General features: G+C 63.9%; 41 protein-coding genes, 1 tRNA gene and 1 pseudogene. 24 read left to right on the forward strand and 19 right to left on the reverse strand.

The window, feature by feature from the left end:
• Nucleotides 1–161: 161 nt before the first annotated feature.
• The 4 genes from repB to selD all read right to left on the reverse strand — a co-directional run bounded on the left by repB (nt 162) and on the right by selD (nt 4,379).
• Nucleotides 162–1,145 (reverse strand): plasmid partitioning protein RepB, encoded by a 984-nt coding sequence (gene repB, locus ABID44_RS17660; RefSeq protein WP_354153005.1) that lies wholly within the window; start codon nt 1,143–1,145, stop codon nt 162–164.
• 68 nt (nt 1,146–1,213) lie between these two features.
• Nucleotides 1,214–2,422, reverse strand: a complete 1,209-nt coding sequence (gene repA, locus ABID44_RS17665) for a plasmid partitioning protein RepA (protein WP_354153006.1) — start codon at nt 2,420–2,422, stop codon at nt 1,214–1,216.
• A 385-nt stretch (nt 2,423–2,807) separates the two neighbouring features.
• A complete protein-coding gene (locus ABID44_RS17670; RefSeq protein WP_354153007.1) occupies nt 2,808–3,269 on the reverse strand; it encodes a hypothetical protein in 462 nt (153 codons plus the stop codon).
• A 54-nt stretch (nt 3,270–3,323) separates the two neighbouring features.
• Entirely contained in the window at nt 3,324–4,379 is a 1,056-nt protein-coding gene (gene selD, locus ABID44_RS17675) for a selenide, water dikinase SelD (RefSeq protein WP_354153008.1), read from the reverse strand.
• Between the two features lie 186 nt (nt 4,380–4,565).
• Between selD and fdnG the strand changes: the two genes are divergently transcribed.
• From fdnG to ABID44_RS17710, 7 genes and pseudogenes are all read left to right on the forward strand, one after another.
• The gene (gene fdnG / locus ABID44_RS17680; protein WP_354153009.1) at nt 4,566–7,646 is read left to right on the forward strand and encodes a formate dehydrogenase-N subunit alpha; all 3,081 of its coding nucleotides are present in this window, start codon (nt 4,566–4,568) and stop codon (nt 7,644–7,646) included.
• A 13-nt stretch (nt 7,647–7,659) separates the two neighbouring features.
• On the forward strand, nt 7,660–8,637 hold the full coding sequence (gene fdxH, locus ABID44_RS17685) for a formate dehydrogenase subunit beta (RefSeq protein ID WP_354153010.1): 978 nt from the start codon (nt 7,660–7,662) through the stop codon (nt 8,635–8,637).
• The gene (locus tag ABID44_RS17690) at nt 8,634–9,377 is read left to right on the forward strand and encodes a formate dehydrogenase subunit gamma (protein WP_354153011.1); all 744 of its coding nucleotides are present in this window, start codon (nt 8,634–8,636) and stop codon (nt 9,375–9,377) included. The genes fdxH and ABID44_RS17690 overlap by 4 nt, the downstream gene beginning before the upstream one ends.
• Nucleotides 9,378–9,586: 209 nt before the next feature.
• Nucleotides 9,587–10,504, forward strand: a complete 918-nt coding sequence (gene fdhE / locus ABID44_RS17695; RefSeq protein WP_354153012.1) for a formate dehydrogenase accessory protein FdhE — start codon at nt 9,587–9,589, stop codon at nt 10,502–10,504.
• A 9-nt stretch (nt 10,505–10,513) separates the two neighbouring features.
• Nucleotides 10,514–11,917, forward strand: a complete 1,404-nt coding sequence (gene selA, locus ABID44_RS17700; RefSeq protein ID WP_354153013.1) for an L-seryl-tRNA(Sec) selenium transferase — start codon at nt 10,514–10,516, stop codon at nt 11,915–11,917.
• 30 nt (nt 11,918–11,947) lie between these two features.
• Nucleotides 11,948–13,762: pseudogene (selB, locus tag ABID44_RS17705) on the forward strand (selenocysteine-specific translation elongation factor); the annotation flags it as partial.
• Between the two features lie 123 nt (nt 13,763–13,885).
• Nucleotides 13,886–13,981: transfer RNA gene (locus ABID44_RS17710), tRNA-Sec, on the forward strand.
• A 48-nt stretch (nt 13,982–14,029) separates the two neighbouring features.
• Here the strand turns inward: ABID44_RS17710 and prpB are convergent.
• The 4 genes from prpB to ABID44_RS17730 are packed head-to-tail and all read right to left on the reverse strand — an operon-like array spanning nt 14,030 to nt 18,052.
• On the reverse strand, nt 14,030–14,944 hold the full coding sequence (gene prpB, locus ABID44_RS17715) for a methylisocitrate lyase (RefSeq protein ID WP_354153014.1): 915 nt from the start codon (nt 14,942–14,944) through the stop codon (nt 14,030–14,032).
• A gap of 8 nt (nt 14,945–14,952) precedes the next feature.
• Entirely contained in the window at nt 14,953–16,119 is a 1,167-nt protein-coding gene (prpC, locus tag ABID44_RS17720; protein ID WP_354153015.1) for a bifunctional 2-methylcitrate synthase/citrate synthase, read from the reverse strand.
• A gap of 11 nt (nt 16,120–16,130) precedes the next feature.
• Complete coding sequence (locus ABID44_RS17725; protein WP_354153016.1) at nt 16,131–17,645, reverse strand: MmgE/PrpD family protein; 1,515 nt, start codon at nt 17,643–17,645, stop codon at nt 16,131–16,133.
• A complete protein-coding gene (locus tag ABID44_RS17730) occupies nt 17,642–18,052 on the reverse strand; it encodes an acyl-CoA thioesterase (protein ID WP_354153017.1) in 411 nt (136 codons plus the stop codon). Before ABID44_RS17730 ends, ABID44_RS17725 begins: the two co-directional genes overlap by 4 nt.
• 153 nt (nt 18,053–18,205) lie before the next feature.
• On the opposite strand from ABID44_RS17730, the gene ABID44_RS17735 reads away from it, so the two are divergent.
• The 3 genes from ABID44_RS17735 (at nt 18,206) to pcaD (ending at nt 21,666) form a co-directional block, all read left to right on the forward strand.
• Nucleotides 18,206–19,651, forward strand: coding sequence for a short-chain fatty acyl-CoA regulator family protein (locus tag ABID44_RS17735; protein WP_354153018.1), 1,446 nt, complete (start codon nt 18,206–18,208; stop codon nt 19,649–19,651).
• Nucleotides 19,652–19,764: 113 nt separating this feature from the next.
• On the forward strand, nt 19,765–20,781 hold the full coding sequence (locus tag ABID44_RS17740) for a fumarylacetoacetate hydrolase family protein (RefSeq protein WP_354153019.1): 1,017 nt from the start codon (nt 19,765–19,767) through the stop codon (nt 20,779–20,781).
• Between the two features lie 87 nt (nt 20,782–20,868).
• Entirely contained in the window at nt 20,869–21,666 is a 798-nt protein-coding gene (gene pcaD, locus ABID44_RS17745; protein ID WP_378226621.1) for a 3-oxoadipate enol-lactonase, read from the forward strand.
• Nucleotides 21,667–21,734: 68 nt separating this feature from the next.
• On the opposite strand, the gene ABID44_RS17750 is transcribed toward pcaD, so the two are convergent.
• The gene (locus tag ABID44_RS17750) at nt 21,735–23,843 is read right to left on the reverse strand and encodes a TonB-dependent receptor (protein WP_354153020.1); all 2,109 of its coding nucleotides are present in this window, start codon (nt 23,841–23,843) and stop codon (nt 21,735–21,737) included.
• Between the two features lie 318 nt (nt 23,844–24,161).
• Between ABID44_RS17750 and ABID44_RS17755 the strand changes: the two genes are divergently transcribed.
• A complete protein-coding gene (locus ABID44_RS17755; protein WP_354153021.1) occupies nt 24,162–24,938 on the forward strand; it encodes an IclR family transcriptional regulator in 777 nt (258 codons plus the stop codon).
• A 10-nt stretch (nt 24,939–24,948) separates the two neighbouring features.
• Here the strand turns inward: ABID44_RS17755 and ABID44_RS17760 are convergent, their stop codons facing one another.
• Together ABID44_RS17760 and ABID44_RS17765 are read right to left on the reverse strand one after the other, a co-directional pair.
• Nucleotides 24,949–26,223, reverse strand: coding sequence for an NtaA/DmoA family FMN-dependent monooxygenase (locus ABID44_RS17760; RefSeq protein ID WP_354153022.1), 1,275 nt, complete (start codon nt 26,221–26,223; stop codon nt 24,949–24,951).
• Nucleotides 26,220–27,038: an ABC transporter ATP-binding protein gene (locus ABID44_RS17765; protein WP_354153023.1), complete on the reverse strand. Its 819-nt coding sequence runs from the start codon at nt 27,036–27,038 to the stop codon at nt 26,220–26,222. Before ABID44_RS17765 ends, ABID44_RS17760 begins: the two co-directional genes overlap by 4 nt.
• 255 nt (nt 27,039–27,293) lie before the next feature.
• Here ABID44_RS17765 and ABID44_RS17770 point away from each other — a divergent pair, with 255 nt between their 5' ends.
• From ABID44_RS17770 to ABID44_RS17785, 4 genes are read left to right on the forward strand one after another with little or no spacing between them, the layout of a single operon-like run.
• The gene (locus ABID44_RS17770) at nt 27,294–28,160 is read left to right on the forward strand and encodes a siderophore-interacting protein (RefSeq protein WP_354153024.1); all 867 of its coding nucleotides are present in this window, start codon (nt 27,294–27,296) and stop codon (nt 28,158–28,160) included.
• Between the two features lie 54 nt (nt 28,161–28,214).
• Entirely contained in the window at nt 28,215–29,177 is a 963-nt protein-coding gene (gene fepB, locus ABID44_RS17775; protein WP_354153025.1) for a Fe2+-enterobactin ABC transporter substrate-binding protein, read from the forward strand.
• A gap of 13 nt (nt 29,178–29,190) precedes the next feature.
• Nucleotides 29,191–30,225, forward strand: a complete 1,035-nt coding sequence (locus ABID44_RS17780) for a FecCD family ABC transporter permease (RefSeq protein WP_354153026.1) — start codon at nt 29,191–29,193, stop codon at nt 30,223–30,225.
• The gene (locus tag ABID44_RS17785; protein WP_354153027.1) at nt 30,222–31,259 is read left to right on the forward strand and encodes a FecCD family ABC transporter permease; all 1,038 of its coding nucleotides are present in this window, start codon (nt 30,222–30,224) and stop codon (nt 31,257–31,259) included. The genes ABID44_RS17780 and ABID44_RS17785 overlap by 4 nt, the downstream gene beginning before the upstream one ends.
• Before the next feature lie 12 nt (nt 31,260–31,271).
• On the opposite strand, the gene ABID44_RS17790 is transcribed toward ABID44_RS17785, so the two are convergent.
• The 7 genes from ABID44_RS17790 to ABID44_RS17820 all read right to left on the reverse strand — a co-directional run bounded on the left by ABID44_RS17790 (nt 31,272) and on the right by ABID44_RS17820 (nt 37,474).
• Nucleotides 31,272–32,234 carry a pyridoxal-phosphate dependent enzyme gene (locus ABID44_RS17790; RefSeq protein WP_354153028.1) on the reverse strand — a complete coding sequence of 321 codons (963 nt, stop codon included), beginning with the start codon at nt 32,232–32,234 and terminating at the stop codon, nt 31,272–31,274.
• Between the two features lie 13 nt (nt 32,235–32,247).
• Nucleotides 32,248–32,982 (reverse strand): amino acid ABC transporter ATP-binding protein, encoded by a 735-nt coding sequence (locus ABID44_RS17795; protein WP_354153029.1) that lies wholly within the window; start codon nt 32,980–32,982, stop codon nt 32,248–32,250.
• Nucleotides 32,979–33,686: an ABC transporter permease gene (locus ABID44_RS17800; protein WP_354153030.1), complete on the reverse strand. Its 708-nt coding sequence runs from the start codon at nt 33,684–33,686 to the stop codon at nt 32,979–32,981. Before ABID44_RS17800 ends, ABID44_RS17795 begins: the two co-directional genes overlap by 4 nt.
• Before the next feature lie 2 nt (nt 33,687–33,688).
• On the reverse strand, nt 33,689–34,354 hold the full coding sequence (locus ABID44_RS17805; RefSeq protein ID WP_354153031.1) for an ABC transporter permease: 666 nt from the start codon (nt 34,352–34,354) through the stop codon (nt 33,689–33,691).
• Nucleotides 34,355–34,416: 62 nt separating this feature from the next.
• Nucleotides 34,417–35,202, reverse strand: a complete 786-nt coding sequence (locus ABID44_RS17810; protein WP_354153032.1) for a transporter substrate-binding domain-containing protein — start codon at nt 35,200–35,202, stop codon at nt 34,417–34,419.
• 25 nt (nt 35,203–35,227) lie between these two features.
• Nucleotides 35,228–36,199, reverse strand: a complete 972-nt coding sequence (locus ABID44_RS17815; RefSeq protein WP_354153033.1) for an ornithine cyclodeaminase family protein — start codon at nt 36,197–36,199, stop codon at nt 35,228–35,230.
• 87 nt (nt 36,200–36,286) lie between these two features.
• Nucleotides 36,287–37,474 (reverse strand): amidohydrolase, encoded by a 1,188-nt coding sequence (locus ABID44_RS17820; RefSeq protein ID WP_354153034.1) that lies wholly within the window; start codon nt 37,472–37,474, stop codon nt 36,287–36,289.
• A 129-nt stretch (nt 37,475–37,603) separates the two neighbouring features.
• Between ABID44_RS17820 and ABID44_RS17825 the strand changes: the two genes are divergently transcribed.
• The 6 genes from ABID44_RS17825 to ABID44_RS17850 all read left to right on the forward strand — a co-directional run bounded on the left by ABID44_RS17825 (nt 37,604) and on the right by ABID44_RS17850 (nt 43,362).
• Nucleotides 37,604–38,242, forward strand: coding sequence for a helix-turn-helix transcriptional regulator (locus tag ABID44_RS17825; RefSeq protein ID WP_354153035.1), 639 nt, complete (start codon nt 37,604–37,606; stop codon nt 38,240–38,242).
• A 183-nt stretch (nt 38,243–38,425) separates the two neighbouring features.
• Nucleotides 38,426–39,397: a GAF domain-containing protein gene (locus ABID44_RS17830; RefSeq protein ID WP_354153036.1), complete on the forward strand. Its 972-nt coding sequence runs from the start codon at nt 38,426–38,428 to the stop codon at nt 39,395–39,397.
• Between the two features lie 146 nt (nt 39,398–39,543).
• The gene (adh, locus tag ABID44_RS17835) at nt 39,544–41,061 is read left to right on the forward strand and encodes an aldehyde dehydrogenase (RefSeq protein WP_354153037.1); all 1,518 of its coding nucleotides are present in this window, start codon (nt 39,544–39,546) and stop codon (nt 41,059–41,061) included.
• A gap of 84 nt (nt 41,062–41,145) precedes the next feature.
• On the forward strand, nt 41,146–41,502 hold the full coding sequence (locus ABID44_RS17840; RefSeq protein ID WP_354153038.1) for a DUF779 domain-containing protein: 357 nt from the start codon (nt 41,146–41,148) through the stop codon (nt 41,500–41,502).
• Between the two features lie 69 nt (nt 41,503–41,571).
• Nucleotides 41,572–42,264, forward strand: coding sequence for a GntR family transcriptional regulator (locus ABID44_RS17845; protein ID WP_354153039.1), 693 nt, complete (start codon nt 41,572–41,574; stop codon nt 42,262–42,264).
• Nucleotides 42,265–42,399: 135 nt separating this feature from the next.
• A complete protein-coding gene (locus ABID44_RS17850; protein ID WP_354153040.1) occupies nt 42,400–43,362 on the forward strand; it encodes a dihydrodipicolinate synthase family protein in 963 nt (320 codons plus the stop codon).
• A gap of 109 nt (nt 43,363–43,471) precedes the next feature.
• On the opposite strand, the gene ABID44_RS17855 is transcribed toward ABID44_RS17850, so the two are convergent.
• Nucleotides 43,472–44,509, reverse strand: coding sequence for an Ldh family oxidoreductase (locus ABID44_RS17855; protein WP_354153041.1), 1,038 nt, complete (start codon nt 44,507–44,509; stop codon nt 43,472–43,474).
• A 114-nt stretch (nt 44,510–44,623) separates the two neighbouring features.
• Between ABID44_RS17855 and ABID44_RS17860 the strand changes: the two genes are divergently transcribed.
• The 3 genes from ABID44_RS17860 to ABID44_RS17870 all read left to right on the forward strand — a co-directional run bounded on the left by ABID44_RS17860 (nt 44,624) and on the right by ABID44_RS17870 (nt 47,382).
• Nucleotides 44,624–45,862, forward strand: a complete 1,239-nt coding sequence (locus ABID44_RS17860; RefSeq protein WP_378226616.1) for an NAD(P)/FAD-dependent oxidoreductase — start codon at nt 44,624–44,626, stop codon at nt 45,860–45,862.
• A gap of 3 nt (nt 45,863–45,865) precedes the next feature.
• Nucleotides 45,866–46,867, forward strand: a complete 1,002-nt coding sequence (locus ABID44_RS17865; protein WP_354153042.1) for a 4-hydroxyproline epimerase — start codon at nt 45,866–45,868, stop codon at nt 46,865–46,867.
• Between the two features lie 227 nt (nt 46,868–47,094).
• Entirely contained in the window at nt 47,095–47,382 is a 288-nt protein-coding gene (locus tag ABID44_RS17870) for a DeoR family transcriptional regulator (RefSeq protein ID WP_354153043.1), read from the forward strand.
• Nucleotides 47,383–47,441 lie beyond the last annotated feature (59 nt).

The raw sequence follows: 47,441 nt of genomic DNA on the forward strand, positions 1-47,441 counted from the left end.
CTGCATTTCCTTCCACCTTCAATCAGGCAAAAGAAACCCGCCCGCCAAAACGACGCCTCTGACTCTTGACAGTGATTCGTGGAAATGCGATTCTCGAATTGTCCAGATACGAGAAGGGCTTCCGCGACGGCGACGTTCGGGGGCCTTTTTCTTTTGCTGCTTCAGTTCTCCTGTTCAGTCTTCTCCGACTTCCGGAACGCCTCATAGAGGCTGTCCAGATTGCCTGAAATCCATTTCGCAAAGCGCGGTCCATCCGCGGAGCCCAGCGCAAGCGTCGCCGTCTTGCCGGACTGCCTGAGGCTGACAGAGACGGTCTTGTCGCGGGGCTGCCAGGCCGACGGCTGGGCCTTTGCGGCGGTCTTGCGCACCGGTTTGCCTTTTGCGGTCAGCGCTTCAAACAGCTTCTCGAAGCGTGCGTTGCTATCCAGCTCGACAAACCCGTCGCTCCCGACCAGATTCGCCGCGATGTCCGGCTGTCGCGGCACGACGAGCGACAATTCCACCCAGCGCTCGCGACCGACGGACGGAGCCGGCCCAATGGCCTGCACGATCGTCTCGGGGATACGCGTGACGGCGGAGATCATCTTCGAGACAGCGGCCTCGTTCGATGCGAGCGCCGAACAGATGATGTCGCGGCCATAACCGAGATCCTCAAGCCGCTTTGCGAACGCCGCCTTCTCAATGAAGCTCAGATTTGCGCGGGACGAGTTCTCCTGACCCTGCGCGATGACATGGGCCCTGTCGTCAATCGCCTTGACGACCGCCCTCACCTTTCGGCCGAGCTCTTTTGCGACGCGAACACGGCGGTGGCCGAAAACGATCATGTAGCGACCGTCGCGACCGGGATGAGGACGCACCAGGATCGGTGAATTCTGGCCGTTCTCGCGGATCGCTTCCAGCAATTCGCGATGATGCCCATCATCATCCGCCAGACGGTCGCTGACGAAGGAGCCATCGATCAGTTCCGGCTCGAGATCGACGACCTGCTCGCCTTCCAGATAGGCATCCGCCTGCCGCGCCAGTTCGCTGACCGAGCGAATCATCGACTTGGACGCGCCGCGCATGGGATAGGCCGGCGCGCTGGCTGCGCCCTGTTCGGCCTCGCCTGCATCCACAAGGCCGGCCAGCAGATTCTTGCGCGCCATCTAACCGCTCCTCTTGCCTAATTCATTGAAAAGGCGAGGCGAAACCACGATTTTGTCAGTCGACAAGATCATCGTCCCCATGCCTCATGTATGAGTCCGGCAATCTCTCCGTTCACCGCATCCAGCGATTCCATGGCGCGCTCGTAGGTCGAGCGCGTCATCGTGTTCTTTTCCACCTCATAAAGGGTCTGCTTGGTGATCCCGGCATCCGACACCGCCGTCGATTTCAGCATATGGTTCTTGAGGATGAACTCACCGAACAGGGTCTGCAGGAACGCGACCATCTGCGCCTGCGGCTGGTCCATGGGCTCATATCGGGTGATCAGATAGCGATACCATTCCAGATTGACCTCGGCGCCGGCGCTTCGGATCGGCTCCAATATGTTGCCGAGCATGAGCAGGAACTGGCCCATCGACATCACGTCGAGCATCTGGGGATGGATGGTGATAAGCACGGAGGTCGCCGCGGTCAGCGCCGCGATCGTCAGATATCCAAGCTGCGGCGGGCAGTCCACGATGACCACATCGTAGCGGCTTTCCACCTCCTCGATCGCGGCGGTGATGCGCGTGAAGAAGGCCTTGCCGGCATTGGAGCTGCGATCCGCCATCGCCAGCGGCGTGTCATACTCGAATTCCTGCAATTCGAGATTTGCCGGCACGATGTCCAGGCCAGGAAAATTCGTGGGATGGATGATGTCCGAAAGCGGGACTTTTTCATCGTCATAACGGATTGCGTCGTAAAGCGACTTGATCCGGTCCAGTTCAGGCTGGAATCCATGCAGCGACGAGAGCGACGCCTGCGGATCGAGATCGATCGCAAGCACACGATGACCGGTCAGCGCCAGATATTGCGCCAGATGCGCGGCGGTGGTGGTCTTGCCGGAACCACCCTTGAAATTGACGACTGCGACCACCTGCAGTTTTTCACCGGGCCGGCGTTGCGGCACGTACATGCGCGTTTCCGAGCGCCCGTACTGGTCGAGATACTGGCGCAGTTCCAGCATCTGCTGCGCCGTGTAGGAGCGTCGCCCGGAAGACGAGGTTTCCGGCACTGGCCCCTTGCCTTCCAGATGCAGCTTCTTGAGATGGCTCTGCGATACGCCGAGATAGGTTGCAACCTCAGCCAGGCTGAAAGAACGCAGGTCCTTTCTGGCAAGCGGCGGAAACCGTTGCAGGCTGAGCAAATGCAGCTTCTGTGAAATCTGGTCGCCCTGCTCGAGAATGTGCTTCTCGAAATGCAACGGATCTCTGATAGGTTTGGGCGAACTCACGTTCATTCGGGCTGCATTTCCTAATAACGATTTTTGGAGGCGTTTCTCCAAACAACCGTGATTATGCCCGATTCGGACCTTGCGGCAAGAAATATTAAGTCAACAAGGGATGGGCTGGGAAAAGCGACGAGCGGAACTCCCGATTCGCAATATACGAATCAACCCATTGATACTCATCAACTAATTGCGAATTTTGTCAGCAGACAACGGCTTGATTCTGGCGTCGCGACATTCGCAAAACGGTCGACTCTGCATTGGACTTTGCACAGAATCTCCCGACTGAAGTGCAGAAGTGGCGGTTGATCCCACCTCCCCTCTTCACCTGCAAGAGAATCGGCAAGCAATCGGACACGCGGATTCAGAAGCAGTCGCTGAACGAAGATGCGTAACATCAACAATCGGACGCGGCACTCTCTTCAACAACTGCCGCAGGCGCCTGGGGGCCTGTCACGGCGGTTTCACCGCTGATCGGGTCAAGTCCCGCCGCGACGGCTGGATGGTCCTGCTGCGGCGAACTTTCCACCACATCGCTCTGGCTGGTGCCTATATCGGAACCGCCGGTTCCTCCGGTCCAGCCGCTGGAGCCTGCATCCTCCGGCGCGGTGCCGGAAGCAGCGTCTTCAGCCAGCTCGCCTTGCCGCTCCGAACCGGCAGCATCATCTGGCGCAAGTGCCTCATCCAGATCTTGCGTCGAACCCTGCCGGGGACCGGATGACAGGTCGACGCAGTCGCCGCGCGAGGTTGCCGCGGGCGCGTCGGCTTCCGGGTCTTCCGCGGACTGTTGCGCGAAAGCCAGCGAAGCGGTCAGAGCGATAATGCCGGCCAGCGACATTCCATGAAGTATGCGTTTCATGCCAACCTCCATCTTTCTGCTTCGAGAACAAACACCGTGACGACGATTTCGTTGCTATGGCTCGACGATAATCCGCGCCGGCCCGCGCTCCACCTTGCCGATTATGGCGGTACGGGAATAACCCGCCGTCCGTATACGCTCTGCAAGATCCGAAGCCGCCGATGATTCGACCGCGATAAGTAGCCCGCCGGAAGTTTGCGGATCGGTCAGCAGATGCCGTCGCCAATCGGGCAGGGTCGACGGCAATTCGACCTGGTGGCCGTAGCTTTTCCAATTGCGATGCGATGCGCCGGTCACGAAACCCTGTTCGGCCAGCGCCTCGGCATGGCCAAGGAAGGGCAGGGCGGGCCCATCCAGCCGGATGGAGATGCCGGCCCCCCTCGCCATTTCGAGCCCATGGCCGAGAATGCCGAAACCGGTCACATCAGTCATGGCGTGCACGCTCTCCTCCTTGCCGAGGTCGGCGCCGATCCGGTTGAGCAGGGTGGCCGATGCAACCATCTCCTGGTAAGCCTCCAGCGGCAAAGCCTGCTTTTTTATGGCGGCGGAATAAATGCCGATGCCGATGCCCTTGGTCAGGATCAGGCTGTCGCCGGGCAGGGCGGCGGAGTTGCGGCGCAGCTGAGCGGTCGGACAGGTGCCGATCACGGCGAGGCCATAGACCGGCTCCGGGCAATCGATGGAATGGCCACCGGCGACCGGAATGCCCGCCTCGGCGCAGATGGACGCGCCGCCGGCAAGTATCTGGCGAATGTCCGCGGGATCCATCTTGTCGATCGGCATGCCGACGATGGCCAGCGCGAAGATCGGCGTGCCGCCCATGGCGTAGACGTCCGAAATGGCGTTGGCGGCGGCGATCCGCCCGAACGTGGCAGGGTCATCCACCATGGGCATGAAGAAATCCGTGGTGGCGATCACGGAGGTTTTACCATCGAGATCCCATACCGCCGCGTCGTCCGCCGTGTCCGTGCCGACGAGCAGGGGCGCATAGGGGCCGGCCTGGGGCATCTCACTCAGCAGGTCCTGCAGGACGGCGGGAGCGAGCTTGCAGCCGCAGCCGCCGCCATGGGCAAGACTTGTCAGCCTCGGTTTTTCGACAGGAATATTCATGTAAGACTCCCTTGTCCGGTCATGGAACGGCAATAGTTGTAGAGGCCGGATGATAGATCAGAAGAGTTTTCGATGAAATATGACTTGTATTGTCAAGTTTCTGTACTTTGACAGACTATCGAAGCGGGGTTAGCATCCTCGCATGGTCGGTCGGGATATGATCGGTTCGCCATACAGGAGGTCCCCATGAATATGGAAATCTCGCGGCGTAATTTCCTGAAAGGGGCCGGGGCCGGCGTCGCTTTGACGACGCTGGGCGCGTTCGGCTTCGGGGAAGCTGAGGCCGCATTCGTCGAGGGGCTGAGGCCCTACAAACTCGCCGGCACCACCGAAACGCGCAACACCTGCCCGTACTGTTCAGTCGCCTGCGGCGTCATCATCTACTCCAGAGGCGACCTGGCGCAGGGCACGGCGGAGGCCATGCACCTGGAAGGCGACGTCGACCATCCCACCAATCGCGGCACGCTGTGCCCCAAAGGCGCCGCGCTGCTCGATTTCATCAAGGCTGATACGCGCCTGACCACGCCGAAGGTGCGCCGGCCCGGCTCCGACCGTTTCGAGGAAATCTCGTGGGACGAAGCCCTCGACGCCATTGCGCGCGACATGAAGAAGGACCGCGACGCCAACTTCATAGAGCGCAACAAGGACGGCGTTCCAGTCAACCGCTGGACGACCACCGGCTTCCTCGCCGCCTCGGCGACGACCAACGAGACCGCATTCCTGACCTACAAGGCGGTGCGCTCGACGGGCATCGTCGCCTTCGACAATCAGGCGAGGGTCTGACACGGCCCCACGGTGTCCAGTCTGGGCCCAACTTTTGGTCGTGGCGCAATGACGAATTCGTGGACGGATATCCGTAACACGGATCTGGTTATCATCATGGGCGGCAACGCCGCCGAAGCACATCCTTGCGGCTTCAAATGGGTGACGGAGGCGAAAGCCAATCGTGGCGCGAAGCTGATCGTCGTCGATCCGCGCTACACGCGCTCGGCCTCGGTGTCGGACTATTACGCGCCGATCCGGCAGGGCTCCGACATCGCCTTCCTGCTCGGCGTCATCAACTACTGCATCGGCAACGACAAGGTGCAGTGGGACTATGTGCGCGCCTTCACCAACGCCGCCTATATCGTCAAGGACGGCTTCGCCTATCAGGACGGGCTGTTCACCGGCTACGACCCCGAAAAGCGCGACTACGACCGGCAGACCTGGGACTATGTGATCGGCGATGACGGCTATGCGGTCGTCGACGAGACGCTGCAGAACCCGCGCTGCGTATGGAACCTTCTGAAGGAACACGTCTCGATCTACACGCCAGAGATGGTCGAGCGCATCTGCGGCACACCGAAGGAAAAATTCCTCAAAGTGTGCGAGATGATCGCGGAGTGCTCGACGCCCACGAAGACGATGACGTCGATGTATGCGCTGGGCTGGACGCAGCATTCCAAGGGTTCGCAGAACATCCGCGGCATGGCGATGCTCCAGCTCATACTGGGCAATATCGGCGTGCGTGGCGGCGGCATGAATGCGTTGCGCGGCCACTCCAATATCCAGGGGCTCACCGACATCGGCCTGATGTCGAATCTGATCCCCGGCTATCTCAACATCCCCACCGAGAAGGAGGTTGATTACGCCACCTATATCAGCTCGCGCGGCTTCAAGCCGTTGCGGCCCAACCAGATAAGTTACTGGCAGAATTACTCGAAGTTCTTCGTTTCCTTCCAGAAGGCGATGTGGGGCGACGCCGCCACGCCGCAGAACGACTTCGCCTATCACTATCTGCCAAAGCTCGATCTGCCGGCCTATGACGTGCTGCGGGCCTTCGAGATGATGGATCAGGGGCAGATGCATGGCTACTTCTGCCAGGGCTTCAACCCGCTGCTGGCCTTCCCCGATCGGGGCAAGATCACCCGCTCCCTGTCGAAGCTCGACTATCTGGTCGTCATCGATCCGCTGGAAACCGAAACCGCCCGCTTCTGGGAAAACCATGGCGTGCACAACGATGTCGACACGGCTTCGATCCAGACGACGGTCTACCAGCTTCCCTCCACCTGCTTTGCCGAGGATGAGGGCGCGCTGGTCAATTCCGGCCGCTGGCTGCAATGGCACTGGCCGGCGCAGAACCCGCCGGGGCAGGCGAAGCACGACACCTGGATCATGGCGCAGCTATGGCTGAAGCTGAAGAAGCTCTACGAGGAGGAGGGCGGCCCGTTCCCGGACGCCATGTTCAATCTCCACTGGCCTTATGAGGACCCGGGCAATCCGCACCCGGCCGAACTGGCGAAGGAGATGAACGGTTACGCCATCACCGATCTGGTGGATCCCAACGATCCGACCAAGGTGACGCTGGAAGCCGGAAAGCAGGTTCCGGGCTTCGCCGCACTGCGCGACGACGGTTCCACGGCCAGCGGTTGCTGGATTTATTCCGGCTGCTTCACCGAGGCGGGCAACATGATGGCGCGGCGGGACAATAACGATCCCGACGACACCGGGGCCTATTCCAACTGGGCCTTCTCGTGGCCGGCCAACAGGCGCATCCTCTACAATCGCGCCTCAGCCGATCTCGACGGCAAAGCCTGGGATCCGACACGCAAGCTCATCGAATGGGATGGGGAGAAGTGGAGCGGGTATGACGTGCCCGACATTCCACCCACCTCCAACCCGCGCGATGTGGGACCGTTCATAATGAACCCGGAAGGGCAGTCACGACTGTTTTGCCGCGGCATGATGCGCGACGGGCCTTTCCCGGCGCATTACGAGCCTTTCGAGTCGCCGGTGGTCAATGTCGTCGCGCCTGCGGTGCGCGGCAATCCGGTCGCCCGGGTCTTCGCCAGCGACACCGAAACCTTTGGCGACGCCGAGGAGTTCCCCTATGCGGCGACCTCCTACCGGCTGACCGAGCACTTCCATTACTGGACCAAGCATGTCTGGGTGAATTCCGTGCTCCAGCCGGAATTCTTCGTGGAAATCTCGGAGGAGCTTGCGGCCGAGAGGGGCATCGCCAAGGGCGGCTGGTGCCGTGTGTGGAACAAGCGCGGCTCGGTCTTCGCCAAGGCGGTGGTGACCAAGCGCATCCAGCCGCTGATCTGCGACGGGAAGCCGGTGCATATCGTCGGCATTCCGCTGCACTGGGGTTTCACCGGCAAGGCGCAGAAGGGCTTCGGGCCGAATTCGCTGACACCTTTTGTGGGCGACGCGAACATCGAAACGCCGGAGTTCAAGGCGTTCCTGGTCAATATCGAGCCGTCCGACGGACCGGCGACGACATAGGGAGGATGATGCCATGACAATTAACGTCAATCCGCCCGTCTCTCCGGAAGTCGAAATGCGGATGGGGCCGCAGGATTACATAAGGCGCTCCGCCTCCACCGTTCCGGAACCGGCGCGCCAGCTCGAACCGGTCGCCAAGCTCATCGATGTTTCGAAATGCATCGGCTGCAAGGCCTGCCAGTCGGCCTGCCTCGAATGGAACGACCTGCATGAGGAGGTGGGGTTCAACACCGGCGTCTACGACAATCCGCATGACCTGACGCCGGACACCTTCACGCTTATGCGTTTCACCGAATGGGTGAATCCGGAGACCGAGAATCTCGAATGGCTGATCCGCAAGGACGGCTGCATGCATTGCGCCGATCCGGGCTGCCTCAAGGCCTGTCCGGCGCCTGGCGCGATCGTGCAGTATTCCAACGGCATCGTGGATTTCATCCATGAGAACTGCATCGGCTGCGGCTATTGCGTGAAGGGCTGTCCCTTCGACATTCCGCGCATCTCCAAGGTCGACAACCGCGCCTACAAATGCACGCTGTGCTCCGACCGCGTCGCGGTGGGGCAGGGGCCGGCCTGCGCCAAGGCCTGTCCGACCAAGGCCATCGTCTTCGGCACCAAGGAGGAAATGAAGGCGCATGCGGCCGATCGCATCGAGGACCTGAAGTCGCGCGGCTACGACAATGCCGGTCTCTACGATCCGGAGGGCGTCGGCGGCACCCATGTCATGTATGTGCTGCACCATGCCGACAAGCCGTCGATCTATGCCGGCCTGCCGGACAATCCGCACATCTCGCCACTGGTGGAGGCGTGGAAGGGCGTCACCAGATATGCCGGCTTCGCCGTCATGGGCTTCGCCGCCGTCGCCGGCGCGCTGCATATGGCCGTTTCCGGGCGCAACCGGGTTACGGTCGAGGATGACGAGCAGGCTCGCCGGCTGGCCCAGAACGCCCCCGGCGCGGAACCGCTTGATCCGGGTAAGGAGCCGCTCTCATGACCGACAGCACTCTCCGTGGCCATCGCGCTTCCCCGGCCAGCAAGGCAGATCTGGATCACGGCGACCGCCTCTATATCGGACGCGAGGTCGTTGTCGACCGCTATACCAGATGGGCGCGCGTCAACCACTGGATCACGGCCATCAGCCTGATCCTGCTGGCCCTGTCGGGCATGGCGCTTTTCCACCCCTCGCTTTACTGGTTGACCGCCCTGTTTGGCGGCGGGCAATGGACGCGCGCAATCCACCCATGGATCGGCGTCGTCCTGTTCGTCTCCTTCACCGGCCTGTTCATCCGTTTCTTCCGCCTGAACCTGCCACGCCGCGAGGACGCGCAATGGGCCGCGCAGATCGGCGACGTGCTGAAAGGCGACGAGGAAAAACTGCCCGAGGTCGGCAAATACAATGCCGGTCAGAAATTCGTGTTCTGGGCGATGTCGATACTGATCGTCATCCTGATCGCCACGGGTCTGATGATCTGGGAGCGCTATTTCGCGGCCTATCTCACCATTCCGCAGGCGCGCGTCGCCGTGCTGGTCCACTCTATGGCGGCCATCGCCATCATCTGCGTGTGGATCATTCACGTTTATGCCGCGTTCTGGGTCGCGGACACCCTGCGGGCCATGACGCGCGGCAATGTCAGCGGCGGCTGGGCCTGGCGTCACCATCGCAAATGGCTGCGGGCGCTCGCCGCTTATGGCAAACGTGATGGCGAAAAACCCTCGGCGAAAAAGGAGGGATGACTTCGGACGCCGCCGCCCTCACAACGGCGGCGTGACAAACGGGCGGATCGTTGGCCCAAAAACAGGCTGGAGCGTCGTGCGTCTTTCCGGACGCACAAGAGACGCTCTAACACTTTGATCGAGCGTCGGAATAATCCGAAAAACCGCGTACACTTTTCGGCCCTATGCTCTAGAATGCCGCGTAGCCGGTGCGGCTCGTGGAGGATTGCATGCCCCGCAAGGTTCCCGTTTCGGGAGACATGACGGCGATTGGCGAGGTCAGGACGCCCCCTTTTGCCCGCGTACCGGACCCCGAGCGCCTTTTCGAACGCCGCGCGCGACGGTTTCACCAGCTCTCCGGTTCCGACGGCATCGGCCCCTATTTCGGCTTTCTGGCCGGCATCGCCGAGGCCCAGCAGGCATTGACGGGGCAATTGCCCGAGACCGACGCGACCGACGAGGCAAGGTTGGGGCTGGCGCTGGACCACGCCATGCCGCCGCTCGACAGGAACGCCTTCAAACCCGATGCTGAATTCCGTTCCCTGACTGACCGGCTGTTCGGCGCGCTAGAAGAGGTGGCGAAGCCGCCGGCCGCGCAAAATGCCCTGTCCGCCGTCAGGAAGGCGGATGAGGCCTCCCTTGACGCCATGGTCGCGGATCTGATGGCCGACAGCGTTCCTGTCGGGGCCATGGCGGAATTCGCCTATGTCGCCGCCGCCTTGCAGCTCCATTTCGCCCGCGCCGCGTCTCGTCTGCCGGAACGGCGGTTGCAACCGGTGGGCGATGGCGCGTGCCCCGCCTGCGGCGGCCCGCCGGTGTCCTCTCTCATCGTCGGCTGGCCGCATGCCAGCGGCAGCCGCTTCTGCTCGTGCGCCCTGTGCGGCACGCTATGGCATCATGTCCGCATCAAATGCGCGATCTGCTCATCCACCAAGGGCATCCGCTATCAGGAGATCGAGGACGGGCCCGGCACCATCAAGGCCGAAACCTGCGACGAATGCGGCTGCTACGTGAAGATATTCAATCAGCAAAAGGATTCCTCGCTCGATCCCTTCGCCGACGATGTCGGCAGTCTCGGCCTCGATCTTCTGATGCGCGAAACCAGTTTCCGCCGTGGCGCGTTCAACCCGTTCCTGCTGGGATATTAGGCGGTCACCATGAACGAGAGCTTCCGCGCCATACCCTCCGTCGATACCGTGTTACGAAGCTCGGCCGGGCAGGCGGCGGCGGAACGCTTCGGCCACGGCGAGACGATCGCCCGGATCCGCGATCTGCTGGAAGAGGAACGCGCCGCCGCCCGACAGGGAAGCAGGCTGCGCGACCCCGAAGCGCTCGGCGCGCTTGCCCTCGGCGAACTCGAAGCCGGTTGGCGCAGTTCGCTTGGGCCGGTCTTCAATCTCACGGGCACGGTGCTTCACACCAATCTCGGCCGCGCCCTGCTGGCCGACGCCGCCGTCGAAGCGGCTGTTGCGGCGATGCGCGCGCCAGTGGCGCTGGAATATGATCTCGACGCCGGCAGGCGCGGCGAGCGTGACGACCATCTGCGGGCGCTGATCTGCGACCTGACCGGCGCGGAAGATGCGACTGTGGTCAACAACAACGCCGCGGCGGTTCTGCTCACCCTCAATACGCTGGCCGGACATGGTGGCGGCGTGGTCGTGTCGCGCGGCGAACTGGTCGAGATCGGCGGCGCCTTCCGCATGCCCGACATCATGGCGCAGGCCGGCGCGCGCCTGATCGAGGTCGGAACCACCAACCGCACCCACGAGAAGGACTATCGCGCAGCGCTGGAAGGGGAGGGGGTGGCGCTCCTGCTCAAAGTGCATACCTCCAACTATCGCATCGAGGGTTTCACCAGCGCGGTTGCGGCCACCACTCTGGCGAAGCTGGCGCGCGCAGCCGGGACGCCGCTGGTCAACGATCTCGGCTCCGGCACGCTGGTCGATCTCGCACGCTGGGGCATAAGGCGCGAACCCACGGTGCGGGAGGCGGTGGCCGAAGGCTGCGATCTGGTCACCTTCTCCGGTGACAAGCTGCTGGGCGGACCGCAGGCCGGCTTCATCGTCGGGCGCAGGGACCTGATCGCCGCCATCAACCGTAACCCGATGAAGCGGGCGCTGCGCGTCGACAAGCTGCGCATGGCCGCCCTTGAAGCCACGCTCCGCCTCTACCGCGACCCCGACCGACTGGCGGAGCGGCTGCCGGCCTTGCGCCTGCTGACCCGCAGCCGCGACGAAATCGCGGCTCTCGCCCGTCGGCTTCAGCCGGCCGTCGCGACGGCGCTCGGACCGGCGTACAGGGTGTCAGCCGCCGACTGCGCCAGCCAGATCGGCTCCGGCGCATTGCCGCTCGACATGCTGGCTTCCGCCGGGCTGGCGCTCCATGCCACGGACGGCAGCGGAACCACGCTGGAACGGCTGGCGTCGGCCCTGCGCCGCCTGCCTGTCCCGGTGATCGGCCGCATCGCCGACAATGCGCTCGTACTCGACCTGCGCTGCCTGGAGGACGAGGCGGCTTTCATCGCCAATCTCGACGGGCTTTCCGATGCCGGGCTTATATGAAGGCCTGGAGGCCGGGCCATGATCGTCGGCATGGCCGGTCATATCGATCATGGCAAGAGCGCGCTGGTTCGCGCCCTGACCGGAATAGAGACCGACCGCCTGAAAGAGGAGAAGGCCCGCGGCATCTCCATCGAGCTTGGCTTCGCCTACCGCACCTTCACCAATGGCGAGCGCATCGGGTTCATCGACGTTCCCGGCCATGAGCGCTTCATTCACACCATGTTGGCCGGGGCGGGGGGGATCGATTTCGCCCTGCTCGTGGTTGCAGCCGATGATGGCGTCATGCCCCAAACACGTGAACATCTGGCGATCCTGCAATTGCTCGGCGTCCGGCGCGGGCTGGTCGTCATCACCAAGGCCGACCTTGCCGACGACGAGCGCCTGCTGGCGGTCGAGATCGAGATCGAGGCGCTTCTGGCCGGAACCAGACTCGAAGGAGCAGAGGTGCTGGCGGTGTCCAGCCTGACGGGGCAGGGCGTTTCCGACCTCGAACGAAGATTGATGCAGGCCGCGCAGGAGATCGGACAGCGCAACGCGTCCGGCCGCTTCCGGCTGTCCGTGGACCGCTCCTTCATCCTTTCGGGCGCAGGCACGGTTGTGACCGGCACCGTGCTGTCCGGGCAGATCGGCATTGGCGACGCCGTGACCGTCAGCCCCGGCGGGTTGACGGCCCGGGTGCGCTCCATTCATGCTCAGAACGAGAAAGCCGAACGTGGTCGCGCCGGTGATCGCTGCGCGCTGAACCTTGCGGGTGAGGGGATCGGGCGCGACGCCATCTCGCGCGGCGACATGGTGGTCGATCCGCATCTTCATGCCCCCACCGCGCGTATCGACGCGGAACTCGACATTCTGGCAAGCGAGCAGCAGCCCATCGGACAATGGTTTCCCGTGCACCTGCATCATGCCGCAAGCGAAGTGCCGGCGCGCATCGTTCTCCTGAGCGACCAGCCGATACCGCCGGGGCAGGGGGCCACCGTCCAGCTTGTTCTGGAACGGCCGATCGCGGCGGCGGTCGGTGACCGTTTCGTGATCCGCGACACCTCGGCCCGGCGAACGATTGGCGGCGGTCGGTTTCTCGACCTGCGGGCCCCCGCACGCAGACGGCGCTCGCCCGAGCGCCGGGCGCAACTGGCGGCGCTGGCAAGAACCGATGCGGCCGCGGCGCTTTCAGCGCTTCTCGACGCGCCGCCCTTTCTGGTCGATCTCGACCGGTTTACGAGGGACCGCGCGCTTGGCGAGGAGGAGATGGCGCGGCTTTGCGAAGATGTCATCCGCATCCCTCCCGAGACGGGAACGATCGCCATGACGCCAGCCCGCTGGCTACGGCTGCGCCAGCGAATTCTGGCCGACCTGCACGACTATCATGCCGAAAACCCGGATCAGCCAGGCATCGGGCTGGAGCGATTGCGAATAATGGGCGAAATCCGCCCGCCCGCGCCCGTTTTCCGGCTGATCCTGCAAGGCCTTCAAAAACAGGGGGAAGCGTCGCTCGACGGGGCCTGGGTGCGGCTGCCTGATCATGTGGTGCGCTTCGCCGCAGAGGACGAGCCGGTGTGGAACAGCGTCTGGCCTCACCTTGTCGGAGAAGAACGGTACCGCCCGCCGCGCACCCGTGATTTCGCGGCCATGGCCGGCCTTGCCGAGCAGAAAATGCGTGGCCTGCTCAAGAAAGCGAGCCGCATGGGGCTGGTGCATGAGGTTGCCCATGACAGCTTCTTCGCGCGCCCCGTGCTTGCCGATATCGTCCATATCCTGCGCGATGTCGCCTCGACCCGACCCAAAGGCGAGTTCACCGCCGCCGACCTGCGCGATCGTCTGGACAACGGCCGCAAGGTCTCTATTGAAATACTGGAGTTCCTGGACCGTCATGGCGTGACGATCAGGCGCGGGGACCTGCGTCGGCTCAATCCGCACAGGCTCGACCTGTTCGGCGCGCGCACCCGTGAAGACCATGACGGCGAAGGCCACGGAAGAGAATCGTCCCCGGTGGGGCGTCCGGACTTCAAATCCGGGTGGGGCCGCGAGACTGTCCCAGGTGGGTTCGACTCCCACTCTCCTCCGCCAGTTTCCCGCGAGAGGGCATGAGCTGGCTCATGCCTTCCTGCCGTAGCGTCAAGCCGCCGGCTCCGGCACCACGGTCGCCACGATCGAGGCGTCGAGCGCCTCATAGGCGGCAAGCCCGATCGTGTCGTAAAGCTCAGTCCTCGTCTGCATTTCGGGCACCATCGCCTGCGTGGAGCCATCACGCTTCAGGGTTGCGTAGAGCTTTTCCTGCGCCTTGTTGGCGACGCGCAGAGACGATACCGGCCAGATCACCATCCTGTATCCCATCGCCTCGAACTCGTCGGCGGTGAAGAACGGTGTGCGGCCGAACTCGGTCATGTTGGCCAGAAGCGGCGTGCCCGGCATGCGGGCGGCGAACTCACGGAACATTTCCGCCGAGGTCAGCGCCTCGGGGAAGATCGCGTCCGCGCCCGCTTCCATATAGAGCTTCGCCCGCGCAACGGCCCCGTCGATGCCCTCGCTGGCCGCCGCATCGGTGCGGGCGACGAGGTAGAGGTGGCGGCGGGCCTTCGCCGCAGCGGCGACCTTGACCGCCATGTCGTTGGCGTTCGCCAGCTTCTTGTCGTTCAGATGGCCGCATTTCTTGGGCAGAAGCTGGTCTTCCAGATGCACCGCCCCTGCGCCCGCATCCTCGAAGGTGCGCACCATATGCATGACGTTGAGCGCCTCGCCATAGCCGGTGTCGCCATCGACCAGCAGCGGCAGACCGGACGCGCGGGCGATCTGGCGGATGAAGAACGCCACCTCGTCCACGGTGATGACGCCGAGATCGGGAATGCCCATCGAGGCGGTCATGGCCGCGCCCGAAAGGTAAAGCCCCTCGAAGCCGGCAGCCCGGGCTTGCAGCGCGGCCATGCCGTTATGCGCGCCCGGCAGCCTTGCGATGCCGCCGCGCTCAACCAGCGCCCGGAAGCGCACGCCGGCGGGCGTCTGCGGAAGGTCGGATGATATGAGATAGGGCATGCTTGTCCTCAGGCTGCCTTGAAGTTTTCGACCGCACGCCCGCGGCGCTCGACAGGCACGAATTCCAGATTGTCCGGCCCGACATAGTTCGCCGACGGGCGGATGATCTTGTTGTCCTGTCGCTGTTCGATGATATGCGCCGCCCAGCCGCTGGTGCGCGAAATGACGAAGAGCGGCGTGAACATCGCCGTCGGCACGCCCATCATGTGATAGGAAACCGCGCTGAACCAGTCGAGGTTCGGGAACATCGACTTTGCATCCGCCATGGTCCGCTCGATGCGCTCGGCAATATCGAACATCTTCGTCGATCCGGTCTCGACCGAAAGCTGGCGCGCCACGGTCCGGATCACCTTGTTGCGCGGATCGCTCACCGTATAGACCGGGTGGCCGAAGCCGATCACGACCTCCTTCGCTGCGACGCGGCGGCGTATATCGGCTTCCGCCTCGTCCGGGTTTGCGTAGCGCTTCTGGATCTCGAAGGCGACCTCGTTCGCCCCGCCATGTTTCGGCCCGCGCAGCGCGCCGATCGCCCCGGTGATGGCCGAATAGACGTCCGAGCCGGTGCCGGCGATCATGCGGCCGGTGAAGGTCGAGGCGTTGAACTCGTGCTCCGCATAGAGGATCAGCGAGATGTGCATCGCCTTCACATACGAGGCTTTCGGAGCCTTGCCATGAAGCAGATGCAGGAAGTGACCGCCGATGGAATCGTCGTCGGTCTCGACCTCGATGCGCCGTCCGTTATGAGCGTAGTGATGCCAGTAGAGCAGCATGGAGCCGAGCGAGGCCATCAACCGGTCGGCGATGTCGCGCGCGCCGGACAGATTGTGGTCGGCTGCCTCCGGCAGCACGCAGCCGAGCGCCGAGACGCCGGAGCGCATCACGTCCATCGGATGCGTGGCCGCCGGCAGCAGCTCCAGCGTGCGCTTGACCGTGTCGGGAAGACCGCGCAGCGCCCTTAGCCTGACCTTGTAAGCGGCAAGCTCGCTCTGCGTCGGCAGCGCCCCGTGGACGAGGAGATGGGCGATCTCCTCGAACTCGCAAGTCTCGGCAACGTCGAGAATGTCATAGCCGCGATAGTGAAGGTCGTTGCCGCTGCGCCCGACCGTACAGAGAGCCGTATTGCCGGCGATGACGCCGGACAGGGCAACGGACTTCTTCGGCTTCAATGCTGTCATGACATCCTCCTCTATCGCTTCCAGTCGAAAATGCCGGTGGCGGCAACCGGGCCGAGCTTGTCTTCATCGACGGTGAAGGTGAGGCCGGCCAGTTCCTCCGGCTTCAACTCCATCAGGCGCTCGACCGTGGCGATGAAGCGGTCCTGCTCGGCCTTCGCCACGACGCCTTCCGCCAGCGTACGGAACTTGTTGACGTAGTCCGGGCGGCTGAAGGGACGGCTACCCAGCGGATGCGCATCGGCGATCGCCAGTTCGTCCTCGATCACAGCACCATCCTGAAGCGTGACGACGACGCGGCCGCCGAACGCCTTTTCCTTCGGATCATGGCTGTGGTAGCGGCGCGTCCACTCCGGATCCTCGACCGTGGAGATTTTGCGCCACAGCGCCACCGTCCCGGGCCGGCTGGCCCGCCCGGGCGCATAGGAGCGCTCGTGGTGCCAGCCGCCGTCCTCCAGCGCCACGGCGAATATGTACATGATCGAATGGTCGAGCGTTTCGCGGCTGGCCTTCGGGTCCATCTTCTGCGGGTCGTTGGCGCCGGTGCCGATCACATAATGGGTGTGATGGCTGGTGTGGATGACGATGTCCTTCACCCTGGACAGGTCGCCAACCTTCGGCCCCATGCGGCGGGCAAGGTCGATCAGCGCCTGGCTCTGATACTCGGCCGAATGTTCCTTGGTGTAGGTATCCATGATGGCGCGTTTGGCCTCGCCTTTTTCGGGCAGCGGCACGACATATTCGGCCTTGGGGCCGGACAGCAGGTAAGCAATAAAGCCGTCCTCGCCTTCCCATGCGGGGGAGGGGGCCCCTTCGCCGCGCATCACGCGGTCTATCGCCTCGACCGCCATCTTTCCCGCGAAGGCCGGCGCATAGGCCTTCCAGCTCGAAATCTCGCCCTTGCGCGACTGGCGGGTGGTGGTCGTCACATGAAGCGCCTGCTGCACGGCCTGATAGATCACCTCTGGCGAAAGGCGGAGCGCGGCGCCGACGCCCGCAGCGGCCGAGGGGCCGAGATGGGCGATGTGGTCGATCTTGTGCTCGTGCAGGCAGACGCCCTTCACGAGATTGACCTGCACCTCGTAGCCGGTGGCGATACCCTTGGCGAGCGCCGCGCCGGACAGGCCGCAATGCTGGGCCACGGCGAGGATCGGCGGGATGTTGTCGCCGGGATGCGAATAATCTGCGGCAAGGAAGGTGTCGTGGAAATCCAGCTCGCGCACGGCGACGCCGTTCGCCCATGCCGCCCATTCCGGCGATGCGCGCCTTGCGGTGGAAAGGCCGAACACGGTCGCGCCGTGTGGGAAGGGATGCGCCGCAGCCTGCGCGCGGGCGCTGGCGACCGGACGGCGCGCCAGCGAGGCGGCGGCGACGGCCGCGTTGTCGATGATGCGGTTACCGATCATGTCGATCACATCGGCGTCAAGGGGAACATCGTCGGCGGCGATCGAGGCGATCTTCCAGGCAAGCTGGTCCTCGCGGGCCAGTTCCTCGGCGGATTTATAGGTGCGGACCTTATGCGACTTCACGAATGCACATCCTTTGCGTTGCAATGGTCGGAAATGGAAATGGGTGTGGGCCGGCCGTCACCATTGACGGCCACCATCATGAAACGACCGCTGATGGCGGGGTCTTTTTCACCGGGATCTTCGGTGAAGGCGTTAACCAGAACGGTCATGGAGGAACGCCCGCGAAAGACGACGCGGGCGCTGACGCCGATGATCTCACCGAGTCTGACCGGGCGATGGAATTCGATGCCGTCGGCCTTCGCCATCACCACGTCGCAGCGCGCGTGGCGGGCCGCGCACAGGAAGGCTGCCTTGCCCATGAGACGCAGCGCATTGACGCCATAGAGCGTGCCGCAATCATTGGTCAGCGCCGGCGGAACCGGTTCGCTGAAGCGCGCATCGCTTTGCTGGGATAGTTCCTTCGGCATTTCCGATATGCGCTCCTCCAACCCAGATCCTCTTTGCTAATCCGCAATATCCGCATATGTTGAGAGGCGTAAATCACTGAAAAAGCAGAGATTTGCAAAGCAGGATCAGAAAATTTGCAAAGTTTGCGAAGCGTATAAGACGAGGGCGACGCGGTGAAAAAGCTGTTTATGGGCGTGCGATTGAAGCGGCTGAGGGAAGAGCGCCAACTCACCCAGCAGGCGCTGGCCGACGTCATCGGCATTTCGTTGAGCTATCTCAACCAGATCGAGAACAACCAACGCCCGCTGACCGTGGCGGTGCTTTTGAAGCTCAACGCCGCCTTCGGGGTCGACGTGCAACTGTTCTCCGGCGACGATGAGGCCCGGCTGGTGGGCGAACTGCGCGAGGTGCTGTTCGATCCCGGCATCGGCGAGGAAATTTCGAGCGCCGAACTGAAGGAAATCGCCACGGGCATGCCGGCGGTCGGCCGCGCCATCGTCGGCATGCACAAGCGTCTGGAACGCGCGCTGGAGCAGTCGGCGGCTCTGGCCGCGCGGCTGGGCGACGACCGGCAGGACAATGGCGGGCAGGGCGGCGAGCAGCGGCTTTCGCCCCTCATCGCAGCGCCCTTCGAAGAAGTACGCGACTTCTTCTATGCAAGGCGCAACCATATCGACGCGCTCGACCGGGCTGCGGAGGCCATGGCGAGCGCGCACGGTCTGCCGTTGGGTCGCATGGCCCCTGCGCTGGAGGCATACCTCGCCGAGAGGCATGGCGTGCGGGTGGCTCGCCATTCGCAGGCGGCCGGTTCCGGTGTCCTGCGTGCTTTCGAGCCACAGACGCTGGTGCTGCGGCTTTCCGAACGGCTGAGCGGCGGCCAGCAGGCGTTCCAGTTGGCCACGCAACTCGCCTTTCTGGAATATGGCGGGCTGATCGATGCGGAACTGGCGGAAGCGTCCTTTTCCAATGCCGGGACGCGGGCGCTGGCCCGCATCGGCCTGGCCAACTATTTCGCCGGCGCGCTGGTGCTGCCCTATGCCGCGTTCCTGCAATCGGCCAAGGAACTGCGCTACGACATCGACCTGCTCGGCCAGAAATTCGGCGTCGGCTTCGAGACCGTGTGCCACCGGCTCAGTACGCTGCAGCGGCCAGGCGCGCGGGGCGTGCCCTTCTTCTTCATTCGCGTGGACCGGGCTGGCAACATCTCCAAGCGGCAGTCGGCTACGGATTTCCATTTTTCAAGGGCAGGGGGCACATGCCCGCTATGGAACGTCTACGAGGCTTTCACCCGGCCCGGGCGCGTCGTCACCCAGATTGCCGAAATGCCGGACGGCCGAACCTATCTGTGGGTGGCGCGCACCGTGGACCATATCGTCGGAGGCTACGGCACGCCGGACAAGACCTTCGCCATCGGCCTTGGCTGCGATCTCCAGCACGCGCCGTCGCTTGTCTACTCCAAGGGTCTGAGGCTGGATGACGCCGAAGCGCGGACGCCGATCGGGGCAGGGTGCAGGATATGCGACCGGCCCGCATGCCCCCAGCGGGCCTTTCCGCCGGTAACCCATGCCTTGCATATCGATGAAACGAAGAGCACCTTCGTTCCCTATTCTTCCGCCTGACCCGGTTCGCCGCAGCGCTGGAGAGTTTGCAGAGAACGATATCCACCGCCGGGGCGCGCCGCAGCGCAAGTTTGTCGGCGCCTCGGGCATCAGGTTAGGGAGAGAAGACGGGCATGAAGCTGGCGACACTGAAGGATTCCACCCGCGATGGCCGTCTGGTCGTCGTATCGAAAGACCTCACACGCTGTTCGGAAGTGGGTCATATCGCGCGAACGCTTCAGGCCGCGCTGGACGATTGGAGGCATGTCGGGCCACGGCTTGCCGGCGTCGCTGAAGGCCTCGAAACAGGGGCCCAGCCCTCGATGCGCTTCCATGAGCACGAAGCCGCGTCACCACTTCCGCGCGCCTACCAGCGGGTGGTCGGCGCCGCCTATGTGAACCATATCGAGCTGGAGCGGAAGGCGCGCGGCGTGGAAATGCCTGGCAGCTTCTGGACCGATCCCCTGATCTGTCAGAGCGGTTCCGGCAGCTTCCTTGCCCCCCGCGAGTCGATCATGGTGGCCGACGAGGCATGGGACATCGATTTCGAGGGCGAAGTTGCGGTGATCGTCGATGACGTGCAGATGGGCGCTTCGGTGGAGCAGGCGCGGGACGTGATCCGTCTCGTGATGCTGGCCAATGACGTATCGCTGCGCGGCCTCGTCCCCGCCGAACCGACGAAGGGCTCCGGCCTTTTCCAGTCCAGGCCGTCCACGGCGCTTTCGCCGCTCGCCGTCACCCCTGACGAACTTGGCGAAGCGTGGGACGGCGGAAAACTACAGCTGCCGCTTCTGGTGTCGCTGAACGGCCAGCCATTCGGGCGCGCGAACGCCGGCGTCGACATGACGTTCGATTTTGGGCAACTCGTCGCCCATGCGGCGAGGACCCGCCCGCTGGTCGCCGGTTCCATCATCGGCTCGGGAAGCATGTCCAACAGGCTGGACGGAGGTCCCGGCAAGCCGGTGGGCGAGGGCGGCGTCGGCTATTCCTGCATCACGGAAATCCGCATGGCGGAAACCATCGAAAAGGGAGCCGCCGCCACACCGTTCCTCAATTTCGGCGACCGTGTGCGCATGGAAATGCAGGATGGCGACGGTCACTCGATCTTCGGCGCCATCGAGCAGACTGTCGCGAAATACGAGAAGGCGTGAGGCCGGCCTTCAGGTCAATCGGCTCTTGGTGTCGCTCTTATCGACTTTACCGCGCTGAACAGCCATGGTCGCATTGGGAGATATGCGGTGAATTTTGCGGATATTGGCGGCGTCACGCTGCATTTTGCTCATCGGCCTGGGGCGAGTGCGCGGCATGTGGTTTTCATCAATTCGCTGGGAACGGATTTCCGCATCTGGAATGCGGTGATCGAAGCCCTCGACGGAAAGGTGTCCACACTCGTTTACGACAAGCGAGGCCATGGCCTTTCCGATCTTGGCGCGACGCCATACTCGATCGAGGATCATGTCGATGATCTCGCAGGCCTGATAGATCAACTCGGCATCGGGGATGTGGTGCTGTGCGGGCTTTCCGTTGGCGGTCTGGTCGCGCAGGGCCTCGCCGCGCGACGCCCGGAACTGGTGAGCGGTCTGGTGCTGTGCGGCACAGCGCACAAGATCGGCTCGCAGGAAAGCTGGAACGCGCGCATCGCCACGGTCGAGAAGGATGGGGTCGGGGCTGTCGCCGACGCCGTCATGAAAGTGTGGTTCACGCCGGCTTTCCATGAGAGCCGCGCCAGTGAGCTTGCCGGCTGCCGCAACATGCTCTCGCGCCAGAGCGGCGCTGGCTATGTCGCGACCTGCGTGGCGCTGCGTGAGGCCGATTACACCGCAGCGGCAGCCTCCATCGCCGTCCGAGCACTGTGCGTGGTCGGCGATCAGGATGGCTCGACCCCGCCGCCTCTGGTGCGCAGCCTTGCCGAACTCATTCCCGGCTCCCGCTTCGAGGTGATCGAAGGGGCCGGGCACATTTCCTGCATGGAGCAGCCGGAGGCGCTGACGGCGCTGCTGCGCGACTTCCTTGCCGCGCTTCCTTCCCGCGATTGATCATCACTGAAGCCCGGGCGCGTTCCGCCCTCTGTGTCGGGTAAAAGCCGGGCAAATCCGTGTTACCGTCAGAAGCTGCCCCTGACGCCGACGCCGAACATGCGCGGCGGGGTGATGGCGGCCTCAAGGCCGCCTACCCCACGATTTTCCTGCATATATGTCGGCGCGCGCTCGTCGAAGATGTTCTTGACATATCCATAGACCTGGAACGCATCGGTGAACTGATAGCTCATCCGCGCATCGGCCACCGTATAGGAGCCGACTGCAAGGGCCGGCGTATTGGCCACGTTGGAATAGTAGCCATCCGTATGGCGGACCTGACCGGAAATGTTGAGCTTTTCCGTCGCATCCCAGCTGACGCCGAAGCTCAGCATGTAGCCCGGAGACCGGGCGAACTCATTGCCTTCGTAGGACGTCTGGGTGTCAAGCGTGATTTCATCGATTTTGGTGCGCAAAACCCCCGCGCTGGCCTTCAGGGTCAGATTGTCGAGAACCTGATAGTCAGCCGCGATTTCCAGGCCATAGGAATGCGCCTTGTCCGCATTGATCGTGTAGGATGAGTAGACGTTCGGAGATATCTCCGCAGGGATGTTGTACTGGGCGTTCTTGAAGTCCATGTAGAACAGGTTGCCGCTCAGCATGAGCCTGTCTTCAAGCAGGCTGGCGCGGGTGAACAGCTCATAGTTCCAGATGGATTCATCCTCGAAATTGCGCCATTGCGGTGTCTCGGGAGCCTGAACTGCGAAATCCAGCGATACGCCGCCCGGATTGTAGCCGCGGCTGACCAGAGCGCCGACATTCCACTCCGGCGTGACCGCATATGTCAGCGACAGTTTCGGCAGCAATGCGGAAAATGTCTTGTCCAGATCGACCGGGTCGCTCGGCGCGAAGGTCGAAATGCCTGCCCGCTGAATGCGGTCCTGCTGATAGCGCAGGCCGCCGGTCAGCGTCCATTGTTCGGCCATCTTCCAGGTCAGTTCGCTGAAAAGCCCAAGATTGTCCTTGGTGTCGTCAAAGGTGGAGGTTCCCCTCAGGTCCAGGGTTTCGTCCGTGCTCACATGCGCATAATAGACGCCTGCGACACCGCTCAGAACGTCGTCCTGTTCACCGAAGGTCACACGCGCTTCGTTGGAAAAATTCGTCTGCTCGATATCGGCCGCACCGCTACCGGCGGTCGGCATTTTGCGATGAACGGATGAGTCCGAATATTGCGTCTGGTTGTGGAACTTGTAGCCATTACCGAAATCATAGCTGATGTCGAGGATTCCGGTGTGGGTGTCCTGCTCCCACGTCGGCATCGTCGTTGCATAGCTGTTGAGCTCATCGAACGGCAGATAGGCCGATTCCTGCGTGGGCCGGTTGGTCTTGTTGAGCGAATAGGTGAGCTTGGCCTCGAAACCCGGAATTTCGGACGGCTGCCACAGCAATTTTCCCCGTGCATTCAGCGCCTTGAAATCGACGTCGGTCCCTTCGCCATTATATCCGGAGGCGATATAGTCGATGAATGTGTCGCGTCCCGAATAGTCCACGGCGATGCGGCCGGCCAGTTCGTTCTCGACCAGCGGGCCGGAGAGCATGAAGGAAGCGCGCTTCGAATTGTAGTTGCCGATCTCGGCCTGATAAGCGCCCTCGCGCGTGAAGGTCGGGTCCTTGGTGTTGACGACGATGGCTCCGGCGATCGCGTTTGCGCCCTGCGACGTGGTCTGGGGGCCGCGAAACACCTCGATCGAATCGACATCCCAGACCGATGTCGCGCCAAAATAGGATTCGTTGTTGTTCAGGTAATGCCCATCGACATTGATGGTCGCGCGCGGCACCGCGCCGGCGAAGAAGGCGCCCGCGCCCGTATTGGGGCCCTGCCCGTCCAGCCCCCGGATCACCGGAATGCCGACCGTCTCGGTATAGATCACGTTGGGCACGTCCGAAACCACCTCGGTAACGGACGAATTGCCGGTCTTTTCCTTCTCGATCTCCTTCGCCGTCTTAATGGTGACGGATGAAGCCGTGTCCTTCAGTTCGCGGGAGACCTTCTCACCTGTGACGGTGATGACGTCCAGAACGATCGCATTGCCCGAAGGTGATGTCTCTTGCGCAAGCGTCGGCCCGGCCGCCAGCAAGGACAAGATGGAAAACGCACTGGCGCTGCGCAGCAACGATGCGGCAAATTCGGTCGACATGAGACCCCCGATCCCGGACAAAACGCTGGCTGGGGCACGAACCGTGGCTGGCGATATGGATGATGAATTCCACAATGCATAGCGCATTCCGCATGTCAACAAAACGAACCGGCCTAACGGTGAGGCTGAAGCACGGCGCTGCCGACTGTGGCGAACAGGTCACGGATTGATTGCGCCGGGGAACCGGCCTAACCTCGTTTCATGCAGCCGTGTGGGAGGTCCAGCCGGTTGAAGCTGGCGGTTTCTTTTGAACAATGGTTGCGATGATCATCCGTTTTGCGGCCTTCAGGCTTTTCAGATCATGCTGGAGCCTCTGTGGTGAAGCCTGAGAAATTCGGTGAAGCCGAGAGCGGCAAGGCGAAGCGCTCCACCACCATACAATCGATTTCCATCGCCGCCCGTTTCCTCGATATCCTCGCGAAATCCGAAGGAGCGATGACGCTTGGCGAACTGGCCCGGTGCGCCGGCACCGGCACCTCCACCGCGCACCGCTACATGCAAAGCCTGGTGCTGGAAGGGCTGGCTGCGCAAGACAGGACGACCGGGCGCTACGATCTCGGCCCGTCGGCGCTCCATATCGGTATCGGCGCGCTGCGGCGCATAGAGCCGGTCGAGGTGGCTGCGCGGCTGATGAAACCACTGGCCGCACGCATCGCCGCAAGCTGCGGCGTCGCGATCTGGACGGAACGCGGGCCGACTATCGTGCGCTGGTATCGCAGTTCCGACTTCATGGTCAGCACCGTGTCGCTGGGCGATGTGCTGCCCCTCGACAACACCGCCACCGGGCTGGTTTTTCAGGCCTACCTCCCGCCTGAAAGGATTGAAGCCGCCCGCCGGATGCAGCCGCCATCGTTCCGCGGGACGCCTCCCGCGCCCGACGTTCTGGAGCGGGTGCGCCGCGAGGGAGGCGCTTATCTGAATGAGCATCTGTTCTCGCTGCTCACCGGCAAGGCCGCCCCGGTTTTCGACGCCCAGAACGAGATCGCCTGCGTGGTGACGACAGTGTCGTTGATCGAAACGGCGCAGGAGCAGGATCATCGCGCAGCGCTTTTCGAAGCAGCGCGGCAGGCCTCGCGCGAAGCCGGCTGCGCCTGAAACGATACGCTTATGTCATGCGCAGGTGATCGCGCAGCGCCGCGCCCTCATACTCCGTACGAAACAGCCCGCGCGCAGCCAGCGCAGGCACAAGCTCGCTGAAAAACAGGTCGAGCGATCCGGTCGAGCCGCCCGGCAGGGCGATGAAACCGTCCATAGCCCCGGCCTCGAACCATTCCACCACATCGGCAAGCACGTCCTCCACCGTACCGACCGATACCCAATGCGCGGAGCCGACCACCTCGGGTCGCGCCAGCAGTTCCTCCACCGTGGGGCTGTTGGCCTCGATGAAACGCCGCAGCAGATCGGCGTGGGTCCGGCTGCGCACCGGCGCACCGGGGACGGGCAACATGTCCGGTGTAACCCGGCTTTCGGATTCCAGATGAGAGACGTCCAGCCCAAGCACGGTCCTGACCGACTCGACACGCCGTTCCCGCGTAAGGTGGGCATGGGCGCGGCGATGCAGTTCCCATGCCTCCTCGCGGGTCGGTGCAAGGAAGAAGTAAAGTCCCGGCAGCACCCGCACGTCATCGACCTTGCGGCCGAGGCGCTCCGCTCTCGCCCGCAGATCGGCCCGCAGCTCTATTCCGGCCGCCATGTCGGGAGCCGAGGCGAAGGTGGCGTCCGCCACCGATGCGGCGAACTCACGCCCGATCTCGGAAGCGCCGGCCTGAAAGATGGGAGGCGGGCCGCTTTCATGACCGCGCACATTGAGCGGTCCCCGGACGCTGAAGAACTCCCCGGAATGGTCGATGGGGTGCGCCTGCGAGACGCCGTCCGCCCCGGCCGGCGGATGGCTCCGCCAAAGCCGGCGCACCACATCGGTGAATTCGGCCGCCTTGCGATACCTCGCCTCCGGCGGCGGCATCGGCGCATCGCCGAAATTGTCGGCGCCTTCGATCGAGGTCACGACATTCCAGCCTGCGCGCCCCTGGCTCAACCAGTGAAGCGACTGGATCTGCCGCGCGACGATGTAAGGCGGGTTGAAGGTGGTGGAATGGGTGGCGACAAGTCCGATGCGCCGCGTTTCGCGGGCGATTGCCGCAAGCAGGATGTTGGGCTCAAGGCCGAGGCCACCTTGCCCTCCGGCCATGGCCGGATTGAAGGCGAGGTAATCGACCTTGAAGACAAAGTCGAGTTTCGCCTGCTCGGCCCTTTTCGCCAGATCGATGTAGAAGGCCGCCGGATCATGCGCCGAAGGCAGTTCGCAAGGCTCCGCCTGGCGGCCCTTCAGCCATGTCGGGGTGAGGCAAAAGCCGATATGAAGCTGACGCGTCCCGCTCATGTGGCGGCCTCCGCCCTGTTCCTGTCATTCACGCCGTGCCGCCCTTTCGGCACGATCATCGGAGTGGCCGAAACGGGGTCCGGGATGATCATGCAGGCCAGCCCGAAGACCTCCTCGACCAGACGTTCGCTGACGATGCCGGATGGCGCGCCCTGCGCGACCACCGCCCCTTCCCTCACCGCAATGAGGTGGGATGCATAGCGGCAGGCATGATTGAGGTCATGCAGCACCGCGACGACGGTGCGACCCTGTGCATTGAGATCGGCGAGCAGGTCGAGCAGTTCGATCTGATGGGCGATATCGAGGAAGGTGGTCGGCTCATCGAGCAGAAGGATCGGCGTTTCCTGCGCCAGAACCATGGCGATCCATACCCGCTGGCGCTGACCGCCCGACAGTTCGTCGACGAGGCGATCGGCGAGTTCCGTCACCCGTGTCGCCTTCATGGCCGAGGCGACCGCCGCCTCGTCCGCCCGCGACCACTGCCGCAGGAACGACTGGTGAGGATAGCGGCCGCGCGCCACCAGATCGGCCACGGTGATGCCATCCGGCGCTATAGAACTTTGCGGCAGAAGGCCCAGCCGCCGGGCGACCTCTCTTGCCGGCAGCTCGCCTATGTTCCCGCCATCGAGCACCACCCTGCCGGAAGCGGGCTGCAAAAGCCGCGACAGGGCGCGCAGCAGCGTGGACTTGCCGCAGGCGTTCGGCCCGACGATGACGGTGAACGAACCATCGGGAATGGCGACGGTCAGATCGGTCGAAATCGTGCGCTGGTCATACCGCAGCGTTACGGATTCGGCGTAGAGGCGTTGCGTCATCCCGGAGCCAGTCGCTTTTCCATCGTTCCTGAACACAGCCGAATAGCGGCGCAAATTGCGCTTGTCACCAGCGCAATCTGCGCCCGCCTTGCAAACAGTATTGCAATGCGGAATGCAATCCGTAATGTGGAATAATCAACTCAACTTTGGCGGAGCGGATCTGGCGTCGTCACCGGGACTTCCCCGGAAACCTCATTTTCGGGTTCTCGATTCCCGCTCTGCCTTCCCTGTCAGACCACGATCAAGAAAGCGCGCATGAACGCCCCATCGAAAGATATCGTCCAAGATCCCAATGATCGTCTGGAGCAGGACGATCACATGCGCGGCATGGAACATACGGAAATGACGGTGGAGAAGATCGAGCGGCCTTTCCCGTCCGTCACGCGGCTGACGGCGCGCATCGCTCCCGCCGACCCGGCCCTCTGGCGTCTGCCCAACCTCGCCATCCGGATCGCGGTCGAAGCTCCGGAAGGAGAGCGCCCGATATCGCGCATCTACACGATCCGATCGTTCGACGAGGCGCGCAGCGTGATCGAGATCGATTTCGTCATGCATGAAGATGAGAGCCCGGCCATGCGCTGGCTCGATCAGGCGGGCGAGGGAACTGTGGCCGGCCTGACCGGTCCGCGCCCGCACTACGTGCCTGCCTGGGAGGCTGGCCGCAAGGTGGCGGTGTTCGCCGACGAGACCGCAATTCCCGCTGTCTACTCGATACTGCGGAACTGGCGGGCCGGCGTCGGGGGCGTGGTCCACATCGAAACGCCGGACCGCGCCGCCTTCGAGGAGCTTCCGCAGGTCGAGGGCGTCTCGCTCCATCTGTGGCTGCGTGCGCCGGGCGAGGCGGCCGGCGCCACCGGCAGGCTGGTCGCGGCGGCCAAAGCGCTGTCCGATCCCGACCAGTGGACAATCTGGGCGGCTGGGGAACGGCAGGAGGCGCGCGCCATTCGCCGTCATTTCACCGAGGCCTGCGGACTGCCGAAGGACGAGGTACGCGCCGCCGGATACTGGAAGCGCGGCGTCAGCAGTTCGGAAGTGGACCGGCTGCGTCTCAGGCACTATGAGGATGTGATTTCGAAAGGCGGCGGACTGCCTGATTTCGAGGATCTCGACGTCCAGATCTGAACGGCGCAACCGCAAAGACGCTTCATACCGAAGGACTGCCCCATGAATGCAGGCATGAACGCCGAAAAGAGGCTCTTCGCCGCAACAACCCTCGCTGCCGCCTTCCTGTCGCTCTTCCCGTCCTTCGCCCATGCGCAGGAAGATGGCTGGCCGCGTACGGTGAAGCACGAGGCGGGCGAGCTGACGCTTCCCGCCAGGCCGGTCCGGATCGTATCGACCGCCCCCAGCCTCACCGGCATCCTGCTCGCCATGGATGCTCCGTTGATTGCGAGCGCCGCAACCACGCCCAGCGTCATGACCGACGACAAGGGGTTCTTCTCGCAATGGGCGGATGTCGCCGACAAGCGCGGCGTCGAGGTGCTCTACAGGAATCTGAGCTTCGACATCGAAGCCGTGATCGGCTGGGAGCCGGACCTGCTGATCGCATCGTCATCGGGGGCCGACACCGTGCTCCAGCACTATGCCGAACTTGAGGCGCAAGGCATTCCGACTTTCGTCGTGAACTATTCCAACCAGAGCTGGCAGGACATGGCCGTCAGGATCGGCGAGGCTGCCGGGCTTGAGAAGGAAGCCGTCGCGGCCATCGAGCGTTTCGACGCCTATACGGCCAAGGTCGCCGCCTCGCTCACGAAGGAAAAAGGGGCGGCGAGCATTGTCGGTTACAATATCGGCGCCAGCTATTCCATCGGCCGGCCGGAGAGCCCGCAGGCCCGGCTGCTGTCCTCGCTGGGTTTCGAGGTGCAGGGTATGCCGCAGACGCAGGCGGTTGATGTGACCCGCCGTTCCGATTTCGACTTCATCTCGCGCGAGAATCTGTCGGCAGCCATCACCGGCGATACGGTTTTCCTGCTGCGCGGCACAGATGCGGACGTAGAGGCCTTTTTGGCCGATCCGGTCCTTGCGAACCTGCCGGCCGTAAAGAACAGGCGCGTCTATCCGCTGGGACCGACCTCCTTCCGCATCGATTATTATTCGGGGCGGGAGATGGTCGACGCCGTGGCCCGGCACTTTCGCTGAAGCCGGAACGTAGATGACATCTTCGGCCGCATCAGCCGCATCACGCAGGCGACGCAACCGCAGGCTGGGGCTGCTTGGCGGCGGCGCGGTGCTGGTGCTTGCCGTGTTCGCCAGCCTCGCCTTCGGCTCGCGGCCCGTTCCGCTTGCCGCCGCTCTTGAGGCGCTGTGGGCCTTCGATCCGGCCAATGACCTGCATCTTGTCGTGCGGGAGTTGCGGATTCCACGCACCATCGTCGCGCTGCTCGCCGGAGTTGCGCTTGGTGTCGCAGGGGCGGTGATGCAGGCTGTCACCCGAAACCCGCTGGCCGAACCCGGCCTGCTCGGCATCAATGCGGGCGCGGCGGTCGCCGTGGCGCTGGGCGTTCTGGTGTTCAACCTGACCTCGATGGCGCAGTATGTGTGGCTGGCCTTCCTCGGAGCCGGCCTTGCGGGAACGGCGGTCTTCATTCTGGGACAGGCCCATGAAACCGGAACCAATCCGGTGCGCCTCGTGCTCGCCGGTGCGGGGCTCTCGGTCATGCTGGCGTCGGTCACCGGCATGATCATCCTCAACGCCCCCGTCACGGTGCTCGACGATTTCCGCAACTGGGCGGCGGGTTCGGTCGAGGGACGCGGCTATGACGTCGTCGCCGTTCTGATGATTTCGGTGGCGGCGGGGCTGGTCGCCGCCTTCTCCATCGCCGGAAACCTCAACGCGCTCGCCCTTGGCGAGGATCTGGGCCAGGCACTCGGCGTCAGCCGCCGGCGCACCTGGATTCTCGCCTGCCTGTCAGTGATGCTTCTGGCCGGTTCCGCCACCGCCGGAGCCGGCCCCATCGGTTTCGTCGGACTGGTCGCGCCGCAGATCGCGCGCGCCGTCACCGGGCCGGACTACCGCTTCATACTGCCCTTCTCGGCCTTGTTCGCCGCAATCCTGCTGCTTGGCGCCGATGTCGTCGGGCGCGTGATCCTGCCGCCTGCCGAGATTGCGGCCGGCATCGTGGCCGCCCTGATCGGGGGACCGGTGTTCGTCATGATCGTGCGTCGTTTCAGGCTGGCCAGGCTATGAGCGCTCCAACAATCTCAGCCCTGCGTGTCGGATCGCTGTCGCTGCGCTGGCGGCCGCGTACGGCGCTGGTCTGCGCCATACTTGGCGTTGCGGCCATCGCGCTCGGCATCGTCCTGCTCGGCACCGGGACGCTTGCCTTCACGCCCGGCGAAGTTGTGGGCAGCCTGCTTGGAAATGGCGACAACGCCACCGCCGAGCGCGTCATCCGGCGCGTCCGGCTGCCACGCGTCGTCACGGCGATCGTCGTCGGCGCATCGCTCGGCATGGCCGGCTCGATCTTCCAGTCGATCTCGCGCAATGCGCTGGGTTCGCCTGATGTGATCGGCTTCACCACGGGTGCGGCAACCGGTGCGATCGTGCAGATCATCCTGTTCGATGCGGGGCCGCTGGAAACTTCGCTCGCCGCCGTCGCCGCCGGACTGGCGACCGCGGTGCTCGTGTTTGTGCTGTCGATGAAATCCCGCGCCACCGGCGGCTACCGCCTCGTTCTGGTGGGCATCGGCGTCGGCGCGATCCTGTCCGGCTTCAACACCGTGCTTCTGGTCGTGGGCGATCTTGATCAGGCCATGTCTGCGCAGATCTGGCTCGCCGGCTCGCTCAACACGCGCACATGGGCCCATGCCGCCCCGGCGGCGCTGGGCTTCGCCATCGTCCTGCCGCTCGCCATCCTGCATGCGCGCCGCATCGACCTGCTTGAAATGGGCGACGACGCGGCGCGGCAGCTTGGCGTCCCGGTCGAACGCACGCGTCTTCTCATGGTGCTTGCGGCGGTGGCGCTGACGGCTATCGCGACCGCCGCGGCCGGGCCCATCGCATTCGTCGCGCTGGCCGCGCCACAACTGGCGAGGAGACTGACCGCCTCCTCGCAGGCGCCGCTCGTATCCGGCGCGATCATGGGCGTCGTCCTGCTGCTGGGCGCCGACCTGCTCAGCCAGCGCCTGCCGCTCAACGCCAACATGCCGATCGGTCTGACGACCGGCCTGCTTGGCGGGCTCTATCTGCTGTGGCTGCTTGGACGCAGCCGCAAGATCTGATACCGGCGCGGATCAGCCTAGCGCGACGCGGTGGATGGTCTCGCGGTCGAAATTCGCGCCGCACAGAAGCACGACGCTGGTCTGCCCGGCGCAGCGGTCCGCCACCCTGGCGAAGCCGGCCATGGCGAGGGCGGCCGAGCCTTCGACCAGCATGTTTTCATCCTGCGCCATAACATGCAGCGCCGCGGCAATCTCGTCCTCGGAGCAGGCGACGACCTCGTCCACCACCGCCCGGGCCAGCGGCAGGGTCAGCGTGTCTTCGTCGATACCCCCGGCGACCGCATCGGCCAGCGTGTCGAGGTGCTCGCATTCGACCACGCGCCCGGCCGCCATGGAGAGCGCCAGCGCCTGCGAATGAATGGCCGCCACGCCCCAGACGCGGGTGTCCGGGCTGAAGGCCTTGAGAACCGAGCCGATGCCGCTGATCAGGCCGCCGCCGCCCATGGCGATGAAGACATTGTCCACGCCCGCGCATTGTTCGAGCAACTCGACGCCGATCGTGCCCTGGCCGGCGATGACGTCGGCGTCATTATAGGGCGAGATGTAGCGCCAGCCGTTCTCGGCGGCGAGCTTTTGCGCGTGCAGTTCAGCGAGACCGGTCTCGGCCCCGTGCAGAATGACTTGGACGCCGAAGGAACGGATCTTCTCAAGCTTCGACGGCACCACCGATTCCGGCAGCACCACCACCAGATCCTGCCCGAGCGAGCGCGCCGCCAGCGAGGATCCGATGCCGTGATTGCCGGAGGACGCCGTGATCAGCTTCTGGCCCGGTTCGGCGGCCGTCATGACGGAGGCGGCGCCGCGTATCTTGAACGAGCCGGTGAGCTGGAAATTCTCCGCCTTGAACAGAAGGCTCGTGCCCTCGGGGCCGTAACTGCCGCGCGCGGGGATCAGCGGCGTGCGGTAGACATGATCGCGGATGCGGGCGCGCGCGCGCATGGATCGCGCCGCCGAGGCGAAAACGATTTCGGTCATCTTGTCTGGTCCTTCAGTGTGTCCGCGGCCCGATCTGACGGAGGAATTCGCGGGTGCGGTTGTGTTGCGGGTTCTCGAAGAAGGCGTCGGGAGCCGCCTCCTCCAGGATGACTCCGCCATCCATGAACACGATGCGGTCGGCCACATTGCGGGCGAAGCCCATTTCATGGGTGACGACGATCATGGTCAGCCCTTCGCGCGAGAGAGCGGTCATCACGTCCAGCACCTCCTGCACCATTTCGGGGTCGAGCGCCGAGGTCGGCTCGTCGAACAGCATCACCTTGGGCTTCATGCAGAGCGCGCGGGCGATGGCGACACGCTGCTGCTGGCCGCCGGAAAGCTCGCGCGGATAGGCCTTCGCCTTTGCGCCCAGCTGCATGCGCTCCAGCATCGCCATGGCTTGCGCTTCGGCTTCGGCGCGCGAGGTCTTGCGCACGCGGCGCATGGCCAGCGTCAGATTGTCGAGCGCGTTCATATGCGGGAAGAGATTGAACTGCTGGAACACCATGCCGACATCGCCGCCCAGTTCCAGAACGTTCGAGCAATCCGCTTTCAGCTTGTGCCCGGCGATCTCGATGTCGCCGGCGCTGCGCTGCTCCAGCCCGTTGATGCAGCGCACCAGCGTCGACTTGCCGGAACCCGAGGGCCCGCACAGCACGATGCGTTCTCCCTTGGCGACGTTCAGACTGATGCCGTCCAGCACCTTTGTCTGTCCGTAATATTTGACGAGCTTGCTGACCTTGATCATGCACTGGCCTCCGGCGTCGGGGTGCGTGTGCCTGTGATGCCGTAGCGGCGTTCGAGCTGGCGGAACAGGAAGGTGAAGGCGAAGCCGATGGCCAGATAAAGAATGCCGGCGGTGATGAACACCTCGAACGGCGCGAAGGTGCGGGCGGTGAAGGCCCGCGCGACGCCGGTGATTTCCATGATGGTGATGGCGCTGGCCAGCGACGAGGATTTAAGCACCAGAATGATCTCGTTGCCGATATTGGGCAGCAGCTCCCGGTAAACCTGGGGCAGGAGCACGTCGGTGAAGCGATGCCGGCGCGATATGCCGAGCGAGATGCAGGCTTCCGACTGGCCCTTCGGCACGCGTTTGAGCGCGCCGGCCACCACCTCGGCCATATAGGCCGCGGAATTCAGCGCAATGGCGATGATCCCGCAATAGAGCGGCTCACGCAGGATCGGCCAGAAGACAGACTCGCGCACCGCCGGGATCTGGCCGAGCCCGTAATAGATGATGAACAGTTGCACCAGCAGCGGGCTGCCGCGGATGAGAAACGTGTAGACGGCTGCCGGCCAGCGCAGCAGCGGCGATGCCGCCTGCCGGGCGAGCCCGAGCGGCAGCGCGAGCAGCTGGCCCAGCACGAAAGAGCAGATCGTTATGATCAGCGTCAGTTGCAGACCTTGCAGGACGATCGGAATGGCTCTGATGAAAATATCGGGCGACATCCTTACCTGCCTCTCGCCGCGCGCCGGTCAGCCGCGCCGATGATCAGGGTCGAGACGGCGGTGATCGCGACATACAGGGCCCCTACCGTCAGATAGAATGTCATTGGCGAATGGGTCGCGCCGGCCGCGACCACGCCCTTGCGCATCAGTTCTTCCAGCCCGATGATCGACACCAGCGCGCTTTCCTTCAGGATCACCAGCCACTGGTTGCCGAGGCCGGGCACGGCGTAGGCAAGCATCTGCGGCAGCACCACGTCGCGGAACGTCGTCATGCGGCTCATGCCGAGGCTCGTTGCGGCCTCCCACTGGCCCTGCGGCACGGTCAGCAGCGCGCCGCGCAGAATTTCGGTCAGATAGGCACCCGCCACCACGGACAGGGCGCATATGCCGGCCGTCAGCGCATTGACCTCGACATAGGCGCCGAAAATGCCGCTCAAAAGCACGGTGCCGCCGTAGAAGACCAGGAAGATGATCAGCAGCTCCGGCAGGCCGCGCACGATCGTGACATAGCCGGAGATGAACCATCTGAGCGGACGCGGGCCGAAATTCCAGCCGAAGACCGCGAGGATGGCGATGAGCAGGCCGATCACGAAGCTGCCGGCGGCGACCTGCAGGGTGACGAGCAGTCCCTCCAGAAGATGCGGCAGATAGGTGAGGATGACGGACATCGGCGCTCCGGTCGCGATACCCATGCCGCCGGAGCGGCATGGGCGCAAGCACTACAAGGCTTTTACTTGGCCTTGTAGGAAAGGTCGTAGCCGAACCACTTGTTCGACAGTTCGGCGATCTTGCCATCGGCCAGCATGGCGGAGATGGCGTCATCGACGCGCTTCTTCAGATCGTCGCTGCCCTTGCGCATGGCGATGCCCGTGCCATTGCCGAACTCGGCGTAATCGGCGCTCGAAAGCAGCGGACCGGTCAGTTCGAGCTGACCTTCACGCGCTTCCATGAGCTGTTCCCAGACGGAATGCTCAAGCAGGCCGGCATCGATGCGACCGGCGTTGAGGTCGTCGGCGATCTGTTCGTTGCGCTCGTAAAGGCGCGGCTCGGACTTGGACAGGTGAGCGCGCACGACAGCTTCATGGGTGGAGCCGGTCTGCACGCCGACCACTTTGCCTTCCAGCGCTGTCTCAAGCTCGTCGAGCTTTTCGATCCCGGCGAGGCCGCTGCCGGCCTTGGTGGCGAAACGGTAGGGCGGCTCCGCATAGGCATGCGAGAAATCGACCTGCCCGGCGCGCTCCTCGGTGATCGACATGCCGGAAATCACCATATCGAACTTGCCGACCTGAAGGGCGGGGAGAAGACCGTCGAACGCCTGGTTGGCGACGGCGCACTCGGCTTCGATGCGCTTGCAGACCTCATCGATCACGTCTCGGTCGAAGCCGACCACCTCGCCGGATTCATTGACCGATTCCCACGGTGGGAAATCGGCGCTGGTGCCGACGCGCAGGGTGTCGGCCATAGCGGACCCGGCCAGCAGGCAGGCGAGAAGGGAAGAAAGGGCAAGCGTCTTCATGATCTGGTTCCTGTTGAAGGGGCGGTCAGCTCCGACCGTCCTGTTTTGTCGTGGCCCGTTCCAGCACGGTGCGCGCCATGGCGATATCCTGTGTTGCGACGCCGGTCAGGTCGGCGATGGTGATGTCCTCGTTTGAGCGGCGTCCCTGAAGGGTTCCTGCTAATACGGAGCCAAGCTCGATGCAATCGCCAGAACCGATCAATCCGGCGGCGCAGGCATGCGAAAACTCGCCATGCCCAAGGCTTTGGGTCTTCATATCGGCCACGCGAACGTTCGCGCGGGCGACAAGAGCCGTCTCCAGTTCCTGCTTGCCGGGTCCATCAGCGCCCATGGCGGTGATGTGGGCTCCGGGTTGCACCCACTCCGATTGGACCAGCGGTTCGGTCGACGGCGTGGTGGTGATGATGATGTGGGCTTCGCGGCAGGCTGCTTCGAGATCCGATGCGACAGAGACGTCCAGCCCGTCCCTTTTCAGTTCGGCGGCGATCGCTTCCGTCTTTTCAAGGGAACGGCCCCACATACGGAAGGAAAGCGGCCTTCCGGCGAGAGCGGCAAGCGCGCGGCTCTGGTAGCGCGCCTGTATGCCGGTTCCGATGACCAGGACGCTGCGGGCATCCGCGCGCGCCAACGCCAGCGTCGCCACCGCGCCGCCAATACCGGTGCGCAGATCGGTCAGATAACCCTCGTCGTTGAGGATCGCCCGCACTTCGCCGGTCTCGGCCGATATGGCGAGGATGATGCCCGTGGAGGACGGCAGGCCTTTTGCCGGATTGTCGTAGAAACCGGCCGCGATCTTCACCGCAAAGATCGGATCGCCGGCGATATGGCCGTATTTGATGTGACAATCGCCATTGGTGGCGGGAAAGGCGATGTGGCCGACCGGCGGAACGTTGCCGCGCCCGTCTACGATGGCGATGTAGGCGTCGCGCACGGCGGCCACCGCTTCGTCATCGACCGTGACGAGTTGTTCGATTTCGGCGCGCGAAAGCTGGATCATGACAGTCCCGGATGATTGAAAATTTCGGCCCTTGCAGAGCCCATGCCTCCCGAGCATGGACTTCTACCGAAAAATGGACAGGGTTGTCTATGATAAATTTTTTTGTCCACTATGGACTTTCGACAGGGCGAGTTCAGCCGAGCGCGCCAGAAGCATGGCTCCGGGCAGGATGATGTCGTCATTGAAGTCGTAAAGTGGCTGATGCAAGCCGGCGTCGGTCTCGAGCGGCCCGTTGCCGATCCATGCATAGGCGCCAGGCAGATGGACGAGAAAGTCGCCGAAATCGTCGCCCGCCATGCTGGGGCGCGTATCGCCGGGGGCGAGCGCCAGGCCGGCCTTGCTGGCGGCTTCGCGCATGATGTCGCGTTCCGCCACGGTGTTGACGACGGGAGGACACAGGAATTCGTCGAACGCCACCTCGCTGCTGCACCCCGCAATGGCGGCGGCGGCGGCGGCGACGCTTTCGACGCGTGAACGCAGCAGATGCAGCGTCCCGGTGCGATAGGCGCGCAACGTACCGATCAGGCGCGCTTCCTGCGGGATGATGTTTTGCGCATGGCCGCTCTGAAACGAGCCGACCGTCGCCACCGCGCTCTCGTGCGGGTCGACGGCGCGCGCCACGCCCTGCTGGATGCCGGTCATGAAATGGCCACCGGCGAGGATCGGGTCTCCGGTCATGTGCGGCATGGCCGCGTGCGCGCCCTCGCCCCTGAAAGTCACGGTGAACTCCGACGTGCCGGCCATCACCGGCCCGTCATGCACCACCACCGTCCCGGCGGCGAGCCCCGGCCAGTTGTGCAGGCCGAAAATGCGCTGCACCGGAAAGCGGTCGAGCAGTCCCCCGGCGACCATCTCGCGCGCACCGCCGTAACGCTCCTCGGCCGGCTGGAAAACGAGATGCACCTTGCCGGCGAAATCGCGTGTACGCGCCAGATGCATCCCGGCGGCAAGCAATATGGTCATGTGCCCGTCATGACCGCAGGCATGCATCTTGCCGGCCTGTTGCGAGGCATAGGGCAGTTGCGACAATTCGGTGATTTCCAGCGCGTCCATGTCGGCGCGCAGAGCCACCGCCGGTCCCTCGCCCTGCCCCTCCACGGTGGCCACGACGCCATGGCCGCCGATATTCATCTCGAACGACATGCCGGACTCGCGCAGCCTGTCGGCCACATAGGAGGCCGTCCACGCTTCCTCCCGCGCTATCTCCGGATGCGCATGCAAGGCATGGCGGATGGCTACCAGTTTCTCGCGGTCGGCGGCAAGCGGATGAGACACGACAACGGCTCCGGATATACTTTTCAGTCCAATTTGCATATGCTAGTACAAACTCCAAGTCGATGGGCCCGACGTTATGCCAGCCGCCTGCCTGCTTTATCGGCAAACGCAGCACCGCAGATGAGACACATGCCGCAAACGCTTAAGCCCGCTGTCTCGTCCTCCGCCCTGCTTGCTTCCTATCATCCGGTCTGCGACGCCATCGCGTTGCTCCTGCAACCTCATGCGGAGGTGGTTCTGCACGATCTCGGCAGCGAGACGGTCGTCCACATAGCCAACAATTTCTCCCGCCGTTCGCTGGGCGAGCCGTCCCTTCTGCATGAAATCGACTTCCGCCCGGACGACCACCTGATCGGCCCTTACGAGAAGGTGAACTGGGATGGAAAGCGGCTGAAATCGGTCAGCGCCGTGGTGCGTTCGCCCGAGGGCCGTCCGGTCGGCGTGCTGTGCATCAACATGGACGTTTCGCACATCCATGCCGCCATCGACGTGCTCTCCACGCTCTCGAAGGTGGCCACGAACCAGGAAAAGCCGGCTGCGCTGTTCAAGGAAGACTGGCACGAACGCATCAACGAATATGTGAATGGCTGGACGCGCCGCAACGGCGTCGCCATCGCAGACCTCACCCGCGGCCAGAAGCAGCAGCTGGTGCGCGAACTGGCGCAGGACGGCGCCTTCAGCGGCAAGCATGCCGCCGCCTACATCTCACGCGTGCTGCAGATGGGGCGGGCCACCGTCTACAACTATCTGCGGGCCGACCGGGACTGACGACGCTCCCGGCGTCCTTCCCGCGCGCGCCGGCCCCTGTTTCGCAAGTGGGGTATCACAGGTGGGGGACTTGGACTAATGTTCCGCTTCACATGTCGAAAGGGATAAGGTGAACTCCAGATCCGGCTGACCGGATCGCCGGCCACATTGGAAGAGTAGTCCGCGCACATTCGGGAGGAGAAAGTGAGCAGAACTGCAGTCGTCCAGCATGCGCAGCGCATTCACGCCGCCGTCGAATCCGATGAGGCGGCCCGGTCGGCCCTGGTCGCCTCCTGGCGCAGATCCTCGACCCTTTACAATCTCGATCCCGCCGAGCGGCAGCCGCCCTGCCGGCTGACCGATTCAGAGTTGCGAGAGGCAAGGCAGCGCATCGAACCGCTGATCCGCGCTTCGCAGGCCAGTCTCGATCGCCTCTACAGTGCGGTCGGAGGGATCGGCTGTTGCGTGCTTCTCGCCGACCGTGACGGCGTGCCGGTCGAGCGGCGTGGCGCGCCCGCCGACGACAGCCTGTTCAACGACTGGGGCCTGTGGACCGGCTCGGTATGGAGCGAGGAGGCGGAAGGCACAAACGGCATCGGCACCTGCCTGGCCGAGCAGCGGCCGCTCACCATCCACCGCGATCAGCACTTCCATACCCGCAACACACTGCTTTCCTGCACCACCGCGCCGATCTACGATCATGAGGGCAATCTCGCCGCCGCGCTCGACGTCTCGTCCTGCCGGGCAGACCTCACGGAGGGCTTCGTCAACCTGATCTCGATCGCGGTGGGCGATGCGGTGCGCAAGATCGAGGCCGAAAATTTCCGCATGGCCTTCCCCCACGCCCGCATCATAATGGCGCCGGGCGGCGAACGTGCGCCCAATGCGCTTGTGGCGGTGGACGGCGACGATCTGGTGATAGGCGCGACGCGCTCGGCGCGGCAGATGCTGGGGATCACCCGCGAGGCGCTGCAACGTCCCCTGCCCGCATCCGAACTTCTCGGCGTCGACAATGCGGCCACCAGCGACCTTGCGCAGGCGGAACGGAGCGTCCTTCAGCGCGCCCTGATGAAAGCGGGCGGCAATGTCTCCGCCGCTGCGCAGGATCTCGGCGTTTCCCGCGCGACGCTCCACCGCAAGCTGGCGAGATTCGGAATCCGGCGCATAAAGCAGTAGAATGCAGATCGCTGCGGGAAGTGTCTCATTCCCGCGACAGCTTGCCGGGCCGGCGTGGTCCCGGCCCGATGACAGCAGGGCTGTCCTGCGCCACCTTTCATCAATGCGCTGCGCGTCGCAGCGTCGGTTTTTCGGGAGGAAAGACGATGAACAAGGTTGAAATTTCGCGCACTGCCACGGTTCCATTCGCAAAGCGCTACGACAACTATATCGGCGGCCGCTGGGCGCCGCCGAAATCCGGTAAATATTTCGAGAATATCTCGCCCATAACCGGCCAGCCGATTGGCGAAATCGCCCGTTCGGAAGCAGACGACATCGAAGCGGCGCTCGACGCCGCCCACAAGGCCAAGGACGCATGGGGCAAGACCGCGCCCGCCGAGCGCGCGCTCATCCTCAACCGCATCGCCGACCGCATGGAGGAAAACCTCGACCGCCTCGCGCTGGCCGAGACATGGGACAACGGCAAACCGATCCGCGAGACCACGGCCGCCGACGTGCCGCTCGCCATCGACCATTTCCGTTATTTCGCCGGCGCGTTGCGCGCTCAGGAAGGGTCGATCTCGCAGATCGACGACGACACCGTAGCCTATCATTTCCATGAGCCGCTGGGTGTGGTGGGCCAGATCATTCCGTGGAACTTCCCGCTGCTGATGGCCTGCTGGAAGCTCGCTCCGGCGCTTGCCGCCGGCAACTGCGTGGTTCTGAAACCTGCCGAGCAGACGCCTGCCTCCATCATGTTCTGGGTCGATCTGATCGGCGATCTGCTGCCCGAGGGCGTGCTCAACATCGTCAACGGCTTCGGCCTCGAAGCCGGCAAGCCGCTGGCTTCCAATCCGCGCATCGCCAAGATCGCCTTCACCGGCGAAACGACCACCGGCCGGCTGATCATGCAATACGCCTCGCAGAACCTGATCCCGGTGACACTGGAACTGGGCGGCAAGAGCCCCAACATTTTCTTCGAGGATGTCGGAGCGGCCGATGACGATTTCCTCGACAAGGCGATCGAGGGCTTCGTCATGTTCGCGCTGAACCAGGGCGAGGTCTGCACATGCCCGAGCCGCGCCCTGATCCATGAGAAGCTCTACGACCGCTTCATGGAGCGTGCGCTGAAGCGCGTCGAAGCCATCGTGCAGGGCAACCCGCTCGATCCCGCCACCATGATCGGTGCGCAGGCCTCCAGCGAACAGCTGGAAAAGATCCTGTCCTACCTCGACATCGGTCGGCAGGAAGGCGCCGAGGTGCTGACCGGCGGTGAGCGCAACGTGCTGCCGGGCGAACTGGCCGGCGGCTACTATGTGAAGCCGACCGTGTTCAAGGGCCATAATAAAATGCGCATCTTCCAGGAGGAGATCTTCGGCCCGGTCGTTTCCGTCACCACCTTCAAGGATGACGAAGAGGCGCTGTCGATCGCCAACGACACGCTCTACGGCCTCGGCGCGGGCATCTGGAGCCGCGACGCCAACCGGCTCTATCGCTTCGGCCGCGCCATCCAGGCGGGCCGCGTGTGGACCAACTGCTACCATGCCTATCCAGCCCATGCGGCGTTCGGCGGCTACAAGCAGTCGGGCATCGGCCGCGAGAACCACAGGATGATGCTTGACCATTACCAGCAGACCAAGAACATGCTGGTCAGCTACAGCCCGAAGAAGCTGGGCTTCTTCTGATCGCAACGGCCCCGGGGGCGGCGACATTCTTCCCGCCCCCAGCGAGCCGATGTCGGATCACATGGTTACAGGGAGGCCGAAGCCATGAACGAGCGTCCATCCCTCGACAAGGTTTCCGCAACGCCGGAAGCGATACAGTTCCTGAACGAAATCATCGCCGATCACGGACCGGTGCTGTTTCACCAGTCCGGCGGCTGCTGCGACGGCTCGTCGCCCATGTGCTACAAACGCTCCGAATTCATCATCGGCGACCAGGACGTGCTGCTCGGCAGGATCGATGACACGCCGGTCTATATCAGCGCCTCGCAATATGAGGCGTGGAAGCACACCGACCTGATCATCGACGTTGTGCCGGGCCGGGGCGGTATGTTCTCGCTCGACAATGGCCGCGAGAAGCGTTTCCTCACCCGTTCGACCGTGTGCGCCATTCCGGCCGGGTGACGCGCGCCGGGCGCTGTTGCTCCGCGCCCGCGAAGGCCGTATTCATCTTGTCGACAACGGGGAACCGGAATGAACGGCAAGACGGCGGAACGCAAGCGCGGCGAAGGGGCGAAATTCGTCTACGACATCCTGCGCGACGACATCATCGGCCTGGTGTTGCCGCCCGGCAGTCCCATCGACGAGGTGCAGCTTGCCGAGCGCCTGTCCATGTCGCGCACGCCGATCCGCGAGGCGCTGGTGCGCCTTGCCGGCGAAGGGCTGGTGACGACGCTGCCGAACCGCTCGACCGTCGTCTCTAATATCGACTTCCTCAAACTGCATACGTTCTTCGACGCGTTGACGCTGATGTACCGCGTGACGACGCGGCTGGCCGCAGAATTCCGCACCGATGCGGATCTGGAGATCATCCGCGCCCGTCAGGCCGGGTTCAGCCGCGCCGTGGAAGCGCATGATGCGCTGGCCATGATCGCCACCAACCGCGATTTCCATGCCGCAATCGCCGAGGCCGGCCGCAATCCCTATTACACCGGACTGTTCTGCCGCCTGCTCGATGAGGGGCGACGCATCCTGCGCATCTACTATTCCTCCTTCGACGACCACCTGCCCCGCCGCTATGTGGATGAGCATGATGACATGATCACGGCCATCGAGGCCCGGGACGTGGCTGCGGCCGACCGGCTGGCCACCGCCCATGCCGACCAGATCGTGCGCCAGATACAGGATATGATGGCCCGCGACCGCCGCCAGCCTATCGCGCTGTAGGCCCAGGCCATCCTTCTCCCAAACATGGTCGACGGCTTCGGCCGAGTCGCTTTCATCAGTTCGGATTTCTTGTCGACAAATAAAATACAAATGGTATTATGACAGTCGACCAACCCGGCATATGGGAGAGCCCTCATGAATGCGCAGATATTTTCCGGCTGCATGCCGGCGCTTATGACCCCGTGCACCCGGGACCGCAGGCCCGATTTCGATGCGCTGGTGCGCAAGGGGAAGGAACTGATCGCCGCCGGCATGGCGGCCATCGTCTATTGCGGCTCCATGGGCGACTGGCCCCTTCTCACCGACGAAGAGCGGATGGAGGGCGTGGAACGTCTGGCGAAAGCCGGCGTGCCGGTTATCGTCGGCACGGGTGCGGTCAACACCGCCATGGCCGCGGCCCACGCCGCCCATGCGCAGAAGGTGGGCGCGAAGGGTCTTATGGTGATCCCGCGCGTGCTGTCGCGCGGGCCATCCGTCACCGCACAGCGCAATCACTTCAAGGCGGTCCTGTCGGCCGCGCCTGAACTTCCGGCGGTGATCTACAACAGCCCCTATTACGGCTTCGCCACCCGCGCCGACCTGTTCTTCGCCCTGCGCGCCGAGCACCCGAACCTTGTCGGGTTCAAGGAGTTCGGCGGCGCGGCCGACATGACCTATGCGGCCGAGAACATCACCAGCGGCAGCGATGAGGTGACGCTGATGGTCGGCGTGGATACCTGCGTCTTCCATGGCTTCGTGAATTGCGGAGCCACCGGCGCAATCACCGGAATCGGCTGCGTTCTGCCGCGCGAGGTGCTGCATCTGGTGTCGCTGTGTCAGGCGGCGGCCAGGGGCGATGTCGAGGCACGGCAACGTGCGCTGGAGCTGGAGCAGGCGCTCGCCGTGCTGTCAGCCTATGATGAAGGCCCCGATCTGGTTCTCTATTTCAAGCACATGATGGTGCTAAAGGGGAACCCTGAATACAGGCTGCACTTCAACGAGACTGACGCCCTGAGCGAGAGCCAGCGCGGGTTTGTCGAGGCGCAGCTCAGCCTGTTCGACAGTTGGTATGCCGAATGGTCGAAACAGCCCGGCGCGGTGCAGAAATACGCGGCCTGAACCCCCTGCCACTTGTTTTGCGGCCCTTCCGAACGCAAAATCGAACCGCGCATTTGCCGGAACTGCTCCAAGAAAAAGGCCCTCCGCATCGGAGGGCCTTTTCATTCTGTCAGGATATGGCGTCCAGTCCCAGAGCCTCAAGCCGGTCCAGTTGTCCGGCCTCGGCGGGGTTGAGGGCGATGCCTTCCGCCAGGCTCCGCTCCCGCGCGGCGAAACGGCGCTGGGAGGGCAGGCGCGCGCCCTGGCCGACGATAGCCTCGAACAGCGCCTCGGCGCGCGCGAAGGGGTCGCCCGCCCGGCCGGCCGCAAACCGCTCCGGGCTCATGGCGATAATCAGTTCGCCATGGCGTGGCGCAAGCGTGGTGGTGCCGAGGAAGTCCAGCGCTTCGCTGCTGGTGAAGTCGCCGATCATCACGCCCGCCAGCAATTCGATCATGGTCGAGATGGCCGAGCCCTTGTGCCCCCCGAAAGGCAGCATCGCGCCCGCCAGCGCTGCGTCCGGATCGGTGGTGGGCCTGCCTTCGGCATCCACCGCCCAGCCCTCCGGCAATTGCCGGCCTTCGCGGCGATGCAACTCGATCTCGCCGCGCGCAGCGACGCTGGTGGCGAAATCGAACACATAAGGCGTTAGCGCCTCCCCGCGCGGCCAGCCGAAGGCGAACGGGTTCGTGCCGAGCAAGGGTTGCGTTCCGCCTGCCGGCGCGACCGTGGCGTAGCTCGGGCACATCGCAATCGCCGCCACACCCAGTTCGGTCAGTCTTTCGATTTCCGGCCACAGGGCGGAGAAATGGGTGCAGTCGTTGATGACGAGCGCGGCGATGCCGAGTTTTTTCGCACGCGCGGCCAGCACAGGCGCGCCAAGCTCAAACGCCGCGCAGGAGTAGCCGCCGGCGGCGTCCACACGCACCACCGCAGAGTCGTCATCCCGCAAGACCGGCTTTGCATCGGGCGCCACCTTTCCCGCCTTTACGGTGCGCAGGCAGCCCTCGATGCGGTAGACGCCGTGCGACTTGCAACCGTCGCGCTCGCCGGCGACGATCACTCTGGCCAGCGCCGGGGCATGGTCGGGTGAAAGCCCCGCCTTGCGGAAGATGGCCTCGACCCGGTCTCTCAGGGCCTCGACGCTTACAATGACGGTCTCATTCATTGCGACGCCTTCTCCATTTTTCATTGCAATTTTGCATACACATTGTATTCAACAAGCCGACAGACTTTCAAGCCGCAAACCTGCCGGGGTCTCTTCCGGCACTGGAGCACAGCCTTGAGCGCACTGCCAGATGTGATCGTCATCGGTGCTGGTGTGATCGGACTTTCTGCGGCGGTGGCTTTGCAGGCCGAGGGCCGGCGTGTTCTCGTGCTGGACCGCGAAGGCCCGGCCGCCGGCGCTTCCGCAGGAAACGCCGGGGCTTTCGCCTTTACCGACATATTGCCGCTCGCTTCGCCCGGCATATTGCGCAAGGCTCCGAAATGGCTGCTCGACCCGATCGGGCCTCTGTCCGTGCCGCCGACCTACGCCTTGCGGATCGCGCCATGGATGTTCCGCTTCTGGCGCGCCTGTGCGCCGCGCCGCGTGGCGCAGTCGACAGCGGCGCAGACAGCGCTGATGGACCTGTCAAAAGGAGGGCTGGAGCCTTTTCTGGAGCGCACGGGAACGCTGCCGATGCTGCGCAAGGATGGCAATCTACAGGTCTATGAAGGTGAGGCCGAGTTCCGTTCCTCGCTTCCCGGCTGGCTGTCACGCGCGCGCCGTGGCATCGATTTTCATCATATGGATGCGCGGGAGATGGCGGAAATCCAGCCCGGCATTGCGCCCCGCTTCACCCATGGAACCTTCACGCCCGGCTGGTATTCGATCGCCGATCCGAAACTCTACACGCTGACGCTGGCCAAACGCTTTGTCACCGATGGCGGCCTCATCGAGCGGGCTGAGGTCACGGCGCTCAGGCCGGTCGAAAATGGTGTCGAGGTGATCGCCGGCTCCACGCGCCGCGCCGGTCATGTGGTGCTTGCCGCCGGAGCCTTCTCGCACCGCATCGCCCGGACGCTGGGCGAACGCATTCCGCTGGAGACAGAGCGCGGCTACAACACCACGCTTCCCGCCAGCGCCTTCGACCTGCGCACGCAGATCACCTTCGGGGGGCACGGTTTCGTCATAACCCGCTTGTCCAGCGGCATCCGCGTCGGCGGCGCGGTGGAACTCGGCGGGCTCGACCTGCCGCCGAACTTCGAACGCTCCCGCGCCATGCTCAGGAAAGCCAAAGCCTTCCTGCCCGGCCTCGATCCGCAAGGCGGCAGCGAATGGATGGGTTTCCGCCCTTCCCTGCCCGACAGCCTGCCGGTCCTCGGCACAGCGCGCGAAACGCCACGCGTGGTCTACGCCTTCGGCCACGGCCATCTGGGTCTCACCCAGTCTGTTGGCACAGCGCGGCTGGTCGCCGGTCTGGTGGCCGGCCGCTCAGCTGTGATCGACCTTTCTCCCTTCTCGCCCCGGAGGTTCTGAACAATGGCGACGCACACCTTCTCCTGTATCGACGGTCACACCTGCGGTAATCCGGTGCGCCTGGTCGCCGGCGGCGGCCCGCGTCTGGAAGGCGCGAACATGCTGGAAAAGCGCGCGCACTTCCTGCGCGACTTCGACTGGATCCGCACCGGACTGATGTATGAGCCGCGCGGCCACGACATGATGTCGGGCTCCATTCTCTATCCGCCGACGCGCGCGGATTGCGACGTTGCGGTGCTGTTCATCGAGACCTCGGGCTGCCTGCCGATGTGTGGCCATGGAACCATCGGCACCATCACCATGGGCATCGAGAACGGGCTGATTGCGCCGCGCGAGCCGGGCCGGTTGTCCATAGACGCCCCGGCGGGCAAGGTGGATATCACCTATCGACAGGAAGGTCGCTTCGTGGAGGAGGTGCGGCTGACCAACGTGCCTGGCTTTCTCTACGCCGAGGGGCTGACGGCTGAGGTCGAGGGGCTCGGCGAAATCGTCGTCGATGTCGCCTATGGCGGCAACTTCTACGCCATCGTCGAGCCACAGAAGAATTTTCGCGACATGGCCGACCATTCCGCCGGCGAGCTGGTGGGTTGGTCGCCGAAGCTGCGCGCCGCGCTCAACGCCAAATACGAGTTCGTTCATCCGGAGCATCCGCAAATTCGCGGCCTTTCCCATATCCAGTGGACCGGCAGGCCCACGGTCGAGGGCGCGCATGCCCGCAACGCCGTGTTCTATGGCGAGAAGGCCATTGACCGTTCGCCCTGCGGCACCGGCACCTCGGCGCGCATGGCGCAACTTGCCGCGAAGGGAAAGCTGAAGGCGGGCGACGTGTTCGTGCACGAATCCATCATCGGCTCTCTGTTCCGGGGCCGGGTGGAGGCCACCGCCCGAGTGGGAGAGCGCGACGCCATCGTGCCTTCGATCGCCGGCTGGGCGCGCATGACCGGCTACAACACAATCTTCATCGACGATCGCGACCCCTTCGCCCATGGCTTCGTGGTGCGGTAGATCCACACCCGCTTCGGGACACGCAAACATCGCCGCCTCAGGATCGCGGATCAGATGGACGCCGGGCTTCAGACCGTCGAGACAGGAATTGCAGGCTGGGTTAAGCCGTATAGGCTCCCGCAATGTACAGCCAACTCGACAGCGCGCCTGGCGCGGAAGCCAGAGTTACTGTTTGAAATATGGTGCGCGGTGAGGCAGGGTATGTAAGAAATCTGACAAGGTTTTTCATGCCGCCAACCGACAATCTGACTGCCCGACAGCAATGGATCCTGCGCCATATCCAGGATCGGGGCTTCGCCACCATTGAAGCGATGGCCGAAGAGATCGGCGTATCGGCGCAGACGGTGCGACGCGAGTTGATTGCGCTCGAGCGTCAGAACTATCTTATCCGCTTCCATGGAGGCGCAGGGCTGAGGCGTGATCTGTTCCGGATCGGCTATGCGCAAAAACTCTCCACCGGGCTTGAGGGTAAACAGCGTATTGAGGTGGTCCCGGTTTCCGAGACAGGGGCATAAGGTGGATCGACCGATGAAAAGGACGATCCAGCATGAAGACACGCAGACGGTTCTCGGCC

The sequence above is a fragment of the Aquamicrobium ahrensii genome (genome assembly GCF_040545755.1).
Lineage (GTDB): Bacteria > Pseudomonadota > Alphaproteobacteria > Rhizobiales > Rhizobiaceae > Mesorhizobium > Mesorhizobium ahrensii.

What these genes read in the sequence shown, in the direction of transcription:
- ABID44_RS17855 (WP_354153041.1), bottom strand. Translation starts at nt 44,509, where the DNA reads ATGAATGAGACCGTCATTGTAAGCGTCGAGGCCCTGAGAGACCGGGTC.
- ABID44_RS17785 (WP_354153027.1), top strand. Translation starts at nt 30,222, where the DNA reads ATGAGCGCTCCAACAATCTCAGCCCTGCGTGTCGGATCGCTGTCGCTG.
- ABID44_RS17730 (WP_354153017.1), bottom strand. Translation starts at nt 18,052, where the DNA reads ATGCCGAAGGAACTATCCCAGCAAAGCGATGCGCGCTTCAGCGAACCG.
- ABID44_RS17815 (WP_354153033.1), bottom strand. Translation starts at nt 36,199, where the DNA reads ATGATCCAGCTTTCGCGCGCCGAAATCGAACAACTCGTCACGGTCGAT.
- selD (WP_354153008.1), bottom strand. Translation starts at nt 4,379, where the DNA reads ATGAATATTCCTGTCGAAAAACCGAGGCTGACAAGTCTTGCCCATGGC.
- ABID44_RS17850 (WP_354153040.1), top strand. Translation starts at nt 42,400, where the DNA reads ATGAATGCGCAGATATTTTCCGGCTGCATGCCGGCGCTTATGACCCCG.
- ABID44_RS17760 (WP_354153022.1), bottom strand. Translation starts at nt 26,223, where the DNA reads ATGAGCGGGACGCGTCAGCTTCATATCGGCTTTTGCCTCACCCCGACA.
- repA (WP_354153006.1), bottom strand. Translation starts at nt 2,422, where the DNA reads ATGAACGTGAGTTCGCCCAAACCTATCAGAGATCCGTTGCATTTCGAG.
- ABID44_RS17810 (WP_354153032.1), bottom strand. Translation starts at nt 35,202, where the DNA reads ATGAAGACGCTTGCCCTTTCTTCCCTTCTCGCCTGCCTGCTGGCCGGG.
- ABID44_RS17780 (WP_354153026.1), top strand. Translation starts at nt 29,191, where the DNA reads ATGACATCTTCGGCCGCATCAGCCGCATCACGCAGGCGACGCAACCGC.
- ABID44_RS17840 (WP_354153038.1), top strand. Translation starts at nt 41,146, where the DNA reads ATGAACGAGCGTCCATCCCTCGACAAGGTTTCCGCAACGCCGGAAGCG.
- ABID44_RS17800 (WP_354153030.1), bottom strand. Translation starts at nt 33,686, where the DNA reads ATGTCGCCCGATATTTTCATCAGAGCCATTCCGATCGTCCTGCAAGGT.
- adh (WP_354153037.1), top strand. Translation starts at nt 39,544, where the DNA reads ATGAACAAGGTTGAAATTTCGCGCACTGCCACGGTTCCATTCGCAAAG.
- prpB (WP_354153014.1), bottom strand. Translation starts at nt 14,944, where the DNA reads ATGCCCTATCTCATATCATCCGACCTTCCGCAGACGCCCGCCGGCGTG.
- selA (WP_354153013.1), top strand. Translation starts at nt 10,514, where the DNA reads ATGAACGAGAGCTTCCGCGCCATACCCTCCGTCGATACCGTGTTACGA.
- ABID44_RS17765 (WP_354153023.1), bottom strand. Translation starts at nt 27,038, where the DNA reads ATGACGCAACGCCTCTACGCCGAATCCGTAACGCTGCGGTATGACCAG.
- ABID44_RS17870 (WP_354153043.1), top strand. Translation starts at nt 47,095, where the DNA reads ATGCCGCCAACCGACAATCTGACTGCCCGACAGCAATGGATCCTGCGC.
- ABID44_RS17805 (WP_354153031.1), bottom strand. Translation starts at nt 34,354, where the DNA reads ATGTCCGTCATCCTCACCTATCTGCCGCATCTTCTGGAGGGACTGCTC.
- ABID44_RS17825 (WP_354153035.1), top strand. Translation starts at nt 37,604, where the DNA reads ATGCCGCAAACGCTTAAGCCCGCTGTCTCGTCCTCCGCCCTGCTTGCT.
- ABID44_RS17790 (WP_354153028.1), bottom strand. Translation starts at nt 32,234, where the DNA reads ATGACCGAAATCGTTTTCGCCTCGGCGGCGCGATCCATGCGCGCGCGC.
- fdxH (WP_354153010.1), top strand. Translation starts at nt 7,660, where the DNA reads ATGACAATTAACGTCAATCCGCCCGTCTCTCCGGAAGTCGAAATGCGG.
- ABID44_RS17795 (WP_354153029.1), bottom strand. Translation starts at nt 32,982, where the DNA reads ATGATCAAGGTCAGCAAGCTCGTCAAATATTACGGACAGACAAAGGTG.
- ABID44_RS17690 (WP_354153011.1), top strand. Translation starts at nt 8,634, where the DNA reads ATGACCGACAGCACTCTCCGTGGCCATCGCGCTTCCCCGGCCAGCAAG.
- repB (WP_354153005.1), bottom strand. Translation starts at nt 1,145, where the DNA reads ATGGCGCGCAAGAATCTGCTGGCCGGCCTTGTGGATGCAGGCGAGGCC.
- ABID44_RS17670 (WP_354153007.1), bottom strand. Translation starts at nt 3,269, where the DNA reads ATGAAACGCATACTTCATGGAATGTCGCTGGCCGGCATTATCGCTCTG.
- ABID44_RS17740 (WP_354153019.1), top strand. Translation starts at nt 19,765, where the DNA reads ATGAAGCTGGCGACACTGAAGGATTCCACCCGCGATGGCCGTCTGGTC.
- ABID44_RS17865 (WP_354153042.1), top strand. Translation starts at nt 45,866, where the DNA reads ATGGCGACGCACACCTTCTCCTGTATCGACGGTCACACCTGCGGTAAT.
- fepB (WP_354153025.1), top strand. Translation starts at nt 28,215, where the DNA reads ATGAACGCCGAAAAGAGGCTCTTCGCCGCAACAACCCTCGCTGCCGCC.
- ABID44_RS17750 (WP_354153020.1), bottom strand. Translation starts at nt 23,843, where the DNA reads ATGTCGACCGAATTTGCCGCATCGTTGCTGCGCAGCGCCAGTGCGTTT.
- ABID44_RS17770 (WP_354153024.1), top strand. Translation starts at nt 27,294, where the DNA reads ATGAACGCCCCATCGAAAGATATCGTCCAAGATCCCAATGATCGTCTG.
- fdhE (WP_354153012.1), top strand. Translation starts at nt 9,587, where the DNA reads ATGCCCCGCAAGGTTCCCGTTTCGGGAGACATGACGGCGATTGGCGAG.
- prpC (WP_354153015.1), bottom strand. Translation starts at nt 16,119, where the DNA reads ATGACAGCATTGAAGCCGAAGAAGTCCGTTGCCCTGTCCGGCGTCATC.
- ABID44_RS17845 (WP_354153039.1), top strand. Translation starts at nt 41,572, where the DNA reads ATGAACGGCAAGACGGCGGAACGCAAGCGCGGCGAAGGGGCGAAATTC.